The 56747-nt window shown below is 63.1% G+C and carries 51 protein-coding genes and 2 tRNA genes (2 of these 53 cut by a window edge); 36 read left to right on the plus strand and 17 right to left on the minus strand.

Going from position 1 to position 56747, the window contains the following annotated elements; genetic code table 11:
- The 10 genes from ACXYMS_RS14265 to ACXYMS_RS14310 all read left to right on the plus strand — a co-directional run.
- Positions 1-1238, plus strand: partial view of an O-acetylhomoserine aminocarboxypropyltransferase/cysteine synthase family protein gene (locus ACXYMS_RS14265; RefSeq protein ID WP_458907332.1) — the 3' portion only. The gene continues 34 nt to the left of window position 1, outside the view; the window shows 1238 of its 1272 coding nt (coding positions 35-1272); its start codon lies off the left edge, out of view; its stop codon occupies positions 1236-1238.
- A 144-nt stretch (positions 1239-1382) separates the two neighbouring features.
- A complete protein-coding gene (locus tag ACXYMS_RS14270; protein WP_458907334.1) occupies positions 1383-2198 on the plus strand; it encodes a DUF2189 domain-containing protein in 816 nt (271 codons plus the stop codon).
- 105 nt (positions 2199-2303) lie between these two features.
- Positions 2304-5018 (plus strand): DNA mismatch repair protein MutS, encoded by a 2715-nt coding sequence (gene mutS, locus ACXYMS_RS14275; protein ID WP_458907336.1) that lies wholly within the window; start codon positions 2304-2306, stop codon positions 5016-5018.
- Positions 4999-7797 (plus strand): [protein-PII] uridylyltransferase, encoded by a 2799-nt coding sequence (locus tag ACXYMS_RS14280; RefSeq protein ID WP_458907338.1) that lies wholly within the window; start codon positions 4999-5001, stop codon positions 7795-7797. Before mutS ends, ACXYMS_RS14280 begins: the two co-directional genes overlap by 20 nt.
- Positions 7798-7806: 9 nt before the next feature.
- Positions 7807-9366: a murein biosynthesis integral membrane protein MurJ gene (murJ, locus tag ACXYMS_RS14285; RefSeq protein WP_458907339.1), complete on the plus strand. Its 1560-nt coding sequence runs from the start codon at positions 7807-7809 to the stop codon at positions 9364-9366.
- A 67-nt stretch (positions 9367-9433) separates the two neighbouring features.
- Positions 9434-10468, plus strand: a complete 1035-nt coding sequence (gene trpS / locus ACXYMS_RS14290; RefSeq protein ID WP_458907802.1) for a tryptophan--tRNA ligase — start codon at positions 9434-9436, stop codon at positions 10466-10468.
- A gap of 19 nt (positions 10469-10487) precedes the next feature.
- Positions 10488-10961, plus strand: a complete 474-nt coding sequence (locus ACXYMS_RS14295) for a universal stress protein (protein WP_458907341.1) — start codon at positions 10488-10490, stop codon at positions 10959-10961.
- A gap of 183 nt (positions 10962-11144) precedes the next feature.
- Positions 11145-11711: a NifU family protein gene (locus ACXYMS_RS14300; RefSeq protein ID WP_458907343.1), complete on the plus strand. Its 567-nt coding sequence runs from the start codon at positions 11145-11147 to the stop codon at positions 11709-11711.
- 72 nt (positions 11712-11783) lie between these two features.
- A complete protein-coding gene (locus ACXYMS_RS14305; protein WP_458907345.1) occupies positions 11784-12977 on the plus strand; it encodes a class I SAM-dependent RNA methyltransferase in 1194 nt (397 codons plus the stop codon).
- A 107-nt stretch (positions 12978-13084) separates the two neighbouring features.
- Positions 13085-13468 (plus strand): hypothetical protein, encoded by a 384-nt coding sequence (locus ACXYMS_RS14310; RefSeq protein WP_458907347.1) that lies wholly within the window; start codon positions 13085-13087, stop codon positions 13466-13468.
- 79 nt (positions 13469-13547) lie between these two features.
- Here ACXYMS_RS14310 and ACXYMS_RS14315 read toward each other — a convergent pair whose 3' ends face one another.
- From ACXYMS_RS14315 to ACXYMS_RS14330, 4 genes are all read right to left on the minus strand, one after another.
- Positions 13548-14375, minus strand: a complete 828-nt coding sequence (locus ACXYMS_RS14315) for a sugar phosphate isomerase/epimerase family protein (protein WP_458907349.1) — start codon at positions 14373-14375, stop codon at positions 13548-13550.
- A complete protein-coding gene (locus ACXYMS_RS14320; protein ID WP_458907351.1) occupies positions 14372-15541 on the minus strand; it encodes a dihydrodipicolinate synthase family protein in 1170 nt (389 codons plus the stop codon). Before ACXYMS_RS14320 ends, ACXYMS_RS14315 begins: the two co-directional genes overlap by 4 nt.
- A gap of 93 nt (positions 15542-15634) precedes the next feature.
- A complete protein-coding gene (locus ACXYMS_RS14325; protein WP_458907353.1) occupies positions 15635-16786 on the minus strand; it encodes a Gfo/Idh/MocA family protein in 1152 nt (383 codons plus the stop codon).
- A 128-nt stretch (positions 16787-16914) separates the two neighbouring features.
- Positions 16915-17661, minus strand: a complete 747-nt coding sequence (locus ACXYMS_RS14330) for a sulfite exporter TauE/SafE family protein (RefSeq protein ID WP_458907355.1) — start codon at positions 17659-17661, stop codon at positions 16915-16917.
- Between the two features lie 222 nt (positions 17662-17883).
- Here ACXYMS_RS14330 and ACXYMS_RS14335 point away from each other — a divergent pair, with 222 nt between their 5' ends.
- The 4 genes from ACXYMS_RS14335 (at position 17884) to ACXYMS_RS14350 (ending at position 21845) form a co-directional block, all read left to right on the plus strand.
- A complete protein-coding gene (locus tag ACXYMS_RS14335; RefSeq protein WP_458907357.1) occupies positions 17884-18924 on the plus strand; it encodes a Bug family tripartite tricarboxylate transporter substrate binding protein in 1041 nt (346 codons plus the stop codon).
- A gap of 202 nt (positions 18925-19126) precedes the next feature.
- The gene (locus ACXYMS_RS14340; RefSeq protein ID WP_458907358.1) at positions 19127-19672 is read left to right on the plus strand and encodes a tripartite tricarboxylate transporter TctB family protein; all 546 of its coding nucleotides are present in this window, start codon (positions 19127-19129) and stop codon (positions 19670-19672) included.
- Between the two features lie 12 nt (positions 19673-19684).
- Positions 19685-21211 (plus strand): tripartite tricarboxylate transporter permease, encoded by a 1527-nt coding sequence (locus ACXYMS_RS14345; protein ID WP_458907360.1) that lies wholly within the window; start codon positions 19685-19687, stop codon positions 21209-21211.
- Positions 21186-21845 (plus strand): TetR/AcrR family transcriptional regulator, encoded by a 660-nt coding sequence (locus ACXYMS_RS14350; protein WP_458907362.1) that lies wholly within the window; start codon positions 21186-21188, stop codon positions 21843-21845. Before ACXYMS_RS14345 ends, ACXYMS_RS14350 begins: the two co-directional genes overlap by 26 nt.
- A gap of 40 nt (positions 21846-21885) precedes the next feature.
- Here ACXYMS_RS14350 and ACXYMS_RS14355 read toward each other — a convergent pair whose 3' ends face one another.
- A complete protein-coding gene (locus ACXYMS_RS14355; RefSeq protein WP_458907364.1) occupies positions 21886-22587 on the minus strand; it encodes a PadR family transcriptional regulator in 702 nt (233 codons plus the stop codon).
- A 155-nt stretch (positions 22588-22742) separates the two neighbouring features.
- Entirely contained in the window at positions 22743-23732 is a 990-nt protein-coding gene (locus tag ACXYMS_RS14360; RefSeq protein ID WP_458907366.1) for a complex I NDUFA9 subunit family protein, read from the minus strand.
- A gap of 165 nt (positions 23733-23897) precedes the next feature.
- On the opposite strand from ACXYMS_RS14360, the gene ACXYMS_RS14365 reads away from it, so the two are divergent.
- Both ACXYMS_RS14365 and ACXYMS_RS14370 read left to right on the plus strand, forming a co-directional pair.
- Positions 23898-24260: a GFA family protein gene (locus ACXYMS_RS14365; RefSeq protein WP_458907367.1), complete on the plus strand. Its 363-nt coding sequence runs from the start codon at positions 23898-23900 to the stop codon at positions 24258-24260.
- A 58-nt stretch (positions 24261-24318) separates the two neighbouring features.
- Positions 24319-24403, plus strand: a tRNA-Leu gene (locus ACXYMS_RS14370).
- 54 nt (positions 24404-24457) lie between these two features.
- Here ACXYMS_RS14370 and ACXYMS_RS14375 read toward each other — a convergent pair.
- Positions 24458-24832, minus strand: coding sequence for a VOC family protein (locus tag ACXYMS_RS14375; protein ID WP_458907369.1), 375 nt, complete (start codon positions 24830-24832; stop codon positions 24458-24460).
- A 19-nt stretch (positions 24833-24851) separates the two neighbouring features.
- Positions 24852-26468, minus strand: coding sequence for an apolipoprotein N-acyltransferase (gene lnt / locus ACXYMS_RS14380; RefSeq protein WP_458907371.1), 1617 nt, complete (start codon positions 26466-26468; stop codon positions 24852-24854).
- A 257-nt stretch (positions 26469-26725) separates the two neighbouring features.
- Between lnt and tsaB the strand changes: the two genes are divergently transcribed.
- The 4 genes from tsaB (at position 26726) to ACXYMS_RS14400 (ending at position 28679) form a co-directional block, all read left to right on the plus strand.
- Positions 26726-27337 (plus strand): tRNA (adenosine(37)-N6)-threonylcarbamoyltransferase complex dimerization subunit type 1 TsaB, encoded by a 612-nt coding sequence (gene tsaB / locus ACXYMS_RS14385; RefSeq protein WP_458907373.1) that lies wholly within the window; start codon positions 26726-26728, stop codon positions 27335-27337.
- The gene (gene rimI, locus ACXYMS_RS14390) at positions 27337-27813 is read left to right on the plus strand and encodes a ribosomal protein S18-alanine N-acetyltransferase (protein ID WP_458907375.1); all 477 of its coding nucleotides are present in this window, start codon (positions 27337-27339) and stop codon (positions 27811-27813) included. Before tsaB ends, rimI begins: the two co-directional genes overlap by 1 nt.
- Positions 27814-27903: 90 nt before the next feature.
- Positions 27904-28302, plus strand: coding sequence for a Fur family transcriptional regulator (locus ACXYMS_RS14395; protein ID WP_458907803.1), 399 nt, complete (start codon positions 27904-27906; stop codon positions 28300-28302).
- A gap of 131 nt (positions 28303-28433) precedes the next feature.
- Complete coding sequence (locus ACXYMS_RS14400; protein ID WP_458907376.1) at positions 28434-28679, plus strand: hypothetical protein; 246 nt, start codon at positions 28434-28436, stop codon at positions 28677-28679.
- Here ACXYMS_RS14400 and ACXYMS_RS14405 read toward each other — a convergent pair.
- The 6 genes from ACXYMS_RS14405 to ACXYMS_RS14430 all read right to left on the minus strand — a co-directional run bounded on the left by ACXYMS_RS14405 (position 28676) and on the right by ACXYMS_RS14430 (position 33200).
- On the minus strand, positions 28676-28942 hold the full coding sequence (locus ACXYMS_RS14405; protein WP_458907378.1) for a hypothetical protein: 267 nt from the start codon (positions 28940-28942) through the stop codon (positions 28676-28678). The two genes, ACXYMS_RS14400 and ACXYMS_RS14405, sit on opposite strands and share 4 nt — an antisense overlap.
- 205 nt (positions 28943-29147) lie before the next feature.
- Entirely contained in the window at positions 29148-30455 is a 1308-nt protein-coding gene (gene pncB, locus ACXYMS_RS14410; protein WP_458907379.1) for a nicotinate phosphoribosyltransferase, read from the minus strand.
- A 541-nt stretch (positions 30456-30996) separates the two neighbouring features.
- Positions 30997-32091 carry a winged helix-turn-helix domain-containing protein gene (locus ACXYMS_RS14415; protein ID WP_458907804.1) on the minus strand — a complete coding sequence of 365 codons (1095 nt, stop codon included), beginning with the start codon at positions 32089-32091 and terminating at the stop codon, positions 30997-30999.
- 99 nt (positions 32092-32190) lie between these two features.
- Positions 32191-32598, minus strand: a complete 408-nt coding sequence (locus ACXYMS_RS14420; RefSeq protein WP_458907805.1) for a GIY-YIG nuclease family protein — start codon at positions 32596-32598, stop codon at positions 32191-32193.
- Positions 32554-32629, minus strand: a tRNA-Ala gene (locus ACXYMS_RS14425). Before ACXYMS_RS14425 ends, ACXYMS_RS14420 begins: the two co-directional genes overlap by 45 nt.
- A 175-nt stretch (positions 32630-32804) precedes the next feature.
- Positions 32805-33200, minus strand: a complete 396-nt coding sequence (locus tag ACXYMS_RS14430) for a TIGR02300 family protein (RefSeq protein WP_458907380.1) — start codon at positions 33198-33200, stop codon at positions 32805-32807.
- 232 nt (positions 33201-33432) lie between these two features.
- Between ACXYMS_RS14430 and ACXYMS_RS14435 the strand changes: the two genes are divergently transcribed.
- The 16 genes from ACXYMS_RS14435 (at position 33433) to ACXYMS_RS14510 (ending at position 52276) form a co-directional block, all read left to right on the plus strand.
- A complete protein-coding gene (locus tag ACXYMS_RS14435; protein ID WP_458907381.1) occupies positions 33433-34086 on the plus strand; it encodes a (d)CMP kinase in 654 nt (217 codons plus the stop codon).
- 179 nt (positions 34087-34265) lie between these two features.
- Positions 34266-35972, plus strand: a complete 1707-nt coding sequence (gene rpsA, locus ACXYMS_RS14440) for a 30S ribosomal protein S1 (RefSeq protein WP_458907382.1) — start codon at positions 34266-34268, stop codon at positions 35970-35972.
- A 69-nt stretch (positions 35973-36041) separates the two neighbouring features.
- Positions 36042-36551, plus strand: a complete 510-nt coding sequence (locus ACXYMS_RS14445) for a GNAT family N-acetyltransferase (RefSeq protein WP_458907383.1) — start codon at positions 36042-36044, stop codon at positions 36549-36551.
- Between the two features lie 62 nt (positions 36552-36613).
- Positions 36614-37552 carry a signal peptide peptidase SppA gene (gene sppA / locus ACXYMS_RS14450; protein ID WP_458907384.1) on the plus strand — a complete coding sequence of 313 codons (939 nt, stop codon included), beginning with the start codon at positions 36614-36616 and terminating at the stop codon, positions 37550-37552.
- Between the two features lie 33 nt (positions 37553-37585).
- Complete coding sequence (locus ACXYMS_RS14455) at positions 37586-37867, plus strand: integration host factor subunit beta (RefSeq protein ID WP_035099264.1); 282 nt, start codon at positions 37586-37588, stop codon at positions 37865-37867.
- Positions 37868-37919: 52 nt separating this feature from the next.
- Positions 37920-38282 (plus strand): lipopolysaccharide assembly protein LapA domain-containing protein, encoded by a 363-nt coding sequence (locus ACXYMS_RS14460; RefSeq protein WP_458907386.1) that lies wholly within the window; start codon positions 37920-37922, stop codon positions 38280-38282.
- 57 nt (positions 38283-38339) lie between these two features.
- The gene (locus ACXYMS_RS14465; RefSeq protein ID WP_458907388.1) at positions 38340-38987 is read left to right on the plus strand and encodes a phosphoribosylanthranilate isomerase; all 648 of its coding nucleotides are present in this window, start codon (positions 38340-38342) and stop codon (positions 38985-38987) included.
- 42 nt (positions 38988-39029) lie between these two features.
- Positions 39030-40244: a tryptophan synthase subunit beta gene (gene trpB / locus ACXYMS_RS14470; protein ID WP_458907390.1), complete on the plus strand. Its 1215-nt coding sequence runs from the start codon at positions 39030-39032 to the stop codon at positions 40242-40244.
- The gene (gene trpA, locus ACXYMS_RS14475) at positions 40244-41068 is read left to right on the plus strand and encodes a tryptophan synthase subunit alpha (protein ID WP_458907392.1); all 825 of its coding nucleotides are present in this window, start codon (positions 40244-40246) and stop codon (positions 41066-41068) included. Before trpB ends, trpA begins: the two co-directional genes overlap by 1 nt.
- 111 nt (positions 41069-41179) lie before the next feature.
- Complete coding sequence (gene accD / locus ACXYMS_RS14480) at positions 41180-42160, plus strand: acetyl-CoA carboxylase, carboxyltransferase subunit beta (protein WP_458907394.1); 981 nt, start codon at positions 41180-41182, stop codon at positions 42158-42160.
- Positions 42161-42216: 56 nt separating this feature from the next.
- A complete protein-coding gene (locus ACXYMS_RS14485) occupies positions 42217-42909 on the plus strand; it encodes a nucleotidyltransferase family protein (RefSeq protein ID WP_458907395.1) in 693 nt (230 codons plus the stop codon).
- Positions 42906-45929 (plus strand): double-strand break repair protein AddB, encoded by a 3024-nt coding sequence (gene addB, locus ACXYMS_RS14490; protein WP_458907396.1) that lies wholly within the window; start codon positions 42906-42908, stop codon positions 45927-45929. The genes ACXYMS_RS14485 and addB overlap by 4 nt, the downstream gene beginning before the upstream one ends.
- Positions 45926-49375, plus strand: a complete 3450-nt coding sequence (gene addA / locus ACXYMS_RS14495; protein WP_458907398.1) for a double-strand break repair helicase AddA — start codon at positions 45926-45928, stop codon at positions 49373-49375. Before addB ends, addA begins: the two co-directional genes overlap by 4 nt.
- A 165-nt stretch (positions 49376-49540) precedes the next feature.
- Positions 49541-49864, plus strand: coding sequence for a thioredoxin (gene trxA / locus ACXYMS_RS14500; protein ID WP_458907806.1), 324 nt, complete (start codon positions 49541-49543; stop codon positions 49862-49864).
- A gap of 288 nt (positions 49865-50152) precedes the next feature.
- A complete protein-coding gene (gene trxA / locus ACXYMS_RS14505) occupies positions 50153-50476 on the plus strand; it encodes a thioredoxin (RefSeq protein WP_458907400.1) in 324 nt (107 codons plus the stop codon).
- Positions 50477-50602: 126 nt separating this feature from the next.
- On the plus strand, positions 50603-52276 hold the full coding sequence (locus tag ACXYMS_RS14510; protein WP_458907402.1) for a glycoside hydrolase family 3 protein: 1674 nt from the start codon (positions 50603-50605) through the stop codon (positions 52274-52276).
- A 145-nt stretch (positions 52277-52421) separates the two neighbouring features.
- Here ACXYMS_RS14510 and ACXYMS_RS14515 read toward each other — a convergent pair whose 3' ends face one another.
- The 3 genes from ACXYMS_RS14515 to ACXYMS_RS14525 all read right to left on the minus strand — a co-directional run.
- The gene (locus ACXYMS_RS14515) at positions 52422-53711 is read right to left on the minus strand and encodes a bifunctional folylpolyglutamate synthase/dihydrofolate synthase (RefSeq protein WP_458907403.1); all 1290 of its coding nucleotides are present in this window, start codon (positions 53709-53711) and stop codon (positions 52422-52424) included.
- 178 nt (positions 53712-53889) lie between these two features.
- Positions 53890-56310 carry a phenylalanine--tRNA ligase subunit beta gene (gene pheT / locus ACXYMS_RS14520; RefSeq protein ID WP_458907405.1) on the minus strand — a complete coding sequence of 807 codons (2421 nt, stop codon included), beginning with the start codon at positions 56308-56310 and terminating at the stop codon, positions 53890-53892.
- 11 nt (positions 56311-56321) lie between these two features.
- Positions 56322-56747: the 3' end of an ASCH domain-containing protein gene (locus ACXYMS_RS14525; protein WP_458907407.1), read on the minus strand. The gene runs 615 nt beyond the window's last position; only the last 426 of its 1041 coding nucleotides appear in the window; its start codon lies off the right edge, out of view; it ends in the stop codon at positions 56322-56324.

The raw sequence follows: 56747 nt of genomic DNA on the forward strand, positions 1-56747 counted from the left end.
ACGAATCGGAAGCCACCACCAAGGCGGCCGCCGTTCCGATCTACCAGACCACCTCATACACATTCGATGACACCCAGCACGGCGCGGACCTGTTCGACCTGAAGGTCGCGGGCAATATCTATACGCGCATCATGAACCCCACCACGGCCGTTCTCGAATCGCGTATTGCAGAAATGGAAGGCGGCATTGCCGCCCTGGGTGTTGCTTCGGGCATGGCAGCGATCACCTACGCAATCCAGACAATTGCGGGGGTTGGCGACAACATCGTTTCTATTTCCCAGCTCTATGGCGGCACCTACAATTTGTTTGTCCATAGCTTCCCGCGCCAAGGTATCGAGACGCGCCTGGTTAGCCATGACGATTACGAGGGCTTTGAAAAGGCTATCGACGATAAAACCAAGGCGGTTTTTCTCGAGTCGATCGGCAACCCTGCCGGCAATGTGGTGGACATCGAAAAGATCGTCGAGATTGCCCACCGCCATGGCGTGCCGGTGATCGTGGACAATACAGTGGCAACGCCCTACCTGACCCGGCCATTCGATTTTGGCGCCGATATCGTCGTGCATTCGCTCACCAAGTACATTGGCGGGCATGGCACATCTATTGGCGGTGTCATCGTCGATAGCGGCAAGTTCGATTGGAAGGCCAATGCCAAGCGATTCCCGATCCTGAACGAACCCGATCCGTCCTATCATGGCGTGGTTTATACCGAAGCGCTGGGGCCCGCGGCCTATATCGGACGGGCTCGCGTGGCGCCGCTGCGCAATACTGGGGCGGCCCTGTCTCCAATGAATGCATTTCTCATATTGCAGGGACTTGAAACGCTTGGTCTGCGCATGGAGCGCCACTGCGACAACGCGCTCAAGGTTGCTCAGCACCTCAAGGCGCACCCCAAGGTCGAATGGGTCAACTATGCCGGGCTGGACGATAGCCCCTACCACGCGGTCGCCGCGAAAATATCGAAGGGTTCCGGCTCAGGTATACTTTCCTTTGGGATCAAGGGCGGCAAGGAAGCCGGTGGCCGCTTCATCGATGCATTGGAAATGATCCTGCGGCTGGTCAATATCGGCGATGCCAAGTCTCTGGCTTGCCATCCCGCATCCACGACTCATCGCCAGCTTTCTCCCGAAGAGCTGGCAAAGGCCAGTGTCTCGGAGGACCTGGTCCGCATCTCGGTCGGTATCGAACATATCGACGACATCCTCGCCGACATTGATCAGGCCCTCGCGAAGGCCTGATCACATTTATCGGAACCGGGGGCGACAGCCTCCGGTTCCGGGCGTAATCTCTCCTCACAAGCGGTCGCAAATATTGCGTCTCGCGCCGGTCATGCGCTCTCGCACAGTTTGCGGCCTCCAGAAGAGTACGGAGGAGCGTTGACCATGACCCGCATGCATATCATGGCAGGTGCCGGCGAAAAGCTGGACATGCCGGTCATCCGGACCATTACCCTCTCCGATCTTGGCGAGGTGCTGCGGCGCGGCGCCGCCGATTTCTGGGCCAGGCCCAGTCATTATGTCCTGCTCATGCTCATCTACCCTGTCATCGGTATCGTTCTGACCGTATGGATGAACGGCTGGCACGCCTGGACCCTGCTCTATCCGCTGATCGGCGGTTTCGCACTGCTCGGGCCCATTGCCGCCCTGCCGCTCTACGAGGTGTCGCGTCGGCTGGAGCGCGGCGAAGATCCCACTTGGCGGGACGCCGCAAGCGTCCTCAGATCGCCCGCCATGGGATCCATCCTGGCGGTGGGTGCCGTGCTCTTCGTGCTGTTCACTCTCTGGCTCACCAGCGCCCAGGCGCTCTATGAGAGCCTGTTCGGCGCCGCGCCGCCACGCACGCTGATGGCCCTTCTGACCCAGGTCGCCAATGATCCCGCTGGCATGACCCTGATGGCCGTCGGCACGGGTCTGGGCGCACTCTTTGCGCTCATTGTCCTCTGCACCAGCGTTATCGCCTTCCCACTGCTGCTCGACCGCGATGTGGGCGCCTATGTAGCGGTTGAGACCTCGTTCCGGGCCGTGATCTACAATCGCGTGCCGCTTTTTGCCTGGGGCTTGATCGTCGGTGCCGGCATCTTCCTGGCATCGCTTCCGCTCTTTGTGGGTCTGGCCGTGATATTGCCCATTTTCGGCCACGCCACCTGGCATCTCTACCGCAAGCTGGTGGAGCCGGCCTCGATCATTCGGGGCAGTTGAGCACCGCGGCGAAGGGACGGGCAAAGTTGCGTTCTGCCGGTTGGATTTTGTGCGCGAACCGCCTAAGGTCCGGGTTCATTTTCGAGCCCTGACCGCTTAGCGCCCATGGACCAGACCCCCTTCGAGGCCCCCAGCGGCGCCGCACCTGCGGCGTTGACGCCGATGATGGCGCAATATTTCGAGATCAAGGCCGTTAATCCCGGCTACCTGCTGTTCTATCGCATGGGCGACTTCTACGAGCTGTTCTTCGAGGACGCCGAAATCGCCAGCGCCGCCCTCGGCATCGTGCTGACCAAGCGCGGCAAGCATCTGGGCGAAGACATCCAGATGTGCGGCGTGCCCATTCACGCCGCCAATGATTATCTCAACAAGCTGATCCGGCTCGGCCATCGCGTTGCCATCTGCGAGCAGGTCGAGGACCCGGCGGAGGCGAAAAAGCGCGGCAGTAAATCGGTGGTTAAGCGCGATGTGGTGCGCCTGGTCACGCCCGGCACCCTGACCGAAGACGATCACCTCGACGCGCGGTCTTCCAACTACTTGGCGGCCCTGGCCATGGTGCGTCATGGCGACACCGATTTCGCCCTGGCCTGGGCCGATATCTCCACCGGAGAAACCTTCGTCTCCGATCTGCCCAGTGCCGTCCTGGCTGACGAAATGGCGCGCATCGCTCCGGCCGAGCTCATTCTGGCCGATGCAACCCGCGCTGCCCTGGTCAACCAGCATCTCTTTGCCCCGGCCTGGGCCGGGATCGCCACCGCGATCCCCCCCGAAATGGCCGATAGCGAGGCCGCGCTTCCCGTACTGCGCGCGGCCTTTCCGGCAGACCGCTTCGATCCAAGCGCCCTCAGCCGCGCCGGTCGCGCCGCCCTTGGGGCCCTGGTGGCCTATGTCGGAGAAAGCCAGAAGGGCCGCACCGCGCCGCTGCGCCCGCCCCAGAGCAATCCCGCCGATACCGTCATGGCCATCGACGCGGCGACACGCTCGAGCCTTGAAATCCTCCAGACCCAGCGCGGGCAGGCCAGGGGTTCGCTACGTCACTCCATCGACCTCACGGTCACCGCCCCCGGCGCCCGCCTCTTCGCCAGCCGACTTGCCGCACCCCTGCGTGAAGCCGGCGCCATCAATGCGCGTCTCGACGCCGTGGGCCGGCTGGTCGAGGACACGCTGTTGCGCGCAAGGCTCCGGGCCGATCTCAAGGTCGTGCCGGACCTTGCCCGGGCCCTGTCGCGCCTGGCGCTGGAGCGCGGTGGCCCGCGCGACCTCAGCGCCATAGGCAAGGCTGTCGGCGCCGCGCTGGACCTGGCGGGGCATCTGGGCAGGCAGCCCGACCTGCCGCCGGTGCTGACGGCGCTGGCGCAAACCCTCGCAGCGGCACCGCGCGCCCTTGCGAGCGAGCTGGGCCTGGCCCTCGATGATGAATTGCCGCTGCTGGTGCGCGACGGCGGCTTTGTCCGCCCGGCCTATGATGGGACGCTCGACGAAGAACGCGCCCTTGGCCGCGAGACCCGCGCCGTCGTCGCGGCCCTTCAGGCGAGGCTCGTGGATGAGACCGATCTCAAATCCCTCAAGATCAGGCACAATGGCGTCTTGGGCTTTTTCGTCGAAGTCCCGGCGGCCCATGGGCAGCGGCTGCTCGAAGCCCCGCACCGCGAGATCTTCATCCACCGCCAGACGCTGGCCAATGCCATGCGCTTCACCACCACCGAACTGGCCGAACTGGAAGGGCGCATTGCCAAGGCGCAGGATGCGGCGCTGGCCATCGAACTGGGGATCTTTGCGCGCCTCCGCGACGCGGCGCTGGCACTGACTGCCCAATTGCAGGGGCTCGCCGATGCCCTCGCCGAACTCGACGTCACCGCCGCTCTCGCAGAAGTGTCGGCCCTGCGCTTCTATTGCCGCCCGCAGGTGGATGACAGCCTTGCTTTCGCCATTTCCGGGGGACGTCATCCGGTAGTGGAATTGATGGTCAAGGCCGAGGGCCAGAGCTTTGTCGCCAATGACGCCGACCTTTCGGGCAGCGAGGAGATCGGCGGCGGGTCGCTCTGGCTGGTCACCGGTCCCAACATGGGTGGTAAGTCGACCTTCCTCAGGCAGAACGCGCTGATCGCCATCCTGGCGCAGATGGGGTGCTATGTGCCGGCCGACAGCGCCCATATTGGCGTGGTGGACCGGCTCTTCTCTCGTGTTGGCGCCAGCGACGATATCGCTCATGGCCGCTCGACCTTCATGGTGGAAATGGTTGAGACCGCCGCCATCCTCAATCGCGCCACGCGGCGGTCCTTAGTGGTGCTCGACGAAATCGGTCGCGGCACGGCAACCTTTGACGGGCTCTCCATCGCCTGGGCAGCGGTCGAGGCTCTGCATGAAACCACCGGCTGCCGTGCACTCTTCGCCACCCATTTCCACGAATTGACCAGTCTCGCCAAAACCCTCACCCGTGTCGCCAATGTCACCATGAAGGTGCGCGAATGGGAGGGCGAGGTGGTTTTCCTTCATGAAGTGGGTCCAGGAGCCGCCGACCGGTCCTATGGTATCCAGGTAGCGCGGCTGGCGGGCCTGCCTGAGCCGGTCATTGCCCGTGCCAGACAGGTTCTCGACGTGCTCGAACAGCGCTCGGCGGGCACCGCCTCTTCCAGCCAGAAAGCCAGCGTGCTAGACGATTTGCCGCTCTTTGCCCATCAGCCCGCCCCGGCTCCAAAAGGCAAGGACCCCATTCACGAAGCGCTCGATGCCGTCCGCCCCGACGAGATGACGCCGCGGCAGGCCATCGAGGCGCTCTATCAGTTGAAGAAACTCCGCGATGATGCTCGCCGAAGCTGAGGCCAAGCCCAAGAAGGCACAGTTCGCGCTCAAGACCGCCGACACCATTCTGGCGGAGTTAGACGTCCTACTGGGCGACGAACCTGCCCGCTCGCCCACGGCGCGGGCGGCGGTGCTGGCTTATATCCGCCAGACGCTGGCTGATGGCCGCAAGAGCGCCGAGGTCGAGCTCCTGGCCAATGGCAAGGGGACGCGCTGTGCCCAGAACATTTCCGCGGCCCAGGATGAAATCATCATCGCCGTGCACCGCTTCGCCACCACGCGCGTCTATCCGGTTGACAATCCCTCCGGCGCAGAGGCCATCGCGCTTTCCGCCGTAGGCGGCTATGGGCGCGGCACGTTGGCGCCCGGTTCCGACATCGATCTGCTGTTCATCCTGCCCTACAAGCAGACCCCTTGGGGCGAGCAAGTTACCGAGTATATCCTCTATATGCTTTGGGATCTGGGCCAGAAAGTCGGCCATGCCGTGCGCTCGGTGGATGAATGCATCCGCATGGCCCGCGCCGACATGACGGTGCGCACCGCCACGCTGGAAGCCCGATTCCTCACCGGCGACAAGGCGCTCTACGACCAGCTGACGCACCGGTTCGAAAACGAGATCATGCCCCGCACCGGCCCCGAATTCATCGCTGCCAAAATGGCCGAGCGGGACGAGCGCCACAAGCAGATGGGCAATACCCGCTATGTGGTCGAGCCCAATATCAAGGATGGCAAAGGGGGGCTAAGGGACCTCAACACCCTGTTCTGGATCGGGAAATACTTCTTTTCGGTCAAGACCAGCCATGAACTGGTCGGCAAGCAGGTGCTGAGCGCCGCCGAGTACAGGCTGTTCTCGCGGGCCGAGGACTTCCTCTGGGCCGTGCGTTGCCACCTGCATTTCGTTACCGGTCGCGCCGATGAGAAACTGACTTTCGACATGCAGCCAGAGTTGGCGCGCCGTATGGGCTATGCCGAGCGCCTGGGCATGCTGGGGGTCGAGCGCTTCATGAAGCGCTATTTTCTCGTCGCCAAGGATGTGGGTGACCTGACCCGCATCATATGTGCCAGCCTCGAATTCCACCACGCCAAGGATATGGACCTGGTCGGGCGGGTGCTGGCCCCATTCCGTTCGGGCAAGACGAAAATCAAGGGCGAGACCGCCTTTCTGGTCGATACCGGCCGTCTCAACATCGTCGCCCCAGACGTGTTCGAAAAGGACCCGGTCAATATCATCCGCGCCTTCATGGTCGCGGGCCGCGAGGAATTGCTGTTCCACCCCGATGCCATCAAGCATATCCGAAATAGCCTGCGGCTGATCGACAATAGCTTGCGCAACGACTCAAAGGCCAATGCGCATTTCCTCACCATCCTGACCAATGCCGGCTATGTCGAGCGCATCCTGCGGCAGATGAACGAGAGCGGCGTGCTCGGAAAGTTCGTGCCTGATTTCGGCAAGATCGTCGCCCTGATGCAGTTCAACATGTACCATCACTTTACGGTGGATGAGCATCTGATCCGCTCAGTCGGGGTCATGGCCGAGATCGCCAGCGGCGGGTTGCGCAACGAATTGCCGCTGACCCACGAATTGCTACCCCAGCTCAACGATACCCGCCTGCTCTATGTGGCCTTGTTCCTCCACGACATCGCCAAGGGCCGCCCCGAGGACCACTCCATAGCCGGGGCGCGCATTGCCAAGAGACTGTGCCCTCGCTTCGGCCTCAACGAAGCGGAGACCGACACGGTCTCCTGGCTGATCGAATATCACCTCCTGATGAGCGAAATCGCCCAGGCGCGCGACATCCAGGATCCCGAAACCGCCAAGGCCTTTGCCGATGTGGTGCAATCGCCCCAGCGCCTGGCGCTGCTGATGATTCTCACCGCCTGCGATATCCGCGCGGTGGGCCCGGGCACCTGGACGGGGTGGAAGGGGAGCCTGCTGCGAGCGCTCTATTTCGCCACCGAGCCGCTGCTCTCGGGCGGGCATAGCCAGGTCAGCCAGTCCGACCGCGTCAATGCCGCCCGCAAGGCGCTGAGCGAAGCCCTCTCTGGCTGGCCGCCGGCCGATGTCGAGGCCTATACCGCGCGCCACTATGATCATTACTGGCTGCGTGCCGAGCCGGAATTGCAGGTGGAACACGCCCGCATGATCCGCAATGCCGACAGCACCGACCAACCCTTTGCCGGTTCGATCCGGATCAAGGCATTCGAGGGCATTACCGAGGTCAGCTTCTATACGCCCGATCACCCGCGCCTGCTTTCGCTGATCGCCGGCGCCTGTACCATGCAGGATGCCTCGATCATCGGGGCACAGATTTTCTCGACTCGCGATGGCCGCGCCATCGACACCTTCCGTTTGAAGCGCTCCTTCACCTCGGATGAAGACGAAAAAGTCCGCGCCACCCGCATCATCGATACGGTCAAACAACTGCTCCAGGGCAAGCGGACCGTGCTGATCGATCTCGGCAAGGAGAGTCGCTACAACAAGCGCCTGCGGCCCTTTTCCCTGCCGGCGCAAGTTTCGGTCTCCAACGCCATCTCGGAAAAATTCACCGTCATCGAGGTCTCCGGTCTTGACCGTATTGGCCTGCTTTATGCGCTGACCCGCGAAATCTCCGATCTCAACCTCACCATTGGCTCAGCCCATATCGGCACCTATGGCGAAAAGGCCGTGGACGTTTTCTATGTCACCGACCTCACGGCCCAGAAAATTCACGTCAAGGCCCGCCAGAAGAAGATCCACGACGCGCTGATGAATGTGTTCAAGCGACCGGTGGAGGATAAGAAGGTGGTCAATGGGTAGGGGCCAGCGGTGAGCCTCTTCCGCAATTTCGTTTCCGTCGGCTCGCTCACCCTGCTCAGCCGCCTTGCAGGCTTCGTGCGCGACGCACTGATGGCCGCGGTGCTGGGCACCGGCCCGACCGCCGACGCGTTCTTTGCCGCCTTCCGCTTTCCCAACCTGTTCCGGCGCCTGTTTGCCGAGGGGGCCTTCAACACCGCCTTCGTGCCGATGTTTTCCGGTGCCCTGGAGCGCGAGGGCGCAGAGGGAGCAAAACTGCTGGCTGCCCGCATCATGAGCTGGCTGGTGGCCATGCTGATCGTGGTGACAGTCCTGGCCGAAATCTTCATGCCGCAGATCATGCGCGCCTTCGTGCCCGGCTTTGTCGACGACCCCGAAAAGTTCGACCTCACCGTGCTGTTGACGCGGATCATGTTTCCCTATCTCGCCTGCATGTCACTGATGGCGGCCTATGGCGCCATTCTCAATACGCTGGGGCGATTCTTTGCCGCCGCCTTTGCCCCGGTACTGCTGAACCTGGTGACCATAGCGGTGTTGGTGCCTCTGGCGCTCTGGTTCGTGCAGACGCCGGCCGAGGCGACTGTCTGGGTGGCCCTCGCCACCCTGGCCGGCGGATTGGCGCAATTGCTGCTGGTCTTTGTGGCGATCGAGCGCTCGGGCTTCCGGCCATCGCTGCGCCTGCCGCGCCTCGATCCGGAAGTGCGCCGCTTCTGGATGTTGGCCATTCCGGCGATCCTGGCGGGCGGCATTACCCAGATCAATATTTTCGTGGGCACCATCATCGCCTCGGGCGCCGACAATGCCATTTCGGTGCTCTCCTATGCCGATAGGCTCTACCAGCTGCCGTTGGGCATTATCGGCATAGCCATCGGCACGGTGCTGCTGCCCGAACTCAGCCGGCATTTAAAGGGTGGCCGGGCCCTCGAGGCCCGCCAGAGCCAAGACCAGGCGCTGTTCGTCTCCATGCTGCTGACCTTGCCTGCCGCAGTGGCGCTGATTGCTCTGGCCGAACCCATCGTCCGGGTTCTCTTCGAGCGCGGCGCCTTCAATGCCCTTGCGACACAGCAGACCGCCGAGGCGCTGGTCGCCTTCTCGGCCGGCCTGCCCGCCTATGTGCTCATCCGCGTGCTGCAGCCGGGCTTTTTTGCCCGCGAGGACACGATGACCCCCACCATCTTTGCGGGGATCAGCGTCGTCGCCAATATCGCCATTTCGCTCTTTCTGTTTCCCACGCTCCTTCATGTCGGCATCGCCATCGCCACCGCCGCCTCGTCCTGGCTCAATGTGCTGCTGCTGGCCGGTACTCTCGCCTGGCGGGGGCATTTCCGCCTGACCGGGCCGCAATGGCGAGCGCAATCGGCGATTGTGATGATCAGCCTGGTCATGGGCGGCGCGCTCCTTCTATTGGCCGATCAGGGCGCCGCCCATCTCGCCAGCGGCGTACCGCTTTGGCGTCAGACCCTTGTGGTGGCGGCGCTGGTGATCTTCGGACTGGCGACCTATTTCACCCTCGCCCACATTACCGGCACGCAGCGGCTGGGAGTGTTGCTCCGTCGCCTGCGACGCGGCTAGGCGGTTTCCAATCGACGTGCGCCCGTATAGAACGAGCGCCTGAATTCTCGTCTTATTGGTAAAGGGCATCATGACGTTCAGCCCCCGCGTCTTTTCCGGTATCAAGCCTTCGGGCGACCTGCATCTTGGCAATTATCTCGGTGCCATCCGCCGTTTTGTGCCGCTCCAGGACACGCATGAAACCATCTATTGCGTGGTCGACATGCATGCCATCACCGTCTGGCAGGACCCCGAGGATTTGCAGCGCTGGACCTATGAGATCGCTGCCGCCTATATCGCAGCCGGCGTCGATCCCACGCGCTCCATCATCTTTAACCAGTCCCAGGTGATGGAACATGCCGAACTGAGCTGGGTCTTCAATTGCGTGGCACGCATGGGCTGGATGGCCCGCATGACCCAGTTCAAGGACAAGGCCGGCGAAAACAGCGAGCAGGTGTCACTGGGCCTGTTTGCCTATCCCTCGCTGATGGCGGCGGACATCCTGCTCTATAAGGCTACCGGCGTGCCGGTGGGCGAGGACCAGAAGCAGCACCTGGAACTGACGCGCGACATCGCCAAGAAGTTCAACCACGACTTCAAAAAGCAGATCAAGGCGCTGGGTGTGAAGGGCGAGTTCTTCCCCATCACCGAAACCCTTGCAACCGGCCCGGCCATGCGCGTTAAATCGCTCAAGGACGGGGCAAAGAAGATGAGCAAGTCCGATGCTTCAGACCTGTCGACCATCTACATGATGGACGACGCGGATCTCATTGCAAAAAAGATCAAGCGCGCCACGACCGATGCCGATGCACTGCCCAGCGAGGCCGCGGGCCTGTCCGGGCGCCTTGAGGCGGAGAATCTCGTGGGCATTTATGCCGCCCTTTCCAACCGCAGCGTCGATGACGTGCTGGGCGAGTTCGGCGGCCAGGGCTGGGGCGTGTTCAAGCCGGCCTTGGCAGAGCTGGCCGTGACCAAGCTGTCGCCCATCGCCGAGGAAATGAAGCGCCTCATTGCCGATCGGGGCGAGATGGACAAGATATTGCGCGATGGAGCCGAGCGTGCCCGCGACATCGCCCGGCCCATTATGGCCGATGTGCGCAAGATCGTCGGCTTCGTTCGCTAGTTTGAACCTGGAGGTGTCTTTGGTTTCGCAGGTTGAATACAAGCGCAAATTCCTCGTCGTCATCGACGAGACCGAGGAATGTGACCGCGCCCTCACCTTTGCCGCCTGGCGGGTCAAGCGCACCGGCGGTACCGTGGTGCTGATGACCGTCATCCCGCAGCCCGAATTCATCGGACTCGGGGTCGAGGACGTGCTGCGGGCCGAGGCTGTCGAGGAGGCCGAGCGCAATCTCGACCGGCGCATGGCTCGCATCAAGGAAATCGGCGACGTGCGTGCCGAATCGGTGATCCGCGAAGGCAATGGTCCCGAGCAGATCGAGCGGGTCATCGACAAGGATCACGGCATCGCCATTCTGGTGCTGGCGGCGTCCAAATCGCCCGAAGGCCCCGGACCGCTGGTTACCCACTTCGCAGCGCGCGCCAATGTGCTGCCCATCCCGCTGACCATCGTTCCGGGCCGCATGAGCGACGAAGAAGTCATCGCGATCTGCTGACCGGCCCGCTTGCGTGGGCAAATCGGTCCGGTGGACCGACTTTGGATCAGCAGGATGAGCTACGCTCCAATGGCGGTGTCGCGGGCGTTGCGGCGAATGAGCGAGACGCGCAATCGCCTATTGCATCCTGACCGCAAAAGTCTATTTTAGAAACATTCTAATCGCATTTTGCGGGGAAGTCTCATGTTCATCCAGACCGAAGCCACGCCCAATCCGGCGACCCTGAAATTTCTGCCGGGCCGCGAAGTGCTGGTTGGTGAGCCGCGGGATTTCCGCTCCATCGAAGCCGCAGCGGCCTCTCCGCTGGCTACGGGCCTGTTCGCTATTTCCGGCGTTACGGGCGTATTCCTGGGGTCCGATTTCATTTCGGTGACCAAGGATGACACCAATTGGGCCCATATCAAGCCGGCCATTCTTGGCGTTATCATGGACCATTTTCTGTCCGGCAAGCCGGTGATCGCCGAAGGCAATATGCTCGAACCCGACATGGGGGACGGCGAGGAGTTCTTCGACGAGGATGACAAGGAAATGGTCGAGGTCATCAAAGAATTGCTGGCCACGCGAGTGCGCCCGGCCGTCGCCATGGATGGCGGCGACATCATCTTCAAGGGCTTCAAGGAAGGCACGGTGTTCCTGCACATGCAGGGTGCCTGCTCGGGCTGCCCGTCCTCCACCGCCACGCTCAAGAACGGCATCGAGAACCTGCTCCGCCATTTCGTGCCGGGCGTGGAAGCGGTTCAGCAAGTCTGAGACCCCCAAGTTAAGCAGCAAGCCGGGAGCCCGATGAGCAATCATCGGGCTTCTGTCTGTCAGGGCCCTACCATGACCATCACCGCCATTATCGAAAGTCTCGGCCACAAGGGCGAAGGCGTCGTCACGGTGGATGGCCGCAAGGTCTTCGTGCCCTTCGCCCTGCCCGGTGAAACCGTGGCAATGATGATCGAGGGCGAGCGCGGCACGCTGTTGGAAGTCATGACCCCTGCCGCGAACCGCGCAAAACCCTTCTGCTCGCATTTCGGAACCTGTGGCGGGTGCCAGTTGCAGCATCTGGACGCGCCGAGCTACGCCGCCTTCAAGACCGGTCTGGTGGAAGGCCCGCTGCGCCATGTCGGCATCGAGGCGAGGGTCGAGCGCTTCGTGACCGCCCATGGCGCCGGCCGCCGCCGCGCGACCCTGCATGCGCGCCGAGATGCAGCGGGCTATATGCGCCTCAGAAGCCACGACCTGCTCGACCTCGATGCATGCCCGATCCTGGTGCCTGCGCTCAGCCGCGCGCCCGATATTGCCAGGACATTGGGTGCCGCTATCGGCGAATGCGATATCAGTTTCACTGCCACCAATGCCGGCATTGACGTGGGCATCCGCAGGGCCCCCAAGGGCGTGCGCGCCGAAAAGCTGGTGCCGCTCGCCAATAGCCTCGGCCTTGCCCGGCTGGCACTGGAGCGCGAGATGATCTATCTGCGCCAGCAGCCGTCGATCACCATGGGTCGCTCCGAAGTCGACCTGCCCATCGGCAGCTTCCTCCAGGCCACCGCCGAGGCTGAAAGCGTGCTCGCGGACTATGTCGTCGGCGCGGTGGGCAAGGCGAAAACCGTGGCAGACCTGTTCTGCGGCATCGGCCCCTTTGCCCTGCGCCTGGCCGAAAATGCCCCCGTCTATGCTGCCGACAGCGACAAACCCGGCATTGCTGCACTCGACAAGGCGGTGCGCCACACCAGGGGCCTGAAGACGGTGACCGGCAGGGCGCGCGACCTGTTTCGCGATCCTCTCACCCGCTTCGAATTAAACTTTGATACCGTGGTGCTGGACCCACCCCGGGCCGGTGCCGAGGCGCAGATCAAGGAGATCGCGCTCTCCAAAGTGGGCCACGTGGTCATAGTAGCCTGCGATCCGCGCAGCTTTGCGCGCGACGCCGCTATGCTTGTTCAGGCCGGGTTCATCTTGGGTGATCTATTGGCTGTCGATCAGTTCGCATGGTCAACCCATATCGAGTTGGCTGCGACATTCCGCCGGTAAACTCTGCGCAACGTTAGCATGGCTCCGGCGTTGGCTCTCTGAAGGGCTTTTTATCAATCTTGCGCGCACAGCTCAGATCTGGGCGCGACGACTAATGGAGCATTATCATGATGCTGAAATCTTTTGTTGCCGCCGCTGCCGTCGCAACGGCTCTTGTTGTTCCGGCCCTGGGCCAGTCAGCCGCCAGTCCCGATGGGGTCTGGAAGGATCGCTGGGGCACGACCTTTACCTTTGAGCTGTGCGGTGACGGCACCCAGCTGTGTGGTACGCTCAATGATATTCAGGGCGACAGCCGCACTGCAGAAAACCTGACCTTTGTCGACAAGCAGGTTGTCCAGGGCACCCAGACCGCTCCCGGCACCTGGGAAGGCCAGATCTCGCTCAATGGCGGTGGTGCCAAGGCCATCGTCGAGCTGATCGATGCCGACACCCTCAAGATCACCGGTTGTCAGCTGCTGTGCTCGAGCATCGAATACGAGCGCGTCTCGTAAGCGATAGCTGCCAATGACAAAGCCCCGGAATCTTCCGGGGCTTTTTTGTTTTGGATTGTTGGCATCCCCCGTCGCCGATCTAGCAGACCGTCGCGACCCGCTCCTTGATCGTGCTGAGCACCTCGTCGCCGGGGCGCTTCCACCAGTCTTCGGTCGAAAAGATCTCAACTTCCTGCGGACCATGAAAGCCGGCCGCCTCGATCATGGCGCGGATGGCCTTGAGGTCAATGACCCCGTCGCCCATCATGCCGCGATCATTGAGCATGTCGCGGGTCGGCACCAGCCAGTCGCAGATATGGTGGGCGAAGATGCGCTTCATCCGCCCGGCGCGGGCGATCGCATTGGCGAGGTTGGGGTCCCACCAGATGTGATAGACATCCAGCGCCACCCCGACGGTTTCTCCCAGTTTCTCGCAAATATCGAGCGCCTGATCGACCGTGTTCACGCAGGCACGGTCTGCCGTGTACATGGGGTGGAGCGGCTCAATGGCAATCCTGACGCCCGAGGCCTTGGCATGGGGCAGCATGGCAGCGATGCCTTCGGTCACCTGCTCACGGGCGCCCGGCAAGTCCTTGGAGGCGCCGGGCAGGCCGCCCACCACCAGCACCAGGCAATCGGCATTGAGCGCTGCTGCCTGGTCGATGGCGCGCAGATTGTCGTCGATCCGAGCCTGCCGGTCAGCGGCGTCGACGCCGGGAAACATGCCCCCGCGGCACACGCCAGTGACACGGATCTTGTTCTCGCGGACAATGCGGGCGGCTTCATCGAGCCCGATGGCATCGATCTGGTCGCGCCAGGGCGAGATGGCGGTGATGCCATGGCGCAGGCACCCCTCGACGGCCTCGGCAAAGCCCCATTGCGGGCGGGTGGTGGCCAGGTTCAGCGAGATGACTGTATCGGCACTCATGCGGACACTCCATGGAAAGCGAGAACGGCCTTCATGCGGGCGGTGGCGAGATCCGGATCGGCCAGCACGCGGGCCTTGTCGGCCAGGCGGAAAAGTTCAGCCAGATGCTGCAGCGAGCGGGTCGACTGCTGTCCGCCGATCATGGCGAAATGGTCCTGCAAGCCATTGAGATAGGCCAGGAACACCACGCCCGTTTTGTAGAAGCGGGTGGGCGCGGCAAAGATATGCCGGCTGAGCGGCACCGTGGGTTCGAGAATGTCGAAGAACTCTGCTTTGTCACCACGCCCGAGCGCTGCGAGGCCCGCGGAGGCGGCCGGGGCGATGGCGTCGAAAATGCCAAGAAGGGCATGGGAATACCCTTGATCGTCGCCGGCGATCAGCTCGGCATAGTTGAAATCATCGCCCGTATACATCTTCACCGACGCCGGAAGCCGGCGACGCATGGCGATTTCCTTCTCCGCCGACAGCAGCGAAATCTTGATGCCATCGACCTTGTCCGCATTGGCGGCGATGACGTCGAGGCAGACATCCATCGCCTTGTCGTGGTCGATATCGCCCCAATAGCCTTGCAATGCCGGATCGAACATCTCGCCCAGCCAATGCATGATCACCGGCTGCTTCACCTGGCTGAGCACATGGCCATAGACCCTTGCATAGTCGTCCGGCGATTTTGCCGCCGCCGCCAGCGCCCGGCTGGCCATCAGGATCACACGGCCGCCTTCGCCCTCGACAAAGCCGACCTGTTCGTCATAGGCGCGCATTATGTCGTCAATGCTGACGTCGGGGCCGGGGGCGAGGTGATCGGTGCCAGCGCCATAGGCAATCAGCGCGTCACTGCGCGTGCGGGCTTCTGCCTGGGAGCGCCGGATCAGCTCCTGCGCTTCGGTCCAGGTCAGCCCCATGCCGCGCTGGGCGGTATCCATGGCTTCGGCCACGCCAAGGCCCAGGTCCCACATGCGGTGACGGAATTTGAGCGTCGTGTCCCAGTCGATGGCGGGGGTCAGCCAGGGGTCGTTGGTCGCCAGAGGGTCGGCCACGACATGGGCCGCCGAATAGGCGATGCGCGGAAAGTCCGTAGCCTTGAACTTGACGAAGGGAATCGGATCGCCCGTCAACGTGTAGGGCGTTACGGAGCGGTCGGGATTGGGTAGGTTGATATTCGGCATGGTGACAGTCCCCAATGCTTTGGCATTCCGAACGTCGCCCCGGCTTAGGCCGGGGTGACGCTCGGTGGGCGGGATGGAAAAGGTTCTAGACCCTCAAAACTCCAGCTTCGGAACATCCAGCCAGCGGCGTTCTGCCCAGCTCTTGAGACCCAGTTCGGCCAGCTGTACGCCCTTGGCGCCGGCTTCCAGGCCATATTCCCATGGCGCGTCCTCGGCGACATGGCGCAGGAACATTTCCCACTGCACCTTGAAGCCATTGTCGGCCGGCCAATTGTCCGGAACCTCTTCCCAGTCATTGAAGAAATTCATGGTCTGCGGCTGATCAGGGTTCCATACCGGCTTGGGCGTGTTGACGCGATGCTGGGTCCAGCATTTGTGCAACCCGGCCACGGCCGAGCCATGGGTGCCATCGACATGGAAGGTGACGAGGTCATCGCGGCGCACGCGGGTGGTCCAGCTCGAATTAATCTGAGCGATCACGCCGCCGTCGAGTTCGAAAGTGGCATAGGCCGCGTCATCGGTGTCGCAATCAAAGGACTTGCCTGCTTCATCGACGCGCTTGGGAATGTGGGTGGCGCCGAGGCACGAGACGGCCTGCACTTCACCGAAGAGATTGTCGAGCACATAGCGCCAGTGACACAGCATATCGAGAATGATGCCGCCGCCATCGTTCTTGCGATAGTTCCAGCTGGGGCGCTGCGCCTTCTGCCAGTCGCCCTCGAATACCCAGTAGCCGAACTCGCCGCGCACCGAGAGGATGTCGCCGAAAAAGCCGCTATCCTTGAGCATCTTGATCTTCATCAGCCCCGGCAGGAACAGCTTGTCCTGCACCACGCCATGCTTGAGGCCCGAGGCGCGGGCAGTCTTGGCGAGGTTGACGGCGATTTCGAGATCATCCGAGGTCGGCTTTTCGCAATACACATGCTTGCCAGCGGCCAGCGCCCGTTCGAGCAGGCCAGCGCGCATCAGTGTCGTGCCGGCATCGAAAAAGATCGTGTCCTCGGGATTGGCAAGGGCCGCATCCAGATCGCTGCCCCAACGAGCGATATTGTGCTTCTTGGCGAGGCGCTCGATCTTGTCAGCGTCGCGTCCGACAATGATCGGATCGACCACCAGACGGTCGCCATTCTTGAGCGTGATGCCGCCTTGATCGCGAATTGCCAGGATCGAGCGCACCAGGTGCTGATTGTAACCCATGCGCCCGGTGACGCCATGCATGATGATGCCAAGCCGTTGCTCTGCCATTCGAATTCCTCCCAAGCCGCTGCTTTTGGTGTAACTGATTAGTTACTTGCCTATATGAGCGACACCGGTGTCGTCAAGCGGCTCCGTTGTGAATCTATGGTCGAATTGAGTGGACCGGGGGCTGCTACCTAGAGCCCGAGCACCATTTTGACCCCGATCAGTCCGAGGAAAATCAGGATCATCCGGTCAAAGGCCTTGCGGCTGAGCTTGCCAGCAATGGCCTGGCCAAGCGGCATGAAAATGATGATGGGTATGAGCGCCAGAAAGCCCTCGAGCAGCCATTGCGGCTGCATCACCCCCGCAATGCTCAGTGCCGGCAGTTGCACCGCCGAGTAAAGAAGGAACATGGTCGAGACCGCAAACACGTGGGCGTCCCGGTCCATCGACATCGCATGGATGAAGGTGACCCCGATGGGCGCCGAAATGCCGGTCGCCCCCTGCAAAATGCCCCCTCCCATGCCGGCCAGGGGGCCGGCGCGGCGGGCCAGCACCGGCCCGACCACGAAGTGGGGCGCGGCGAGGCGGAGGGCCACATAGACGAGCAGTATCACCCCCAATGTCAGTATCAGCGCCCGCTCCGGCAGGCTGGTCAGGGCCCAGGTGCCCAGGCCGATGCCCACGGCGCCACCGACCAGGAACAGCGGCAGGAAGGCCATGCGATCATCATGCCGAATAGCCCGAAAGCGCCAGACCTGCCAGGCATTGGTGAAGATCAGCGGCACGCACATCAGCCCCACCGCGTGCTGCAATCCGAAAAAGGTGGTGAGTACCGGTAGCGCCACCAGGGGCAGGCCCATGCCCGTCGCGCCCTTGACCACGGCGCCCGCTCCCAGCGCCATGACCATAATGGCCAGCGGTCCGAACTCAAATTCCATGCTTCTGATCCTCAAGGGCCGAACAAGATGGTTCGCCCAGACGCCAATCTACCCTTGTTATCACTAGAAGTTCTTGCTGCAACATCGTTTCTGGCGCGACCTGAGAAAGCCATTAGGTCACTAGACAGTTACATAGGTGTTGACTCGCTGTATCATTCGGTCGCAGGCTCGCGGGGCGAGAGCCGAAGACAGCGGTTCCACCACACACGGGAGGAAAAGACGATGAAGCAGTCTCTGCAAATTGTCCTGGCGTCGGGCTGTGCCCTGATGACGCTGGGAACGGCCATGACTTTTGCCCAGGAATGGAAGCCGGATCGGCCGATCAACCTGATCGTGCCTTGGGGCGCCGGCGGTTCGACCGACCAGGTTACCCGCGTCACTGCGCCCATCCTGGCCGAGGCGCTGGGCGTTGAGGTCGTGGTGGTCAACCAGCCAGGCGCCTCGGGCGCCATTGGCACTCAGGAAGTGCTTAACGCCCCGCGTGACGGTTACACCTGGACCGCCAACGCCATTGCCAACAATGCAACCTATTCGGTCACCGGTCTGCTTGAAGACACCGATATCGATGACTGGCATATCTATCTCTCGGTCGCCAATGTGCCGGTCGTTGCGGTGCCGACTGACAGCCAGTTCGAAGACTTTGGGCAGCTGCTCGAAGCCTTCCAGTCCGATGCCGGGCGCGGCATCAGCGTAGCCACGGCAGGCGTGACCTCTTCGGGCGGCACCGCCATCGCGGCGCTTTCCGATGCCGCAGGTGGCTTTGACTACAATATGATCACCTATGATGGCGGCGGACCCGCGGCTATTGCCACTGCGTCCGGCGAGGCCATGGTCACCACCCAGTTGGCGGTGGAACAGACCGAACTCATCCGCGGCGGCCGCCTGAAAGCACTGGCCGTGCTCTCCGACAAGCCGCTGGAACTCGACGGCGTCGATCCGATCCCGCCAGTCACCAACTGGCTGCCGGACATGCCACTCGCGCCGGATTATTTCGGCATCTTCATCCCCGCCGGCGTGCCCGACGAAGTGATTGCCACCATGGACAAGATCTGGGCCGAGCAGGTGATGAACTCCGAAGAGGTCAAGACCTATGCCGAAACCTTCGGCGCGGTCTTTGCTCCGTCTTATGGCGAAGAAGCTCGTGCGCTGGCCATGCCGGTGGTCATCCTCGAGGCCTGTTCCTCGGTCGAGCGCGGCGAAGCCGTCAACGATCCGTCCACGATCGGCATCGACTGCGAAACCCGCACCGAAGTGGGCATGTAAGGGACTGGGATCGAGGTTGATCGCCTCGGTCCCATTCCACCCTCCTGCTTGAGGGGAGGATAGAGCAGCCAGGCCCTTGGGGCTGTGGCAAATTCGGGGTAGGGGTCCAGCGGTGGATCACGCCAAGACCCCTACCCTCGTTCCTGCCGCAAGGGGAGGGACGCGAAGGCGCCGACCTTCCAGCTTCTCAGACAAGGCCTCCATGACTACCGATCCCGACACCCCGATCCCACCCGACGACGCATCTCAGCCCGGCATGGTCAAGGCCGACCTTCTGACGGGTCTCTTCTTTATCGTCCTCGGGCTGGCGATATTTTACGGCGCCTGGACCATGGATCGCCTGGACATTCGCCGTATCCATCCCATGACCGTGCCGGGACTTGTGCCGGGAATGCTGAGCGTTTCCCTGACTTTGTGCGGCGCCATTCTGTCCTTTCGATCCATCCGCTCACCGGCGCCGGATGGCTGGAAGCAATTGTCCGGCGCCCTGATTTCGGGCGCCGCCGGCCGGGCTGCCGCCGTCATGGTTTTGGCACTCATCTATACGCTGGGCCTTGTGGGCACGCTGCCCTTCTGGGCCGCGACCGGCCTGTTTGTCTTTGCCTTCATCCTCCTGTTCGAATGTTGGCTGGCCGAACCGCGACGACGAGTGCTCAACTCCCTACCATGGGCTCTGGGTCTGGCTGTCGTCACGGCAGGCGTGGTGACGCTGGTCTTCGAGCGCGCCTTCCTCGTCCGGCTGCCATAGGGATATTGGACCATGTTTGACGGCCTTATTATGCTGGGCGGTGGACTTGCCCACTTCCTGACCCCGCTCTCCCTGTTCAACATTGCCTGGGCAACCTTGCTCGGCATCGTCATTGGCGCCCTGCCGGGTCTCACCGCAACCATGGGCGTGGCCCTCTTGGTCACCCTCACTTACAAGATGGCGCCAGATCAGGCGATCTTGTGCCTGATGTGCATCTATTGTGGCGCCATCTATGGCGGCAGCCGCACCGCCATTCTCCTCGCCATCCCTGGCACGCCCGCCAGCGCCGCCACCACCCTCGACGGGCATCCCCTGGCCCTTCAAGGCAAGGCGGGCACGGCGATGGGCCTGGCCACCACGTCTTCGGCCCTGGGCACCATCATCGGTATTATTGCCCTGGCGCTGATCGCGCCGCTGCTGGCCGAGGCGGCGCTGAAGTTTGGCACTTATGAATTTTTCTGGCTGGCGCTGTTCGGCGTCATCATTTCGGGCCAGTTGACCGCCATCGATGATCCGCTCAAGGGCTATACCGCCGGTATTCTGGGACTTCTGGTTGCCATGGTTGGCATGGAGACGCTACATGCCCACCAGCGCTTCACCTTTGGTATCCCCTCGCTGGGTGGCGGCATCGACCTCATCCCGGCCATGGTCGGAGCCTTCGGCTTTGCAGAGATCCTGGGCGTGATGAAACGCACCGCCCAAGCCCGCATTATTTCTACGGGTGACCGCGTCATTCCGCGCTTCTCCGACGTCTTTCGGTACAAGTGGACCACCATCCGCTCGGGGCTCATAGGCACCTTTGTCGGCATCGTGCCGGGTGTCGGCGAGGATGTGGGCGCCTGGGCCTCCTACGCGGCGGCCAAGCGTGTCAGCAAGGAAAAGCACCTGTTCGGCAAGGGTAGTCAGGAGGGGCTGATCGCGGCGGAAACCGGCAATTCAGCTGTCATTCCGGGCGCCATGATCCCCACTCTCACACTGGCCCTGCCCGGTTCGGCGGCGGCGGCTGTGCTGATCGCCGCCATGTTTATTCATGGCATCCGTCCTGGCCCGCTGCTGATGACGGAAAATCCCGAATTCCTCTACCAGATCGTAGCCATCCTGCTGTTCTCCACATTGGCCATGCTGGTCTTCGGCCTAACCCTGACCAGGCCTCTGCTCACCGTGCTGCAGGTGCCGCGCGAGCGCCTGATGGCGGTGGTCTATGTGTTGTGCGTGGTGGGGTCCTTCGCCATCACCCAGCGCATGTTCGACGTCTATGTCATGCTCGGCTTCGGCATAATCGGCTTCATCCTGCGGGAGATGAAATATCCCATGGCGCCGCTCGTCCTGGGCATCATCCTGGGCGACCTGCTCGATCTCAACCTGCGGCGCGGGCTGTTGCTGACCAATGGCGATCCCAGCCCGTTCTTTACCCGGCCTATCAGTGCTGTTATCTGCGTCATCATTGTCCTGACCATCCTCATGTCCATTCCGGCGGTATCCAAACGTGTCAGATCCCTCCTCAACCGCGGTCGTGGAGACGCCTCGGCGCAAAGCTGAGACGGCCAAGCGCCCGCGCAACTCGGCCAAGACCAAGGCCTCTATCCTCGCCGCAGCGCGGGTGGAGTTTGCCGATCGGGGTTTTGAGGGGGCCAGGGTCGATGCCATTGCCGATCGGGCCGGCGCCAACAAGCGCCTGCTCTACCATTATTTCGGCAATAAGGAGGAACTGTACCAGGCGGTGCTGCTCGACGCCTATCAGGAGATCAGGCGGGGCGAACGGGCGCTCAGCCTTGATCAATACGATCCGGCGCAGGCCATGGACCGGCTGGTGCGCTTCACCTTCCGGCATTTCCTGGCCAATCCCTGGTTCCCGCGCCTGCTCGGTACCGAAAACATCGAGAATGCGCGGTTTCTAAAGACCCTTCCCGACATCAAGGCGCTGCATTCTCCGCTGGTGGGACAGATCGCCGCCATCATCGAGCGCGGTGCTGCCACCGGCGTCTTCCGTCGCGATGTCGATCCGGTGCAGCTCTATATTTCCGTGGCGGCACTGGGCTTTTTCTACGTGTCCAATACCGCGACGCTCTCGGTGATCTTCGAGCGCGACCTGACCAGCGTCAACATGGTCCAGGAACGCGAAGCTCATGCCGTGCAGATGGTGCTCGACTTCCTCAGAACCAAGCCGGTGTGAAGGCCCTTCTCCCTCCAGGGAGAAGGGAAGAGATGAGACGTTAAATATCCACTTCGTCATCGCCCAGCGCATGGAGCGCCTGGGCGGCTTGCTGCATGATGGCGGCAGCCTTGCGCTGCTGCTCCTGGTCGGCGCGGCGGACACGCTTGATGGCGTCCTTGAGTGTCTTGCGGGCCGCTTCAAGCTCGGGCGCCGCGTCCTGCATCGGGCGGTCCGGCCCGGCCTCGCGCTCACCCCAGTGCGGTGGCACATTGCCGTTCTCCGGGTCGCCGCCAAGGGGCCAGTCGGCCTTCACAAATTCTCGGAAGCGGTTCATCTGCGCGCCGGTCCGCGCCAGGAAGTCCAGCGTCGAAGACACCGCCTCGCGGTTTTCATCGAGATGCCGCTTGCCCGCATCGGTGATGGTGTAGAGCTTCTTGTTCCCGTCTGCCGCCGAGGTCACGTAGCCGGCTTCTTCGAGATAGGTCAGAGCCGGATAGACAATGCCGGGACTGGGTGAATAGACGCCATTGGAGCGCTCCTCCACCGCCTTGATCAGGTCGTAGCCATGCCGGGGCTGCTGCTCAATAAAGTAAAGTGCCACCAGCCGCAGGTCGCCGGAGGCGAGCATGCGGCCGACGCGGAAGCTGCCCCCAACACCGCCGAATTCCTCGTCCGCCATGCGCGCCATGCGGCCCCAGCCGCGTCGCGCCATGCGCTCGAACTGCCGCCAGTCCGGTTCGCCATTCTTCCAATAACTCATGACCTATCTCCAGATATGTCGCTCTCGCCCTTGTCTGAGAGATTGTAGCCCTAACTTTGCTCTTCAAGATATATCGTGAGATTATTTTGATGTCGCAGGATAACGAAAAGCCCCGGGTTTCGGCCCGGGGCTGTAAGGTCGATGGTGCTCGAATATCAGACCGGGTAGGCCGGTGCGTCACCGTCGCGGTCGAACTGCCCATGGCGGCGGAAGCGCCACATATAGGTGGGCAGTACATCGTCCATCGGCGTGGGGGTTATCCCGAAGGCGGCAAGCGTCCGCTTATTCTCCCGGGCTTCCTCCGACACGACATTGTCGATGCCGAGCAGGTCTACCTGGTCGGGCGTGATCAGGGGCTTGAACGGCAGGAACGCGAGAACGCTCGCCAGCAGTTTCATCAGCCCAGAGGGCACCGGTAGCAACGGTCGGTTGCGGCCGGCCTCGCGCAAGATGCGCTGCATCAGCGCCTCGTGGCTCTCCACATCCGGCCCGCCCAGTTCGTAGATGCGTCCGGTCTTGACCGCGCCTTCGGCGGCACGGGCAATGGCCTCGGCCACATCACCCACAAAGACTGGCTGGAACAGCGTCCGGCCCGCGATCAGCGGCATGATCGGGAACAGGCGCGCAAGCGTGCCCATCAGGTTGAAGAAGCCATCGCCCTGGCCGAACATGATCGAGGGACGGATCACCACTGCGGCGGGGAAAGTCGCCAGCACGGCCTCTTCGCCCTTGAGCTTGGAGGCGGCATAGGCGCTGACCTCGGTGGCCTTGTCGACGCCCAGGGCCGAGACATGCACCAGCGCCGTCGCGCCGGTCGCTTTGGCGGCGCGGGCCACGGCAGCAGCGCCCTCGACATGCACGGCGTCAAAGCGTTGCTTGCCGCCCTGATGGCCAATGCCAACCAGGTTGATGACCACGTCCGAGCCCGCGGCAGCGCGCCGCACCGAGGCTTCGTTTCTGAGATTGGCCTGCACCGGCATGACCTGGCCGACGCCGCCATACATGCGCACCTCGCCGGCCAGATCCGGACGGCGCACGGCTACGCGGATGCGATAGCCCTTGCGGGCCAGCAATTGCACCAGATGGTTGCCGACAAATCCCGACCCGCCGAAAATGGTGACGAGCTTGGGTTCATTGCGATCCATGGTGGGACTCCGTCAGATCAGCCTGGACTTCAGTTGAGACGCTTCTAGCGCAGCGCCCTTGCCCCTGTCGAGCCTTCCGATGCCGCGGTTCGCATGTCGGGCGACTTGACTCGCTGCAATGTTGTTCCCTATTTGTTCTGAAATCCAGACTTGAGGAGAAGCCTGATGAGCGACATGCATAGCTATGAGGGCCAATGCCATTGCGGCGCTGTCCGCTTCACGGCCCGGACTGACCTGGCCTCAATGGGCGATTGCAATTGCTCGCGCTGCCGACGCCTGGGCTGGGTCATGCAATCGGTGCCAGCGAACGATTTGACCCTCCATTCGGGGGAAGACCACCTGACGCTTTACCACTTCAACTCCGACCGGATCGACCACTTGTTCTGCAGGACCTGCGGCATAGAACCCTTCGCACGCGGCAGTGACGGCAAGGGTAATGAATTGGTGGTGCTCAACGTGAACTGCCTCGCAGGCGTCCCGCCGATTGATCGCAGCAGCATCAAACATTGGGACGGTGCAAACTTCTGACAATGGTGATCAAACCGCATTGACAATGCAAGGCCGCCGCCCTAGTTACACGCCCGTCGCCCAGATGGCGGAATTGGTAGACGCGCACGGTTCAGGTCCGTGTACCGCAAGGTGTGAAGGTTCGAGTCCTTTTCTGGGCACCAGTTTCTCAAAACCCCGATTGCAGCAGTGCGGTCGGGGTTTTGCTTTGTCCGGGGCTAGGCCGCGCAGACGCAGAAATTGTTCCCTTCCGGGTCGTTGAGCACCACATAGCCCTCACCGCGTCGGACCATGCTGGCACCCAGCCCGACCAGGCGCGCCACTTCCGCCTCTACATCCTCAGCGACGATATCGATATGAACGCGATTACGCGAAGGGCGTGGCCCCGGCCGCAGATGAAAGCAGAGTCGGGGTCCGGGCCCGGCCACCATGACGCTGGGATCGGTTTCCGGCGTGAATCCGAGCGCCGCCAGCCTTGCGATTTCGACTTCGTCATAGGGCAGCACCGCATAGCCATCGAGCGCTGCGGCCCAGAAGAGGGCCAGAGCGGAGGGCAGGTCGCTGTCGATGACGATGTCCTTGAACCGGGCCATGCCTCACCCTCCGTTTTGCCTATTCCGGCAGCCGCCCGCGCCCCCGGCGGGAGGCGACGAAGCCGGCAAGAATACCGGCCAGCGCGGCAATCAGAAACGGCCAGTGCCGCACCGACTGGAACACCGTGCCGCCCAGCCGCTCATGCGGGCGCACGTCAAGAGCCGCCATTTCGCCCGGGGCCAATTGTGCGGTGATCCGCCCCAACGGGTCGGTGGCAAAGGTAAGGCCGGTATTGGCGGCGCGGACAAGGCTCATGCCCTCTTCCACGGCACGCAGGCGGGCGTGGTGGGCGTGCTGGGCAGGGCCGATGGAATTGTCGAACCAGGCGTCATTGGTGACATTGAGCAGAAATTGCGCCCCGGCAGTTTCCCCCAGATCGCCCGAGAAGATGATCTCATAGCACACCAGCACCAGCGGCGCCGGCGCTGCGGGCAGGCTCATCAGTCGGCGTTTAATGTCGCCCTGCGACCAGCCTTCGGCGCCGGGAACGAACTGGGTGACGCCCAATTGCCTGAAGAACGCGCCAAAGGGGAGATATTCTCCGAAGGGTACCAGATGCGCCTTGTCGTAGCTGGCAACGACCTCGCCATCGCTATTGATGGCCACCACAGAGTTATAGGGCGGTTGCAGGGAAGCGTCCGCCCCGAGCTCATAGGGGCGACGAGGCACCCCGGCCAGCAGTGTCGCCTGGTCGGGCAGCATGCGGGCAATCCGCGCCAGCGCCTCGGGATAGGTTTCGAGAAAGAAGGGCAGGCTCGACTCGGGCCAGACCAGATGGGTAATGTCGGCCATCCCCTGGTCATTGGGATCCATGCGCATGTCCGAGAGCATCAGCAGCCGGTCGATCAGCGCCACCGGATCGACATTGCCGAAATCGGCATGTTCATGCACCAGCGGCTGCACCAGCCGGAGCGCCATGTCCTGCCGCTCGGTCGACACCGTGCCGCCCAGCCGGTTCCAGCCATAGCCAAGCTGAATGGCGATGACGAAGAGTGCCAGGAACAGCGGCGCCAAGCGCTGCGACAAGGGCCTGCCATCGCTCGGCCAGATCAGCGTCGGGGTCATGGCCAGCAATGGCGCAAGGAAAGTGAGGCCATAGATCCCGATCACCGAGGCGAGCTGCATCATCTCGTCGGTTCCCGTGAGGCTATAGCCCAGAAGATCGAACGGGAAACCGGTGAACACATGCCCGCGCGCATATTCAGCCGCCGCGAGCCAGGCGGCGAGGGTGAGGATACGCACCCATCCATGGCTCCAGGTCAGATGTGCCAAGGCACTGGCCAACCCCCAGAATAGGGCAATCAGCGCCGAGAGCGCCAGGATCGCGAAGGGCATGGCGCCCAACACCCACCCACCATCGACAAGAAAAGCTGCGCCCAGCCAGTGGAAAGCAACGAGGAAATAGCCAAGGCCAAAGGCAAAGCCGATGGCAAAGGCGGGTCCGAAGAGGCGCCGCCAGCCGCTGAGGCGCTCGGCCCCGTCCAATGCCCACACCCAGACGGGCATGGCGAAGAACAGGGCGGGCAGAATGAAGAAGGGCGGCACCGACAGCCCGGCAATGGCCCCCGCCACCAGCAGCAGCACGAAGCGGCGCCAGCCATGGCTCAGCATGGCAGTTTCTGCCAGCCAGGTCATGGGCGTATAGGAGGCGAATCAATAGACATGGGGGCAAGGTGGTCGCGCCGGTGATGGGCGTCAAGGCGATGGACTTGGCGCCGGGCCGGAGCTAGGAGTGCGATGCGTCTTGACGGTCATAGCAATGCCATTCCCGCGATCGCGGGGATCCCTGTTCGCCGGCAGAACAGCAACGGAGAGTCCCGCCTTTGCGGGAATGACACGGTGATGGAACCGGACCGCAGCAAGCGGCCGGTCCACCGTCCAGGAATTGGCGCATGACCCATCCCATCACCCTCGCCATCGACACCGCAGCGCCGCGCCTGCAACTGGCGCTCTGCCTCGCCGATGGTCGTGTGGACGTTCTGGTGGAGGACATTGCCAAGGGTCATGCCGAAATCCTGTTTGACCGGCTGGGCCTGCTGCTGGCCCGCAATGGCCTGGGTTATGAGCAGGTCGAGCGGGTAGCGGTGACCACCGGGCCAGGCTCTTTCACCGGGCTGCGCATCGGCCTGTCGGCGGCGCGCGGGCTGGGGATGGCGCGAAAGGTGCCGGTGCTCGGTATTCCAAGCCTCCTGGCGATCTCGCTTGGGGCTGCCGAGGGGCCGGTCGCCGTGCTGCTGGACGCGCGAAGAAGCGAGGCCTATTTCGAAGCCTTCCCGGCGCCTGGCGTGGTCGGATCGGGGCCGATCCTGCTCCCGATCGACACTGCACGCGCCAGCGTTCCGCCCGGCGCCCGGCTGATCGAATCGCCTTTCGTGGAAATCGCCGCCATGGCCCGCTTTGCCGCCCATGCCGATCCGGCGGCCTATCCCCCCCATGCCAGCTATGTGCGCGATGCCGATGCCAAGCCGCAGGATGCCGCCCGCATTCCGAGGCGACTGTCGTGATGAAGTTCTGGATGGCCCCCGGGGGGCTGCATGTCGAGCCGGCGGAAACCCGGGACGCCAGGGAACTGGCGCGCATCCACGCGCAGGGTTTCTATCGGGGCTGGCCGAGCGCCGATTTCGCCAGCTTTCTCGATGACCGGGCAACGCCCGCCTATATCGCCTGCGACGCCCGCCGCCGCATTGCCGGCTTTGCCCTCATTCGCACCGTGGCCGATGAGGTCGAGCTGCTCACCATTGCCGTGGACCCGCGCTGGCGGGGCAAGGGGGTCGGGAGGGCGTTGATGGATGCGGTCTTTGCCGATCTCATGCTGTCGCCGGCCCGCCGCATGTTTCTCGAAGTCGACGAACAGAACCTCGCTGCCATCCGGCTTTACGAGAAACTGGGCTTTGCCACGATCTCGTCGCGAAAAGGCTACTATCCCCGCCCTGATGGCAGTGCGGCAACGGCGCTTGTCATGGCGCGTGATCTTGGCTAACCCGTTCTCAAGGGCAATTGGGCCGGGAGCGATGGCTTGAACAGGAACTCCGCCGAACCGACCCTGGAGGAAGCCTGTGTCGCACGCGGCATGCGCATGACCGACCAGCGCCGCACCATTGCCCGGGTCATCGAGGACAGCTCCGACCATCCAGACGTTGAAGAACTCTATCGCCGCGCCTCGGCGCTGGACCCGCGCATTTCGCTCTCCACCGTCTATCGCACGGTGAACCTGTTCGAAGAAGCGGGTCTCGTCACCAAGCATGACTTCAAGGACGGCCGCGCCCGTTTCGAGCTGATCCCGGACGAGCACCACGATCATCTCATCGACATTCGCACCGGCACGGTGATCGAGTTTCGCAATGAGGAGATCGAGGCCATCCAGGAGGTGATCGCCAAGCGCCTGGGCTACAAGCTGGTCGATCACCGGCTCGAACTCTATGCCGTTCCCCTCACCGACAGGAAGGGCAAGGACGTGCCGCCCAAATGAATTTTGCCACGCTCCATGCTGGTCGCGCTCAATCGGGAACAAGTTTACCGGTTAAGCCTAACAGGCGTTCCGGCTTTTCTCATTAACGCCCCGTTAGCTATGACTGGCTCCGTAGAAATACGGAGGCGGTCATGTTTTGGGAAGTTCTGGCAATCTGGGCCATCGTTGCGGCCACTCTGGTCTGGTTCGTGCGGGACGAGAAGCGCTTGCGCCTTGACCGGCTCGCGGCCCGTGCCCGACAATTCGCCACCGGATCGGCCTGGCGCCATCGTGATGCGGCGCCGCCGACCCCGGTCCCTGCCCCCCGGCCCGCACCGCGCAGCGCCACCGATATACAGCGTAGGTTCATCGAGGAATTGCAGCAGCGCGCCGGCTAGGATGTTTCACTGGCGACCGGACCCATATGCTGCTTGAGCCGGCCGACAATGTCGGCCGCCTTGACCATCAGCCCAAGCTCGATATCGTCCTCGCTCATGCCGTCGCGCACATCCATCCAGACCGGCACCATGAGCTCATGGCGCACTTCCTGACCGCCGATGGTTTCCAGCAGGACGGCCCGGACTTTGCCGGTTATGCGGTGGGAAAGCGTGGGATGGGGCTGGCGTTCGGCTAAGGCTATATCGATCAATTCAACACTCATAACTGGCTCCGCAGAGCCCCCGATGGCCAGACTGGCCACCGGTGGTTCACTGAGCCTTAACGGCGTCGCCCCGCATCGGGTTCTCCACAGGAGCGACGAAATCAGACAATGTTGCTATTCGGCATCAAGGAAATGGCCGGGGCGTTGATGGCGCGATCAGCACGGATACATCCGATCCCGATCGGGGGCACCGGTGGGAGATTTGCTACACACGAACGGCGTGTTCGACGCGACCCGCCTCACCAAAGATGCGCAGATAGCGCGCGATCTCAGCGCTGTCACCACTTGCCTTGGCCGGATTGTCTGACAGTTTGACCGCTGGCCGCCCGTTGGCCTCGGACACCTTGGCCACGATGGAGATGGGTTTGAGGCCCGGATTGGGTTCGGGCGCGCAACCTTCGAAGTCATTGGTGAGGTTCGTGCCCCAGCCAAAGCCCATGCGCACCTTGCCATCGAAGTGGAGATACGCCTCTTCGATCATGTCGACATCGAGCCCGTCCGAGAAGATCAGCAGTTTTTCCTTCGGATCGCGGCCGCGTTCCTTCCAGAATTCAATAATCCTTTCACCACCGGCGATGGCCGGGGCACTGTCCGGCCGGAAGCCAGTCCAGTCGGCCACCCAGTCGGGCGCGTCGCGGAGAAAGGCATCGGTGCCGAAGGCATCGGGCAGGACGATGAGCAGGTTGCCGCCATAATAGCTCTTCCAGTCCTGCAGCACCCGATAGGGCGCCTCGCGCAACTCCTCGTCGGAGCGGGCCAGCGCCGCCAGCACCATGGGCAGCTCATGGGCATTGGTGCCCAGGGCCTCGAGGTCATTGTCCATGGCCAGCTTGACGTTGGACGTGCCGGTCATATTGGCGCCGATCCCTTCCTTGAGCGCCTCCACGCACCAGCGCTGCCAGAGGAAGGAATGGCGGCGGCGGGTGCCGAAATCGGAGATCTTGAGGTCGGGAAGCTTGGCCAGCCGCTCGACCTTTTCCCACATCCTGGCCTTGGCGCGGGCATAGAGCACGTCGAGCGTGAACGGCCCGTAATGCTTCATGGCGGCGCGCGAACGCAATTCATTGATGATGGCCAGTGCCGGAATTTCCCACATGGTGGTTTCGGCCCAGAGGCCCGGAAATTCCAGCACGAACTGCCCGTCACGCTTTTCAAGGCGGTATTCGGGGAGCTGGAAATGCTCCAGCCAGCGCAGGAAACCAGGCTGGAAAATCTGCCGCGAGCCATAGAAGGTGTTGCCCGCCAGCCAGATCATTTCCTTTTTTGAAAAGCGAAGGGTGCGGCAATGATCGAGCTGGGCGCGCAGCTCGTCGATGTCGATCTCCTCGGCCAGCCGCACCGATGAGGTGCGGTTGATCAGGCTGAACGTGGCCCCGACCTTGGGATAGAGCCCCCAGATCATCTGCAGCATCAGCAGCTTGTAGAAATCGGTGTCGAGCAGGCTCCGCACGATCGGATCGAGCTTGAACGTGTGATTGTAAACCCGCCGGGCAATATCGGTATAGGTGGCCATGAGATTCCTCGATGCGCGGCAGGTTTGTAACGCGGCGACGCCGTCGATGAAAGCCGCCAAGCGGGCAAAGGGTTCGCTCGCAGGCAGGTTGATGCGCCGCCCGGTCCGAGGGCGTCGCGGAGACTGAGTAGAGCGGGGTCCCGAGACGGCTCGCGTCCCAAGGTAAAGTAAAAAACGAAACGAAAGCCGTCTCGGGACGCTAGCCATTCGCGCGTAGCGCACATGGCCTTCTCGCCTCAAATCTCTCCACAGGAGAGATTTGCCCTTCGGGACGGATCGAAGTTTCTCGTTAGGCAGGACCTTGCTGGACTATTCCGGGGACCGCATCAAAGTGCAGCCCATGATGTCCGAACTCTCATCCACCGCCCACCAGACCATGGCCGCAAGCGGCTGCTCCATGCTCGGCTTTCTCTCCCGCAACCGTTCGCTGCAGTCCGCCCTTTCGCGAGGGGAATAGGTGGGAGTATGGGGGATGACTTGGGACCGGGGATTACTTTTTGATTGTTGGCTTTGATGGAGCTTCCGCTTCAAATCGCAGATCCTAAAGAGCCAGCTGAAACCGCTCGAAACGCCCAAGCTCGTTATCGATTGCCGCCCTTGCATCGACACCAACCTGTTCGAGCCAGCTCCACTTCTGAATGAGCAGCTTGCCTGCTTGCCGGTCGGTCTTCAAATCAATGGCGGCCACAACGCGGTCATTCACCAGCACCGGCAGGGCAAAATAGCCATATTGGCGCCTCGCCGCCGGCACATAGGCTTCGAAGATGTGATCATAGTCGAACAGCAGCTTGAGCCGCTTGCGCTGGATGATCAGTGGGTCGAAGGGCGAGAGGACATGAACGCGGTTGGCGGAGGCGGGGGCCACAGTATCCAGCGCCTCCGGCGACGCCCAATGCGGCACTTTTTCAGCGCCCTCGATGCTGATCGGCACCAATTGCCGGCGCTTGACCCGAGCCTCGATCAATTCGCGCACCCCCATCTTGGCCGGCGCATTGAGATGGCAGATCGAATCCAGGCTCACCACGCCCTGGCTGCGCAGCGCCCGGTCGAGGAGATAGGCCGTCACCTGCCGCGCCGTTGCCGGGCGGGGGCTCTTGTCCCAGCCGAAATGGCGCTGCGTCAAATCATAGGTCTTGAGCATGCCCTCGCGCGCCGCAATGGCCACGAGGCCCTGATAGAACATCAGCTGCAGCACCCGCTTGCTTGGCTTGCGGCTGGCCCAGGGATGGGTCTTGTCGACCAGCTCGTCATCATCGATGTCGCGGATGGAGAGCGGCCCCTCCTTTTTGAGCCTCTTCGTCATGGCGCTGATTTCGGCCTTGGTCACCGAGCCGAACCAGGCGCTGGGCTTGTCGCGATAGGTCTTCATGGCGGGGACGAAAAACGGCAGATCGGCGCTCGGCACATAGCTCAGCGCGTGGGTCCAATATTCGAACACCGACTTCTCCGCCGATTGCAGCGCGGCCAGATCGTTTCTGCGATAGTCGGGAATGCGCGAATAAAGAATGTGATGGTGGCAGCGCTCGATCACATTGATGGTGTCGATCTGCACATAGCCCAGTTGCTCGATCGCCGCCTGCGCAGCGCCGGGGCCGGACCCGAAAGGCGTGGTCTCGTCAAGCCTCTGGGCCCGCATCCAAATGGCTCGGGCCTGGGCGGCGGTGAGAGGGAGGGGTTTCTTGGGCACGAGCGATTCCTGAGGACTGACGGAACGATGTCAGATCAGGGGGAAGTGTCAAATGGGGTCAGGAGGGGTGAACTGCTGCGTCCATAGTCGCTTCTTGGACAATGCTCTTCCAGACGCGGCCTTAAGATACGTTTCAAAGGCGGTGGCACGCACCTTGTCTTCAAAAGCCAAGTACGTCTTCATCTCCCAGGGCCTGAATTTAGCCGTGTGACGAACTGCGCCCGCATTGTGCCGATCTAGGCGTTCGCGAAGATCCGAGCCCCCAACAACTTCGGCACATATCATAGGGGAAATCGGGACGTCCGTCTTCTTTGCCTTCGGCAGCTTCGCCGCGCTTTCGCCAGTGACCTGAAGGATCTTAGTGCAAGCCTCACGGGGCCTGCCGAGCCGAAGCTGCGAAGCAGCAAAGGCTGGTGGAGCCAAGCGGGATCGAACCGCTGACCTCTTGCATGCCATGCAAGCGCTCTCCCAGCTGAGCTATGGCCCCATCCGGCAAGGCAGCGAAACGCGAGGCCTTGCGATAGTCTTGGGATCGTCAGGGCGACTGCCCGTCCGAAGCGAGGCGGAACCTATTGGATCATCCCGCCGCATGCAAGTGTCTAGATGACACTTTTTTGCACTGCCGGACAGAATTCCCGCCCGGCAGAAAAATATCAATCAGATCAACGATCTTCGTCGTTGCCGACGTCAAAGCCGAGGCTGTCGTCCTCGTCTTCGTCCTCTTCGAGGAACACGTCTTCCTCGTCGTCGGCCAACTCTTCGTCGACCTCGACATCCTCGACGTCATCGGGGACTTCGTCGCCGCTCTCCTCGGCGTCGGCCTCTTCGAGGCTGACGATTTCGGGCGCTGCCACGTCCTCGACTTCTTCTTCTTCCTGCTCGTCCTCGTCAGCCACCTTGCGGGCGGTCACGGGGCTGGGCTTGCCGGGGAGAGTCTCGAAGAAGGACCGCGGATAGCTCTTGCCGGTATAGGGCGAGACAATCGGGTCCTGGTTGAGGTCGTAGAATTTCTTGCCGGTATCTGGATCGGTGCGCTTGGTACCGCGTTCGCTGGCCATCTCTCATGCCTTCTCGGAAAAGGAGAATTCCGGGCGCGCCTGATGCCGCGCGCGCCCATTTCGGTCAGTCCGGTTATGAGCAAAGCCGGGCCCTGTCAAACGCTAAATGCGGCGCCGGAGCCTCGTTTTGCCATTCCCCCGCTTTCCCGTCCAATCGCGCCCGGCCCCTTGCCCCCGCCCGCCGGCCTCGCTATCGGCTAAGTTCCGCCCCGCTCAGCAAGAGGGACAAGTCATGATTATCGCTGTCGACGGTCCGGCCGCCTCGGGCAAGGGGACGCTGGCTTCGGGCCTGGCGCATCATTATCGTCTGCCCCACCTTGATACCGGCCTGCTCTATCGCGCTGTCGGGCTGGCCGTGGCCGACAAGGAAGACGGGACTGACTTTGAAAGCGCCGCCATCGCCGCCGCACGAGCGCTCGATGCCGCTCATCTCAAGAATCTCGCCGCACTCACCGCCGCCCAAACCGGGGTGCTGGCCTCCAAGGTTGCGGTCATCGCCGAGGTGCGGGCGGCCCTGTTCGCGTTTCAGCGCAGCTTCGCCACCCAGCCCGGCGGTGCCGTACTGGACGGACGCGATATTGGCACGAAAATCTGCCCCGACGCGGATGTGAAACTGTTCATCCAGGCCGACAGCAAGGCGCGCATGGAGCGCCGGGCAAGGCAATTGGAGGGGCGGGGCCAGGCAGTGGATCGCTATGCGCTCTATCACCAGATCGAGGAGCGCGACGCCCGCGACATGCTCAATCCCCATGGCGGCTTCTACCAGGCCGAGGACGCGCACTTGCTCGATACGACACAACTCGGTATAGAGGCCGCACTCCGCGCTGCCATCGCGATTGTCGATCGGATCATGGCGCTCAAGGCAGGGGGGCAATCGCCCTCCTAATTTCCTCCTTGGGGCCCGTCCGCCACGACCATCACCAAAGCCGCTGGCCCGGACTTATGAAAACTGAATTCCTCCTGTCAGAGAAGCGGTGCTCCGTGCGCCGGCTTCGGCATTTGCCGAAGCGGACCCGCATTCGGCCAGGATCAAACCCTCAACCACCGGCGCACCGGAGAAATGACTTGGCACAGCAGACTGTGACGAAAGACGATTTTGAATCGATGCTCCTCGACTCCTTTGTCGACAACGATGCCGCCGAAGGCAACGTGGTCAAGGGTCGGGTTGTCGCCATCGAAAAAGACCTCGCCATCATCGACGTGGGTCTCAAGACCGAAGGCCGCGTGCCTTTGAAGGAATTCGGCCAGGCCGGCCGCGACGGCACCATCACCGTGGGTTCGGAAGTCGAGGTCTATGTCGACCGCGTCGAGAACGCGATGGGCGAGGCTGTCCTCAGCCGCGAGAAGGCTCGCCGTGAAGAGAGCTGGGTCAAGCTCGAAGAGAAGTACAACGCCAATGAGCGCGTTGAAGGCACCATCTTCAACCAGGTCAAGGGTGGCTTCACCGTTGATCTCGAGGGCGCCGTTGCCTTCCTGCCGCGCTCGCAGGTGGACATTCGTCCGATCCGCGATATCGCGCCGCTCATGAACGTGCCGCAGCCCTTCCAGATCCTCAAGATGGACAAGCGTCGCGGCAATATCGTCGTCTCGCGCCGTGCCATTCTCGAAGAATCGCGCGCCGAACAGCGTTCGGAAATCGTCCAGCAGCTCGAAGAGGGCCAGGTGGTCGATGGCGTGGTCAAGAACATCACCGATTATGGTGCGTTCGTTGACTTGGGCGGTATCGACGGCCTGCTGCACGTTACCGACATTGCATGGCGTCGCGTCAACCACCCGTCTGAAGTGCTGACGATCGGCGAGACCATCAAGGTCCAGATCGTGCGCATCAACCACGAGAGCCACCGCATCAGCCTGGGCATGAAGCAGCTCCAGTCCGATCCGTGGGAAGGCATCGAGGCCAAGTATCCGATCGAGGCCAAGTTCACCGGCCGCGTGACCAACATCACCGATTACGGTGCATTTGTTGAGCTCGAACCCGGCATTGAAGGCCTGATCCACGTCTCGGAAATGAGCTGGACCAAGAAGAACGTCCATCCCGGCAAGATCGTCTCGACCTCCCAGGAAGTCGAAGTGGTCGTGCTCGAGGTGGATCCCGACAAGCGCCGCATCTCGCTGGGCCTCAAGCAGACCCTGCAGAACCCGTGGGAAGCCTTTGCCGAGAAAAACCCGGTTGGCGCCACCATAGAAGGCGAAGTCAAGAACAAGACCGAATTCGGCCTGTTCATTGGCCTCGAAGGCGATGTGGACGGCATGGTTCACCTCTCCGATCTCGATTGGCAGAAGTCGGGCGAAATCGCGCTCGACGACTACAATCGTGGCGACATGGTCTCGGCCAAGGTGCTCGACGTCGATGTCGAGAAGGAGCGCATTTCGCTCGGCATCAAGCAGCTCGCTGCTGAAGGCATTGCCGATACCGGCGCCTCCGATGGCACCGGCCTGCGCAAGAACGCCGTGGTCACCACCGAGGTTGTCGAAGTCAACGATGGGGGCATTGAAGTCCGTATCGCCGACAGCGAAGTGACGGCCTTCATCCGCCGCGCCGACCTCAGCCGCGACCGTAATGACCAGCGTCCGGAGCGTTTCTCCAAGGGCGAAAAGGTCGATGCGCGCATCACCCAGTACGACCGCAAGACCGGCCGCATCCAGCTCTCGATCAAGGCGCTCGAAATCGCCGAAGAACGCGAAGCCGTGGCCAATTTCGGTTCGTCCGATTCGGGCGCATCGTTGGGCGACATCCTCGGCGCCGCGCTTAAGGGTCGCGACGACAAGTAAGCCTCGCGCTGATCTGCAAACCCTCGACCCGCGCCATTGGTGCGGGTCGTTTTGTGACAGGACCAAGCCATGATCCAGTTCAGAGACGTCGCCTGGCGCGCCATGAGCGGATATGATTTTGGCGCGGTGTCCGAAATCGCCAACAAGGTGCATCCCGGCTTCTTCGAGGCTGAAGCGGTGCTCGAGGAAAAATTCGGGCTCTATCGCAACGGTTGTTACCTGCTTGAAGTGGGCGAGAAGCCCGCCGGCTATGTGCTGAGCCACCCCTTCAAACGCGGCAGCCTCCCCGCACTCAATACGCTTTTGGGGGCCATCCCGCCTGATGCCGACAGCTATTACATCCACGACCTGGCGCTTTTGCCCCTGACCCGCGGGGTCGGCGCCGCCGGCAAGATTTTGGCCGCGCTCACCAAGCATGCAGAGGTGATGGGCTATCCCAGCATGAGCCTCGTTGCGGTCAACAATTCACAGCCCTTCTGGGAAAAGCAGGGCTTTATGGTCGAGGACCGTCCCGAGCTGGCCGGTAAACTGGCGGCCTATGAGGATGCCGCCCGATATATGGTCAAGGTGCTGCGCTGAGCGCCTTCCTTGCCATCCTGCGCCCTTGACGGTACCTGAAGGGCGATCTGGAGTAGACCGCCGTGACCGATCCGACCCCACATGAATATCTTGCCGCTGACCGCTATCGCCGCTCGCGCGGGGTCTGGCGCATACTGGCGCTGCTGGCGGTCATTGTCGCTATCCTGGCGCTGGTCGGGCGCTTCGCGCTGCCCTCGGCGCTTGAGGGCGACCGCATCGCGCGTCTGGTCATTTCGGGCACCATCACCACCGACCCGGCCCGTTCAAGGACCATCGACGCGCTGATCGAGGACGCGGCGGTCAGGGCGGTGATCGTGGCCATCAATTCGCCCGGCGGCACCACCGCGGGCGGCGAGGAACTATATGAGGACCTGCGCCGGCTCTCTGCCGCAAAGCCCGTGGTCTCCACCATCGACGAACTGGGCGCTTCTGCCGCCTATATGACTGCCATTGCCACCGACCGCATCTTTGCCCGGCGCCTGTCCATCGTGGGCTCCATCGGCGTGCTCTACCAACACGTCAATGCCGGCAAGCTGCTCGACACTATCGGCATCGATCTCGACAAGGTCGCTTCCGGTCCGCTCAAGGCCGAGCCTGACTATGACGAACCGCTGGACGGGGCGCCGCGCGCTTCGATCGCCGAACTGGTGGAGGACAGCTTTGCCTTTTTCGTGGACATTGTCGCCGAGCGGCGCGGCCTTAGCCGTCCAGCGACGCTGGCCTTGGCCGATGGCCGCATCATGACCGGCCGCATCGGCATCCAGACCGGGCTGATCGATGCCATTGGCGGCGAATACGAGGCTCTGCAATGGCTCGAAGCCGAGCACGGGATCGAACCCGAAACGACGGTCCGGACCGTCTGGCCGATGGAAACCGGCGAATTTTCCTGGCTTGGTGACTTTTTGGGCAGCTCGGTCCGCCGTCTTGTCGGGCTTCCTGCCGAAGGCATTGTGATGCTTGACGGTTTGGTCTCGCTTTGGCAGGTTGATCGAACCCCCTGACATGGGGACGAGGGGTGTACACCGGAGCCTTTGATGATCAAGTCTGAACTTGTCGAAAAGCTCGCCGCGGAAAACCCGCATCTGTTCCAGCGTGACATCGAGAACATCGTCAATGCGATCCTCGATGAGATCGGGGACGCGATGGCGCGGGGCGACCGGGTGGAGTTGCGAGGCTTTGGCGCTTTCTCGGTGAAGAACCGCCCGGCCCGGGTGGGGCGCAATCCGCGTACCGGCGAGCAGGTGGATGTGGGCGAAAAATACGTACCGCAATTCAAGGCCGGCAAGGAAATCCGGGAACGGCTGAACCGTTCCTGATATATTTGCCGCCAGAACAGGGACCGGAGCCACGCGCTCCACTGGAAGCCTCATGGTCAACAAAATTGTCGGCTGGCTCGTTCTGGTGCCGCTCTCGGCGCTGCTGATCGCCTTTGCGCTGGCCAATCGCCAGCTGGTGGGCGTCAACATCAATCCCTTTGTCGGGCCTATCGAGAGCGATGTTTCCGGTTATGGCATTCCGCTCTTTGTGGTGCTCTATGTGGTGCTGCTGATCGGCGTCTTGCTTGGCGGCACGGCCAGCTGGTTTGCGCAGGGGCCGCATCGCCGGCGCGAGCGCCATTGGCGGCGCGAAGCCCAGCAATTGAGCCAGGAGCTCGAAACCCTTCGCCGGCGCAATGGCCAGACTGGCACCACACCGCTTGGCGAAGTCGATGATCTGCTGGAACTGCGATGATGGACGGCGCAGTTCGGCTAGTCTGTTTGTTTCCGTTCCATTGAGCCCTCACCGACTATGGCCGATCCCCTGATCGTCAAAATCTGCGGCATCAAGACCCATGACATGCTCGACGTTGCCATCGCGGCCGGCGCCGACATGGTGGGCTTCATGCATTTCCCGCGCTCTCCGCGACATGTCTCTATCGATGAACTGGGCGGGCTGATCTCGGCCGCGCGTGGCCGCATCGAAAGCTGCGTGGTGCTGGTCAATCCGGACAATTCCAGCGTTGCCGAAGTGGCGGCGTTCGGCCCGGACTGGATCCAGCTGCATGGGCCCGAAACCCCCCATCGCGTCGAGGCCATCCGCGCCGAGGCCGGGGTCGAGATCATGAAGGCCCTGCCCATCGGTTCGGCCGATGACGTGGCCCATGTGGCCGACTTTCTTGAGGTTGCCGACCGCGTGCTGCTCGATGCCAAGCCGCCCAAGGGCGCCGATCGGCCGGGCGGTCTGGGCGAAAGCTTTGACTGGGGCCTGCTCGAAGTGCTTGACCCATCCATCTCCTTCATGCTTTCCGGGGGCCTGACGCCGGACAATGTGGCTGCGGCCATCGCCCGGGTGAAGCCTTTCGGGGTGGATGTCTCCTCCGGCGTTGAGCGCGCCCCGGGCGTCAAGGACAAAAAGCTGATCGAGGCGTTCATCCGCAACGCCCGGGCGGCCGTATAGGAGCAGCGAGCCGGGTTTTCTCGGCTGCGCCGAGAGGACCAAATGGACGGCACCAATTCCCTGCGCAACGGCCCGGACGAGCATGGCCGTTTCGGCATCTATGGCGGGCGCTTCGTCGCCGAAACCCTGATGCCGCTGATCCTGGACCTCGAGCACGAATATCGTGCCGCCAAGGCCGATCCCGATTACGCGGCGCAGCTCAAGGACCTGGCGACCCATTACACCGGCCGCCCCAGCCCGCTCTATTTCGCCGAGAGGCTGACCGAGCACCTGGGCGGCGCAAAAGTGTGGTTGAAGCGCGAAGAGCTCAATCATACCGGCTCACACAAGATCAACAATTGCCTCGGGCAGATCCTCCTCGCCAAGCGCATGGGCAAGAGCCGTGTCATTGCCGAAACCGGCGCCGGCCAGCATGGCGTGGCAACGGCCACGGTCTGTGCCAAGTTTGACCTGCCCTGCACCATTTTCATGGGTGCCACCGATGTCGAGCGGCAGATGCCCAATGTCTTGCGCATGAAGATGCTGGGTGCCGAAGTGCGGCCCGTAACCGCCGGCGCCGGGACGCTCAAGGACGCCATGAACGAGGCGCTGCGTGACTGGGTCACCAATGTGGATTCGACCTATTATTTGATCGGTACGGCGGCGGGTCCACATCCCTATCCGGAGATGGTACGCGATTTTCAGTCGGTCATCGGCACCGAATTGAAGGAGCAGTTCCGCGAGGCCGAGGGTCGGTTGCCCGACGCGGTGGTCGCCTGTGTCGGTGGCGGCTCCAATGCCATCGGCACCTTCCATGCCTTCCTCGATGATCCCGAAGTGGCACTCTACGGCGCCGAGGCGGGCGGGCACGGCATTGAGGTCGAAAACGGCCATGCCGCCTCCATGACCGGGGGCCGGCCCGGCGTGCTGCATGGCAATCGCACCTATCTGTTGCAGGACGCGGACGGGCAAATTCTCGAGGGTCATTCCATCTCGGCGGGCCTCGACTATCCCGGCGTCGGCCCCGAACATTCCTGGCTGCATGATACCAAGCGCGTCACCTACGCGCCGGTCACCGATAATGAGGCGCTCGAGGCCTTCCAGCTTTGCACCAGGATGGAAGGCATCATCCCGGCGCTCGAAAGCGCCCATGGCCTGGCGCAGGTGATGAAAGTTGCCCCGATGATGGGCAAGGATCAGTCGATCGTGCTGTGCCTGTCGGGCCGCGGCGACAAGGACGTGGAAAGTGTCGGCAAATATCTGGGGCTGCTGAAATAATGACTTCCCGCATCGACGCACGCTTCGCCGAACTCAAGGCCGTCAACCGCCCCGCCCTCGTGACCTTCATCATGGCGGGAGATCCGGATCTCGCGACCGGCCAGGCGATCCTCGATGCCCTGCCACAGGCCGGTGCCGATGTGATCGAACTTGGCATGCCATTTTCCGATCCCATGGCCGATGGCGTGGCGATCCAGCTGGCCGGGCAGCGGGCGCTCACCGCAGGCCAGTCCTTGACTGGCGTGCTGGGCATGGTGGAAGACTTCCGTCGCAGGGACGAGACCACCCCCATCGTGCTGATGGGCTATTACAATCCGATCTACATATATGGCGTTGATCGCTTCCTCACCGATGCCAAGGCGGCCGGCGTCGACGGCTTGATCGTGGTCGACCTGCCTCCCGAAGAGGATGGTGAGCTTTGCCTCCCTGCCCTCAAGGCCGGGATCAACTTCATTCGCCTCACCACCCCGACCACCGATGACAAGCGCCTGCCGGCTGTTCTCGCCAATACCTCGGGCTTTGTCTATTACGTCTCGATGACGGGGGTCACTGGCGCTGCGATCAAGTCGCGCGGCGCAGTGGGTGACGCGGTGCAGCGCATCAAGAGCCATACCGGACTACCGGTGGCGGTCGGCTTCGGCATCAAGACAGCAGAGGACGCCGAGGAAATCGGCCGCCATGCCGATGGCGTTGTCGTGGGCTCGGTGCTGGTCGATGCGGTGCGCACCTCGCTGGTCGATGGCCGGCCGACCGAGGGCACGGTCGCTGCCGTTCGCGACCTCGTGGCGGATCTGGCCAGCGGCGTCCGGCGGGCGAGAGGTTAACGCTGTCCACAGCCATCCCGCTCAGCGCTTTGCGGCTTTGGGCAGGCCTGATAAGAATTGCCACAATTGACGACTACGTGATCCGCCAAGATCACTGCGAAAGGCCGCGCCATGAACTGGATCGACAATTTCGTCCGCCCCAAGATCCGCTCCTTCCTCTCCAACAAGCGGGAGACGCCGGAAAATCTCTGGGTCAAGGACCCCGAGTCGGGCGAGATGGTGTTCTATCGCGATCTCGAGGCCAATCAGTGGGTGGTGCCCAATTCGGGCTATCACATGAAGATCAAGCCGGCTGACCGGCTGGCGACCTTCCTTGACGATGGCAAATACGACCTGGTGCCGGTGCCCTCCGTGCCGGTCGATCCGCTGAAATTCCGCGACCAGAAACGCTATACCGACCGCTTGCGCGAAAGCCGCGCCAAGACCGGCTATGAAGACAGCGTCATCATCGCCACCGGCAAGCTCTATCAGCGCGCCGTGACCGTGGGCATCCAGGATTTCGATTTCATGGGCGGCTCGCTCGGCATGGCCGCCGGGCAGGGGATCATCACCGGTCTCGAAACCGCTGCGCGGCTCAAGACCCCCTTCGTGCTCTTTGTTTCCTCGGGCGGCGCCCGCATGCAGGAGGGCGTGCTCTCCCTCATGCAGATGCCGCGCACCACCGTGGCCGTGCTGCGCCTGCGCGAAGCGGGCCTGCCCTTTTTCGTGGTGCTGACCAACCCGACCACCGGCGGCGTCACCGCCTCCTATGCCATGATCGGTGATGTGCATCTGGCCGAGCCGGGCGCCCTGATCGGCTTTGCCGGCCAGCGCGTCATCGAGCAGACAATCCGCGAAAAGCTGCCGAAGGGCTTTCAGCGCTCGGAGTATCTCCACAGCCACGGCATGGTCGATATGGTGGTACATCGCCACAACCTGCGCTCGACCATCGGTTCGCTGGCGGCCATCCTGACCAATGCGCCGCCCAATGAGGCGATCACGGCAGCGAGCCCCAAAGCACTGACCGACCAGACCAGCATGCGCGATGCCGCCGTTGCCGCCGAGGGCGATGACGATGTCGACCCGCCTGCCGCAGCCGCCCACGCAGAATAGCGCGCCGGGACCGTGCGGGCTGGACAGGTCAGGCCCGCAACTGTTCTATCCGGGGCATGGAAAAGCCTGTCCGATTCCCCGATGTAATGCTGCTCGCCGCCGGCCTCGGCACGCGGCTGCGGCCGCTCACCGACACCCTACCCAAGCCGCTGGTGCCGGTGGCCGGACAGCTGCTGATCGAGCGGATCATCGCCAATGCCCGGGCCGAGGGCGCCACGCGCTTTGTGGCAAATGCCCATTACCGCGCCGACCAACTGCTGGCCCATTTCGGAGGGCTCTTGAAGGTCAATCGCGAGGACGAGCTGCTGGGCACGGGCGGCGGCGTCCGGGCGGCACTGCCCATGCTCCATTCGGACCCCTTCTTCATCATGAATACCGATGCCTTCTGGCCCGCCGGCAGCGATGCGCCATTGGCGCGCATGTTGGCAGGCCACGCCGAGCCGGACGATATCATACTGCTCTGCGTGCAGCCCTCGCGTGCCACAGGCTTTGGCCGCAGCCATGATTTCTGTCTTGATCCCATGGGCAATATCACCCTCGATTACGGCGCCCCGGTGATCTACGCCGGGGTGGCGTTGCTCGGACGCTCCCTTTTTGAAGACGCACCGGAGGGAGCATTTTCGCTCAACCGCCTGTTCGAGGCGGCGCTGGAGCGCGAGAGCCTCAAGGGCGTGGTGCTCGACGCGCCCTGGTTCCATGTCGCGGACCCCGAGGCTCTCAGCGCCGCCGAGCGGGCCCTTCTCGCATGAGCCTTTATTCCATCGCCCCGCATACGCCCTTCCTGCCATGCCTCGTCGAGGCAGTGATGGATGGACGCCTGCTGGGCAAGTGGGACCGGACCGGACCCTTCTGGCTCAGCGATGTCACCATCATCCTGCCCACGCGCCGCGCCCGCGAGGCGCTGGCCGATGCCTTTGCCGATCATCCAGGCTTTTCCGGGCTCCTGCCCGACCTGCGCACCTTTGGCGGGGAGGTGGAAGACGAGGAACCCTTCCTGCCACCCTTCGACGCGGCGCCGCTCAAAAAGCCCGCCAGCCGGTTGCAGCGCCGGCTGATTCTCTCGCGCCTGGTGGCCGGCTGGGCCAGGACCGAGCAGGGACGCGAGGCCTTTGCCACCCCGCCCACCGCCGCGGAAATCTTCTCCATGGCAGAATCGCTGGGGACGCTGATCGATGACCTGATCATCGAGGAGCGAACCCCCGCCGATATTCGGGCCCTGGGCAACGACCTGGAACAGGAGCTGGGCAATTACTGGCAGCAGACGCTGCAATTCCTTGATATTGCGCTCAGCGCCTGGCCGGCCTGGCTTGACGCCGATGACCTGAGCGACCCCGCTTCCCTGCGCGGCATCCGCCTTGACCGGCAGGCCGGTGCTGCGCCTTTCCTCTTCGGCGACAGGCCGGTGATTGCGGCCGGTTCGACCGGCTCCATCCCGGCCACGGCGCGGCTGCTCAAGGCCATAGCCGGCCTCAAACGCGGCGCAGTGGTGTTGCCGGGGCTGGACATGGAACTTACCCCCCGGACCCATGAGGCGCTGCTCGATCCGGCCACCAATCCCCATGGCCATCCGCAATATGGTCTGGCCCATCTCCTGCGCGTCTTCGGCGCCGGTGTGGGGCAGGTGACCGAATTGTGCCGGCTGGATCATCCCCGCACCCGCCTGGTCAATCTGGCGCTGGCGCCGACCGATGAGACGGCTTTATGGTCGACCCGGCGCCTGGCCGATTCCGATCTGGACGCGGCGCTTGCGGGCGTCTCCATCATCCGGGCGCGCAACGAGGACGAAGAGGCCCGCGCCGTGGCGCTGGCCGCCCGCGATGCGCTGGAGCAGCGCCAGAGCGTGGGCATCGTTACCCCCGACCGCAACCTGGCGCGACGTATCGCCGCTGAACTCAAGCGCTTCGATATCGTGGTCGACGATGCTGCCGGCACGCCGCTGTTCCATGCCTCGGCCGGGCGGCTGGCGCGGCAGGTGCTGAACCTGGTCACCGGCCTCTGTGCCCCGGTCGACGTGCTGGCCCTGCTGCGCAACCGGGCAACGAATCTGGGCCTCGAGCGCGGCGCCGTGGCCGCCCTTGCCGATGACATTGATCTCGGCCTCTTGCGCGGCCAGCGTCCGGCGCCGGGCATTGCCGGCCTGCGTGCCATGCTGGCGGCCCACCTCAAGGGCGATCTCAAATATCCGGCGCGCAAGCTGACCCCTGAGCGCGGCAGGGATATTGCCAGCCTGTTCGACCGGCTCGAATCCGCGATTGCCCCGCTCATGGCGCTGGTGGCCCTGCGCGAAATGCCGGCCTCGGCGCTGGCCCAGGCATTGGGTGAAAGCCTTGAGGCCGTCAGCGCCAACGCACCCCTGCCTGGCCGTGAGGAACTGGCCGCCTGGGTCGCGGAGATGCAGGCGCTGACCGGCGAGGGTCATCGCTTCGCTCCCCAAGGGCTCGAGGATGTACTGGCAGCGCTGATGGCAGGGGTCGAGGTGCGCAACCGCGTGCCCGAGGACCGGCGCAGTGACATTGCCATCTGGGGCCAGCTCGAAGCGCGGTTGATGAGCCCGGATGTGCTGATTCTGGGCGCGCTCAACGAGGATAAATGGCCCGGCCCCGCTGATCCGGGCCCCTGGCTCAGCCGCGGCATGCGTCTCAAGGCGGGGCTGGAGCCGCCCGAGCGCATGCAGGGCCTCGCCGCGCATGACTTCGCCCAGGCCATCGGCAATGCAAATGTCATCCTCTGCTACGCTGATCGCGTCGGCTCCAGTCCTTCCCTGCCTTCGCGGCTGGTGCAAAGGCTCGACGCCTTTGTGGGGGCAGGGGCGGCAGAGGCCCTGCGCCTGCGCGGTGCGGTCTGGATCGATCAGGCAAGGCAGATCGATGCGGTGGAGACCGTTCGCCCGGCCCAACGGCCTTTGCCCAATCCACCACTCGACACGCGGCCGCGTAAACTTTCGGTCACCGAGATCGAGACGCTGATGCGTTCGCCCTATGATCTCTATGCCAAGCATGTGCTGCGCCTGAAACCGCTCGATGCGCTGGGCGAGGACCCCGATGCGCGCGAGCGCGGCACCATCATTCACGCCATTTTCGCCCGTTTTGTCTTCGAGCAGTGTGATCCGGCATCGCCCGACGCCACTACCAGGCTAATGGAAATCGCCGCCGAGGAATTTGCCGGGCTCGACGCCATTGGCGAACGCCGCGACATCTGGCTAAGGCGCTTTGCCACTGCCGCCGAGCAATTTCTCGACTTCGAGCGCGGTCGGGACGCGCGCGTGCTCAAACGCCATGCCGAAGTTTCGGGCCGCTGGGATCTCAAGTTCGCCGAGCCCTTTGCCATCACCGGCCAGGCCGATAGGGTGGATCTGCTCACGGATGGGACGCTGGAAATTCTCGACTTCAAGACCGGTTCACCGCCCGCACCAGCGAGCATGAAAGCCTTTGAGGCGCCGCAATTGCCGGTCGAGGCGCTGATGGCGGTGCATGGCGGCCTCAAGGATATCGCGCCTGCCGATACCAGCGCTCTTACCTATATCAAGATTGGCCTGGGGCCCGAGGCCTTCAAGCCGAGCGATTTCGCCACGCCGGACGACATGAGCGTCATGGAGGCGGCCGACCAGGTGTTCGGGCGCATGCAGGCGCAGATCGACTTCTTCCTGATGCACGAGACCGCCTTGCCCTCTCGGCTCCTGCCTCTGAAGAGTCAGCGCTTTGCCGGCGCCTATGACCATCTGGCCCGGGTCGCCGAGTGGACTGCCGTGGACGGGGAGGAGGAGCCATGAGCGATCGCGGCCATCTCGACATCCCATCCGACACCCGCACCAGCCAGGCGCTGGCCAGCAATCCCGATTACTCCATCTGGGTGGAAGCCAATGCCGGCGCCGGCAAGACATTCGTGCTCACCCATCGGGTGCTGCGACTGCTGCTGGCCGGGGTCCGGCCGCAATCCATTCTCTGCCTCACCTATACCAAGGCGGCGGCCGCCGAGATGCGCAAACGCGTCGGGGAACGATTGGCGCAATGGGCGGTCGCAGAGGAGGAATGGCTGCGCAGCCAGATTCGCGATCTTATCGGGCGCGAACCAATGCCCAAGCTGCTGGCGGATGCGCGCATGCTTTTTGCCCAGGCGCTGGAAACGCCGGGCGGGTTGCGAATTCTGACCATCCACGCCTTTTGCGAGGCGGTGCTGCATCGCTTCCCCATCGAGGCCAGGGTGCCGTTCGACTTTGCCGTCATCGAGGATGACCGGCAGGTCAATATGCTGCTCGCGGCGCGCGAGGCCGTGCTGGCCGAAGGCCTGCGCGGCGGCGACAATGCTGAGGCCGTGGAAACTCTCTTTGGCCTGATGAGCGACCACGCCATCACCGAGGCCGTGAGCGCGGCCCTGGGCGAAGGCGCAAGGCTGAAACCCGTTCTGGCAGACATCCCCCGGGCCAAGGCAAACCTGCGCGCACTGGTCGGCACCACCGGCACCGCCAAGGAAATCACAACGGCACTGGTTGCCGAAACCGCGCTGACGAGGACGGTCTGGCAGCAAATTGTCGGCAGTTTCGATGCTGATCCCGGCAAGACCAAGGGTGCCCGCTTCATCGACCTTGTGGCCCGGCTCAATCCTGATCGGCTGACGGCGCAACAACTCTGCGACCTCTTCGTGACCGAGGACAAGGAGAAGAACAAGCAGCCTCGCGCCAACCTGATCAATGCCGATCAACGCAAGACCATGCCGGCATTACAGCCCCTGTTGGAGGCCGAGCGCACCAGGGTCTTCGCGCTGGAAGCCCAGTTTGCCGCCGCCCGTCTGGTCGAGCGCAGCGAGGCGGTACTCGACGTGGTGGCGGCCATCGCTGCGCGCTACGAGGCCGAAAAACGTCGCCATGCCCTGCTCGATTTCGACGACCTCATCGAAAAGCTCGGCGACCTGCTTGCCGACCAGGCGCTCGGCTCTTGGGTGCAATACAAGCTTGATGCCGGCATCGATCATATCCTGGTCGATGAAAGCCAGGACACCAATGAGCGTCAGTGGCGGGTGGTCAAGGCGCTGGCCGAGGAGTTCTTCACCGGTGCCGGGGCGGTGAGCCGGCCGCGCTCGATCTTTGCCGTGGGCGACCAGAAACAGTCGATCTATTCTTTCCAGGGCGCACAGCCAGTGCTGTTCGGCGAGACCGGGCGGGAGATGGCGCGGCGGGCGCTCGAGGCCGAAAAACCATTCCGGAACGTCAGGCTGCACACCAGCTTTCGCACCCTTTCGGGCATACTTGAGGCCGTGGATAAGGTGTGCGACCGCGCCGATATCCAGACGGCCCTGCTCTCGATGGACAAGATCATCCATCAGCCCGCCCGCAGTCAGGGGGGCGGGATCGTCACCCTCTGGCCGCCGGTGCAGGATATCAAGCCCGAGCGCGACACCCGCGTGTGGCCGCTCCAAGCGGTGGAGGCCGAGCAGAGCGCCAATCGCCGGATCGCGCAGCGCATTGCCAGCGAAATCCGCGCCTGGATCGACCGGGGCCGCATATTGGGCGAGCGCAACCGGCCGGTCGCGGCCGATGATGTGCTGATCCTGGTGCAGAAGCGCGGGGCGCTGTTCCAGGAGATCATCCGAGCCCTTCGCTCCGAGGGACTGCCCACCCCTGGCGCCGACCGGCTGGCTGTGACCGGGCATATCGCCGTGCTGGACCTCCTGGCGCTGATCGATGTGCTGCTCAACCCCGCCGATGATCTGCAATTGGCGGCCCTGCTGCGCTCACCGCTTTTCGATCTTTCCGAAAGCGATCTCTTTGCTCTCGCCAATCCCCGCGCGACTGGACAGACATTGTGGTCGGCCTTGTTTGCCGCCAGTACTCCGGCGGCGCGGCAGGCGGCAGAGCAACTCGGGCGCTGGCGGGCGGCGCTCGACATGGAGCGACCTTTCGAATTTCTGGCTGGCGTGCTTTATGGCGAGGGTGGTCTCAAGCGCTTCCATGCCCGCCTGGGCACGGAAGTTGATGATGTCCTCTCCGAACTGCTCGACCTGGCGCTGGTCCATGAACAGGGCGCGCAGCCCTCGCTCCAGGGTTTTGCCGCTGAAATGCGCCGCCGCGCCGTGACCATCAAGCGCGAACTGGCCGAAACCGGCGGCGGCGTGCGGGTTATGACTGTGCATGGCGCCAAGGGCCTGGAAGCCCCCATCGTCATTCTCGCCGACGCGACCGGCAAGCCCAGCCCTCAGCAGACCGGCAAACCGGTCTATATTATCGGCGAGCCAGAAGGCCCGCTCCTGATCCATGCCGCATCCAGGGGCCAGCATGTTGCGGCCACGACCGCGCTGCGCCAGCAGATCGACGCCACCCTGGCCGAGGAATATTGGCGCCGGCTCTATGTCGCCATGACAAGGGCCGAGGACGAGCTATATGTCACCGGGCCGCTGGGCCTGAAATCGGCCGACAGCCAGCTTGCGGGGTCCTGGTACGAGGCCGTGGAACGGGGACTGGGCGATCAGGCCCAGCCGATGGTTGATGCGGCGGGTGAGGTCCTAGCCAAAGTCTTCCCCGCCCCGTTGCAGGCCCGCTTCCATCCCGTGGCAGCGGCCGAACGCCAGAACAGGGCAGGGCTCTCACTGGATTCCGTGCCGGCGCCTGACAAGATTGCGCTGGTGCGCCCATCTTATGCCGCCGGAGCCGGCGAGCGGCTTGGCGTGCTGGCAACCAAGGCAGAGACGGTGCGTGACGCCGAGGCGGCCCGACACGAGGGCCTGGCGCTGCATGCCCTGCTGCAACATCTGGGCCGGGTGGAGCGAACGGACTGGGAGCGCGTTGCGCCCCTAGCGGTCGAAAGCCTGCTGCCCCAGTTCGAGCACATTCACACTCGCGTGGCGGCAAAGGCTGTTTCCATCCTCACGCAGCCGGCTCTGGCGCAATTGTTCGGGCCGATGAGCCGCGCCGAACTGCCTTTTCGCATCCGGGCTAAGGAGCGGGGGAAACTTGTATGGTTGAGCGGCCGGATCGACCGTCTTGTGGTTGACGAACAGGGGGTGCTGGTGGTGGACTACAAGTCCGACGCGACGGTGCCCGGCGGGCCCTCGGACGTGCCGGGGAACTATCTCACACAGCTAGGATTGTATGCACTGGTTGCAGGTCAGCTTTTCCCCGGGCGGTCCGTGCGCGCGGCAATCCTGTGGACAGAGTTGGAATCATTGATGAATTTACCGAACGGGCTGCTCGAACAGGCGCGTGCGACCTTCACCCTCAGGTGATCGGGCTTGTTGGAAGGCTGGACTCGCACCAGCTTTGAGAGCAAACAGACCGCCGCTTCCGGAACAGCCATCTAGGCGCTCCGGACCTGAAATATTCAAGCGCGTCGCGATGCCCGGCCCCGAGCCGCTGCATCCGGCGTGGTAGTGAAAAAAGGCATGAAAACCATGACCAAAGCCGTTTCCGAAGCCAATTTCGGTCTCGAAGTCCTCAATTCCAGCGAACCCGTCCTGGTGGACTTCTGGGCGGAATGGTGCGGCCCCTGCCGGGCCATTGCACCGGTGCTGGACGAGCTCTCCTCCGAGCTTGAGGGCAAGGTGAAGATCGTCAAGCTCAATGTTGACGAGAACCCCGGCATTGCTGCCCAATATGGTGTGCGCTCCATCCCCACCATGATCCTGTTCAAGGGCGGCGAAGCAGCCGACATGAAGATTGGTGCCGGCACGCCCAAGGCGGGCCTGACCAAATGGCTCGAAGGCCATGCGGCGTAAGGCCGGGCGAATAGCAGTTTGATGAAAACACCGCCGGAGCGATCCGGCGGTGTTTTTGTATGGACGGCGCGCTAGAGCGTGATCAGCAAAGTTGCAGACTTTTGCGGTTCGATCACGCGATATTCCAAAGACTTAGAGCCCCATTTCGATTCAATCGAAATGGATACGGCGGCAGTCATCGCTGGGCGCCAAACCAAACTCTCAAAACCCGCGGGGATAAAAATCCATCCCTTCCCTCATAACTCGACTCGATCTAGCGTCATCGCTCGATGCCGATGGAGGAAACGCATGGCGCTCAATGTGACGGACGCGAATTTTGCCGAGGAAGTTCTGGGCGCGGACAAGCCTGTTCTGGTGGATTTCTGGGCCGAATGGTGCCCGCCCTGCAAGGCCATGGAGCCCACGATCGAGGCCCTGTCCGAGGAACTGTCGGCCAGCGTCAAGATCGTCAAGCTCGACGTCGACTCCAATCCCGGCATCACCGTGCAATATAATGTGCGCTCCATGCCGACCCTCATCATCTTCAAGGACGGCCAGCCGGTCGATCTCAAGGTCGGCGCCGGGCAAAGCCGGGTGCAGCTAATCAAATGGCTGGAACAGCACGCCGCCTGATTGCTGTGCCGTACCGAATTCCGCCACACCGCCGGGTCAGTCCGGCGGTGTCTTGCATTCTGGTGACGTCCTGCGGGCTCTGCTAAGCCAAGACAACAAGAACTATAAAAGACGGGGAGCCCATTCTTGGCCGCCATTGACCTTTCCGCCGCCCCCTTCAACCTCGACGAGGAGGCTTTGACCTGGGTGCATGAAACCCGCGACGGGTTATCGCCGCGCGACAAGCTGGCCCAACTCTTCGTGCTGATTTCGCATGGCGGGGCGGACGAGGCGCTCGAGTCCCTGCGCAGTTTCAAGCCCGGTGGCATTACCCGCATGTTTTCGCCCAATTTGGCTGATGAGATCAACCTCATGCGCCGGATCGACAGCACCGGACCGGTGCCCATGCTGGTCAGCGCCGATCTAGAGGGCAGTCGCATGAGCCTGCCCTTCGGCACCGAAGTGCCCAACCCGCTGGGCCTGGCCGCCGTCGATGACGTGGGAGCGACCAGCGCCATTTCCACGCTCATGGCCGAAGAAGCCCGCGCTGTGGGGCTCAACTGGAGCTTCACCCCGGTCGTGGACATCAATAAGGCATTCCAGAGCGCAATTGTTGGCACCCGCTCCTATGGCAGTGATGTTGATCGCATCGAGCGCCACGCCCTGGCCCAGATCGAAGCCTTCCAGGCAAAGGGCGTCGCCGCGACCGTGAAGCACTGGCCCGGCGAGGGATTTGACGACCGCGATCAGCACCTGGTGACCACGGTCAACCCGTTGTCGGTCGATGAATGGGAAAAAGGCTTCGGCCGCCTCTATCGCGCCGCCATCAAGGCGGACGTGATGTGCGTCATGTCGGCCCATATTGCCTTTCCCGCCTTTGTGCGCGAACTCGACCCCGATGCCGGCGCCGAGGCCTATCGCCCGGCTACCCTGAGCCCGCTTCTCAACCAGACGCTGCTGCGCGAAAAACTGGGCTTCAATGGCCTTGTCGTCTCCGACGCCACGCCGATGGCCGGTTTTGGTGACTGGGGTCCGCGTTCAGAGACCATACCGCAAAGCGTGGTGGCGGGCTGCGACGTGATCCTCTTCTCCGACGACCCCACTGCGGACTTGATGTATCTGGTCAAGGCCGTCGCCGACGGGCGGCTGACCCAGGAGCGGGTCGATGAAGCTGTCACCCGTGTGCTCGCCCTCAAGGCCGCACTGGGCCTCCACAAACCGGATCGTCCCGAGCCGGCGCTGACCAGTGCCGAGGCCGTCATGGCACGCGCCGAGAGCAAGGCGACGGCCAGTGCGGTCAGCGCCAGGGTGCCGACCCTGGTCAAGGATGTTGCGAGCCTTCTGCCGCTCTCACCGGCCCGGCACAAGCGTGTGCTGATTTTTTCGACCGGGGCCATCCAGCCCTTCGTGCCCGTGCCGCTGCCATTGTCGCTGCCCGACCTGCTGGCTCAGGAGGGTTTCGAGATCACCGAATACACGCCCGAAATGCAGGTGAATGCCAGGGATTTTGACCTGGTACTCTATCTGCTGGCGGAGGAAACGCTGCTGACGCGGCAGCGCATCTTTCTCAACTGGAAGGCGCTGACCGGCAATGTGTTCGGGGCCATGAAACGCTATTGGCATGATGTGCCCACGCTCATGGTGTCGCTGGGCTTCCCCTATTACCTCCACGACGCCCCGCGCGTGCCCACCTATGTCAACGCCTATGGCTCAAACGAGGACATGCAGGCGGCCGTGGTCGAGTGTCTGATGGGGCGGGCGCCCTTTGCCGGCAAGAGCCCGGTGGATCCGTTCTGTGGCAGTGAGCAGGGGAAATATTGATCACTGGATGATCGTCGCCCTCGTGGTTCGAGGCTTTGCCACGCAAAGCACCTCACCATGAGAACTCTCTCCAGTCCGGGTTTTCCTGAGACCTCATCCTGAGGTGCCGCGAAGCGACCTCGAAGGGCGAGGGCGGCCACCCTGGTCAGTCCGGCACGGTCCCGTTCTTCGCCAGCACGTCGCCCGCGAGATAGAGTGAACCGCAGATCAGCACGCGGGCATTCTCGATCCCTGCGGCAGCGCTGAGCGCCGCCCTTATCGAGCGCGCGCCCTTGGCCCGATATCCGGCTGCGCGGGCGCGGGCCGCGATATCCTCGGCAGGATGGGCATTGGCTTCGCCCGGAATGGTCAGCGTCAGCACCTGGGCGGGATAAAGGTCGCGGAGGGGCGCCAGGAAATCCTCGGGTGCGCGCGTGTTCATCATGCCCATGATCAGCACCAGAGGCTTTGGCGGCATGGCGGCAATGGTCCGCGCCAGCGCCGCTGCGCCATGGGCGTTATGCCCGCCATCAAGCCAGAGTTCGTGACCTTCTGGCAGCAGGGCGCGCAGCTTGCCGGTCCGCACCGGCTGCATGCGCGCCGGCCAGGAAACGCGACGCAATCCTTCGGCAATGGCGGCCTCATCGATTGGCAGGCCGAAATGGCGCGTCGCCGCAATGGCGAGCGCGGCATTATCGAACTGATGCGGCCCCTTGAGCGCCGGCGGCGGCAGGTCGAGCAACCCGTCCTCGTCCTGATAGACCAGTCGCCCATCCTGTTCGGACCCATGGAACTCTTCGCCCTGCCAGATCGGCGTGATCCCCAGCCGCCGCGCCGCCCGCTCGAGCACAGGACGCGCCTCGTCGTGCTGGATGCCCATCACAGATTTCGCGCCTCGCTTGAGAATGCCCGCCTTGTTGGAGGCGATCTCGGCAATCGAACTGCCCAAAAACCCCTGATGATCATAATCGATGGGCGTGATGATGGTCCCGAGCGGCTGCCTGACCACATTGGTGGTGTCGAATGTGCCACCCATGCCGGTTTCGAGCAGCAGGAAATCGGCAGGGGTCTCGGAAAAGAGCTTGAAGGCGGTGACCGTGGTCACCTCGAAAAAGGTGATGTTGTCGCCATTATTGAGCGTTTCGACCTCTTCCAGCGCCGCATTGAGCAGCCGCGTGCCCACCAGCGTGCCGGCGAGGCGGATGCGCTCGTTGAAGCGCACCAGGTGGGGGGAATTATAGACGTGCACCGTCTTGCCGGCGGCTTCGAGGAAACCGCGCAGATAGGCAATGGTCGAGCCCTTGGCATTGGTGCCGGCCACATGGATCACCGGCGGCAGGTGGTCCTGCGGGTTGCCCAGCTTTTCCAGCAGCGGCAGCATGCGATCAAGGCTGAGATCGATCAGCTTGGGGTGGAGACTGGAGAGGCGGGCAAGAATAGCGTCTGTGCGGGACAATTCAGTCTCCGAGGTTGGGCACAATGCCGGTCATACCACCGGCCCGGCACCTCCCCCTTGACCGGGGGGAGGATGGGAGGGGGTGTGTCACGGTGCACGCCACTCCCCTCCCAGCTTCGCTAAGCCCCTTTAGGGCAAGCTGCGCTGCCCTCCCCGCAAAGGGGAGGGTAAAGGCTCGCTACTTCCGCAATTCCCCGCCCGTGGTCTTGGTCACAGCCGCAACCACCGCCGCAGAGACCGCATCGATCTCCTCGTCGGTCAGGGTCTTGTCCCTGGGCTGAAGGGTAACCTCGATGGCGACGGACTTGCGGCCTTCGCCCACATGGGCGCCTTCGAAGACGTCGAAAATGTCCACTTGTCTGATCAGCGCCTTGTCGGCGCCCTTGGCCGCGCGGAGGATAGTTGCTGCCGCGACAGACTTGTCCATGACAAAGGCAAAGTCGCGCGACACCGGCTGGAATGGGCTGAGCTCCAGCGCCGGCTTGGTGCGCGTCGGCTTGCGGCGCGGCTCGGGCAGGGCATCGAGATCGATCTCGAAGGCGGCGATCGGGCCTTCGACGTCCAGTTCGGTGCAAAGCGCCGGGTGCAGTTCGCCGAACCATCCAAGGGTCACCTTAGGACCCAAGGCAATACGCCCGCCCCGGCCCGGATGGCTCCAACTGGCGGGTTCTGGCAGCACCTGCACCTTGTCAATATCGACGCCCAGCGCATCGAGCACGGCAGCCAGGTCCGCCTTGGCATCCCAGACAGTGACCGCCTCGGACTTGCCCGACCAGTGTCGGCCCGAGCCAGTGAGCCTTGCCGTGCCGGTGCGGACGCCCGAAGCATAGGTGTGCTGCCCCTCGGGCTGATCGGAGAGGAATATCTGCCCCACCTCGAACAGCGCCACATCGGCAAAGCCGCGATTGGCGTTGCGGCGAGCCCCGGCGATCAGACCCGGCAGCAGGGACGGCCGCATATCGGTCATGTCCGAGGCGATGGCATTGGCCAATTGCCGGTCCTCACTGCCGCCACCGAAGCGGCTGGCGTCGGCATTGGAAATGAAGCTCCAAGTGACGGCTTCGTCCAGCCCCCGCGCCGCAAGGGCCCGGCGGGCAACACGGCGGCGGTTCTGGATAGTGGTCAGCATGCGCGGGGCGACATGGTTGAGCCGGGTGAGCGGCTCCACCGGCACATTGTCGACCCCGACCATGCGCATGACCTCTTCGACCAGGTCCGCCTTCTGCGTCACATCCGGGCGCCAGCTCGGCACTTTCACCGAAAGAACCGGGCCGTTGCCTTCGCTGGCAAAGCCGAGATGGCCGAGGATAGCAGTGATCTCCTCGGCTGAAACGGTCAGGCCGGTGAGGCGGTTGACTTCGGCCAGCGGGAATTCAACCACAGTATTGGGAAACACATCCTCGCCCGAGATCGCCGGCTCCATCGGTGTGCCGCCGCAGAGGTCGAGCACGAGGCGCGTGGCCAGTTCCATGCCGGGCTCGGTCAGTGCCGGATCGACATGGCGCTCAAGCCGGTAGCGGGCATCCGAGACAATGCCGGTCTTGCGGCCGGTCTGGGCAATGAGATCGGCGTCCCAGCTGGCGCATTCCATGAAGACATTTTTGGTGGTCTCGGTCACGCCCGAGCGGATGCCACCCATGATCCCGCCGAGGCAGAGGGGCCCCTTGTCGTCGGCAATCACGGTCATTGAAGCGTCGAGTGTATAGACCTTGTTGTCGAGCGCATCGAAGGCTTCGCCGCGGGCATTGCGCAGCACCATCTGCCCCTCGACCTTATCGGTGTCATAGGCGTGCAGCGGGCGGCCCCAGCCGAGCGAGACCAGATTGGTGATATCGACGACTTTGTTGATGGGCCTGAGGCCCACGGCGCGCAGGCGCGCCTGCAGCCAGTCGGGCGAGGGACCGTTTTTCACATTGGCGATATAGCGCCCGGCAAACTTGCGGATCGCCTTGGGTTCATCGGCAGAAAACTCATGCGGCAGCGGCGCAATCGAGCTCTTGCCCTGCGAGGGCACGGGCGAGAAATCGGTGGTCTTGAGCGTGCCGAGGCCAAAGGCGGCGAGATCGCGCGCCACGCCATAAACGCCGGTGGCATCGCCACGATTGGGGGTGATGGAAATGTCAAAGACCACGCCATTGATGCCGGCATAATCGACATATTTGACGCCCACCGGCGTATCAGCCGGCAGTTCGATAATGCCGTCATGGTCGTCGCTCAATTCCAGTTCGGCATTGGAGCAGAGCATGCCATTGCTGACCTGGCCACGAATATTGCCCTTGCCGATGGTCATGTCCTTGCCCGGAATATAGGTGCCGGGAAAGGCGAAGACGGATTTGAGACCGGTGCGTGCATTGGGCGCGCCGCAGACCACGTCGATCAATTCGCCGGTGCCGGCATCCACCTTGCAGACCCGCAGCTTGTCTGCATTGGGATGCTGCTCGGCCGACACCACATGGGCAGTGACAAAGGCCTCGAGCGCCTTGCCCTGCGATTCCACGCCTTCCACCTCGAGGCCGATCATGGTCAGGGCCTTGCCGATCTCGTCGACAGAGGCATTGGTGTCCAGGTGTTCCTTGAGCCAATCGAGGGTGAATTTCATTTGTTTGGTCCTTAGCGGAAGTCGCTGGCGCTGCCGGTGATCGGAGGCAGCGCCGAAGAAAGTTTCAAAAGCTCGACCAGCACATGGGCAAAGCCGCGGGCATCGTCGATGGCCTTATGGGTGTGGGGCACGTGGCCGTAGAACTCAGCCGGCAGCTTGCTCATGCCCCAGTCCAGGTACGGCGCGCCGCGCAGTGTTCCGGCCATGGTGTAAAGACAAATGCCGCCGCCCCGGAAGATCTGGCGGCCCTTGAACGGGCCACTGAGCGCACGGGTGCCGGCATATTCATCCAGATAATGGTCCATCCAGAGACCATCAAAGATCATCGGCGCCGCCACGAACACCTTTGGCCCGGGCAGGCTTTCGACCCAGTCGGCAAAGCGCGGCATGACGATCGCCGGATCCTCGGCATTTGTCGTCGCCGCCGCCCAGGCTTC

The organism is Devosia sp. CAU 1758 (assembly GCF_054482695.1).

What these genes read in the sequence shown, in the direction of transcription:
- ACXYMS_RS14270 (WP_458907334.1), top strand. Translation starts at nt 1,383, where the DNA reads ATGACCCGCATGCATATCATGGCAGGTGCCGGCGAAAAGCTGGACATG.
- mutS (WP_458907336.1), top strand. Translation starts at nt 2,304, where the DNA reads ATGGACCAGACCCCCTTCGAGGCCCCCAGCGGCGCCGCACCTGCGGCG.
- ACXYMS_RS14280 (WP_458907338.1), top strand. Translation starts at nt 4,999, where the DNA reads ATGATGCTCGCCGAAGCTGAGGCCAAGCCCAAGAAGGCACAGTTCGCG.
- ACXYMS_RS14300 (WP_458907343.1), top strand. Translation starts at nt 11,145, where the DNA reads ATGTTCATCCAGACCGAAGCCACGCCCAATCCGGCGACCCTGAAATTT.
- ACXYMS_RS14305 (WP_458907345.1), top strand. Translation starts at nt 11,784, where the DNA reads ATGACCATCACCGCCATTATCGAAAGTCTCGGCCACAAGGGCGAAGGC.
- ACXYMS_RS14310 (WP_458907347.1), top strand. Translation starts at nt 13,085, where the DNA reads ATGATGCTGAAATCTTTTGTTGCCGCCGCTGCCGTCGCAACGGCTCTT.
- ACXYMS_RS14315 (WP_458907349.1), bottom strand. Translation starts at nt 14,375, where the DNA reads ATGAGTGCCGATACAGTCATCTCGCTGAACCTGGCCACCACCCGCCCG.
- ACXYMS_RS14320 (WP_458907351.1), bottom strand. Translation starts at nt 15,541, where the DNA reads ATGCCGAATATCAACCTACCCAATCCCGACCGCTCCGTAACGCCCTAC.
- ACXYMS_RS14325 (WP_458907353.1), bottom strand. Translation starts at nt 16,786, where the DNA reads ATGGCAGAGCAACGGCTTGGCATCATCATGCATGGCGTCACCGGGCGC.
- ACXYMS_RS14330 (WP_458907355.1), bottom strand. Translation starts at nt 17,661, where the DNA reads ATGGAATTTGAGTTCGGACCGCTGGCCATTATGGTCATGGCGCTGGGA.
- ACXYMS_RS14335 (WP_458907357.1), top strand. Translation starts at nt 17,884, where the DNA reads ATGAAGCAGTCTCTGCAAATTGTCCTGGCGTCGGGCTGTGCCCTGATG.
- ACXYMS_RS14340 (WP_458907358.1), top strand. Translation starts at nt 19,127, where the DNA reads ATGACTACCGATCCCGACACCCCGATCCCACCCGACGACGCATCTCAG.
- ACXYMS_RS14345 (WP_458907360.1), top strand. Translation starts at nt 19,685, where the DNA reads ATGTTTGACGGCCTTATTATGCTGGGCGGTGGACTTGCCCACTTCCTG.
- ACXYMS_RS14355 (WP_458907364.1), bottom strand. Translation starts at nt 22,587, where the DNA reads ATGAGTTATTGGAAGAATGGCGAACCGGACTGGCGGCAGTTCGAGCGC.
- ACXYMS_RS14360 (WP_458907366.1), bottom strand. Translation starts at nt 23,732, where the DNA reads ATGGATCGCAATGAACCCAAGCTCGTCACCATTTTCGGCGGGTCGGGA.
- ACXYMS_RS14365 (WP_458907367.1), top strand. Translation starts at nt 23,898, where the DNA reads ATGAGCGACATGCATAGCTATGAGGGCCAATGCCATTGCGGCGCTGTC.
- ACXYMS_RS14375 (WP_458907369.1), bottom strand. Translation starts at nt 24,832, where the DNA reads ATGGCCCGGTTCAAGGACATCGTCATCGACAGCGACCTGCCCTCCGCT.
- lnt (WP_458907371.1), bottom strand. Translation starts at nt 26,468, where the DNA reads ATGACCTGGCTGGCAGAAACTGCCATGCTGAGCCATGGCTGGCGCCGC.
- tsaB (WP_458907373.1), top strand. Translation starts at nt 26,726, where the DNA reads ATGACCCATCCCATCACCCTCGCCATCGACACCGCAGCGCCGCGCCTG.
- rimI (WP_458907375.1), top strand. Translation starts at nt 27,337, where the DNA reads ATGAAGTTCTGGATGGCCCCCGGGGGGCTGCATGTCGAGCCGGCGGAA.
- ACXYMS_RS14395 (WP_458907803.1), top strand. Translation starts at nt 27,904, where the DNA reads ATGCGCATGACCGACCAGCGCCGCACCATTGCCCGGGTCATCGAGGAC.
- ACXYMS_RS14400 (WP_458907376.1), top strand. Translation starts at nt 28,434, where the DNA reads ATGTTTTGGGAAGTTCTGGCAATCTGGGCCATCGTTGCGGCCACTCTG.
- ACXYMS_RS14405 (WP_458907378.1), bottom strand. Translation starts at nt 28,942, where the DNA reads ATGAGTGTTGAATTGATCGATATAGCCTTAGCCGAACGCCAGCCCCAT.
- pncB (WP_458907379.1), bottom strand. Translation starts at nt 30,455, where the DNA reads ATGGCCACCTATACCGATATTGCCCGGCGGGTTTACAATCACACGTTC.
- ACXYMS_RS14415 (WP_458907804.1), bottom strand. Translation starts at nt 32,091, where the DNA reads ATGCGGGCCCAGAGGCTTGACGAGACCACGCCTTTCGGGTCCGGCCCC.
- ACXYMS_RS14420 (WP_458907805.1), bottom strand. Translation starts at nt 32,598, where the DNA reads ATGGCATGCAAGAGGTCAGCGGTTCGATCCCGCTTGGCTCCACCAGCC.
- ACXYMS_RS14430 (WP_458907380.1), bottom strand. Translation starts at nt 33,200, where the DNA reads ATGGCCAGCGAACGCGGTACCAAGCGCACCGATCCAGATACCGGCAAG.
- ACXYMS_RS14435 (WP_458907381.1), top strand. Translation starts at nt 33,433, where the DNA reads ATGATTATCGCTGTCGACGGTCCGGCCGCCTCGGGCAAGGGGACGCTG.
- ACXYMS_RS14445 (WP_458907383.1), top strand. Translation starts at nt 36,042, where the DNA reads ATGATCCAGTTCAGAGACGTCGCCTGGCGCGCCATGAGCGGATATGAT.
- ACXYMS_RS14455 (WP_035099264.1), top strand. Translation starts at nt 37,586, where the DNA reads ATGATCAAGTCTGAACTTGTCGAAAAGCTCGCCGCGGAAAACCCGCAT.
- ACXYMS_RS14460 (WP_458907386.1), top strand. Translation starts at nt 37,920, where the DNA reads ATGGTCAACAAAATTGTCGGCTGGCTCGTTCTGGTGCCGCTCTCGGCG.
- ACXYMS_RS14465 (WP_458907388.1), top strand. Translation starts at nt 38,340, where the DNA reads ATGGCCGATCCCCTGATCGTCAAAATCTGCGGCATCAAGACCCATGAC.
- trpB (WP_458907390.1), top strand. Translation starts at nt 39,030, where the DNA reads ATGGACGGCACCAATTCCCTGCGCAACGGCCCGGACGAGCATGGCCGT.
- trpA (WP_458907392.1), top strand. Translation starts at nt 40,244, where the DNA reads ATGACTTCCCGCATCGACGCACGCTTCGCCGAACTCAAGGCCGTCAAC.
- accD (WP_458907394.1), top strand. Translation starts at nt 41,180, where the DNA reads ATGAACTGGATCGACAATTTCGTCCGCCCCAAGATCCGCTCCTTCCTC.
- ACXYMS_RS14485 (WP_458907395.1), top strand. Translation starts at nt 42,217, where the DNA reads ATGGAAAAGCCTGTCCGATTCCCCGATGTAATGCTGCTCGCCGCCGGC.
- addB (WP_458907396.1), top strand. Translation starts at nt 42,906, where the DNA reads ATGAGCCTTTATTCCATCGCCCCGCATACGCCCTTCCTGCCATGCCTC.
- addA (WP_458907398.1), top strand. Translation starts at nt 45,926, where the DNA reads ATGAGCGATCGCGGCCATCTCGACATCCCATCCGACACCCGCACCAGC.
- trxA (WP_458907806.1), top strand. Translation starts at nt 49,541, where the DNA reads ATGACCAAAGCCGTTTCCGAAGCCAATTTCGGTCTCGAAGTCCTCAAT.
- trxA (WP_458907400.1), top strand. Translation starts at nt 50,153, where the DNA reads ATGGCGCTCAATGTGACGGACGCGAATTTTGCCGAGGAAGTTCTGGGC.
- pheT (WP_458907405.1), bottom strand. Translation starts at nt 56,310, where the DNA reads ATGAAATTCACCCTCGATTGGCTCAAGGAACACCTGGACACCAATGCC.